At 59.9% G+C, this 57,671-nt stretch carries 44 protein-coding genes (1 of these 44 cut by a window edge); 31 read left to right on the top strand and 13 right to left on the bottom strand.

The genetic code is table 11. From position 1 onward, the window contains the following. Window positions 1-200: 200 nt before the first annotated feature. Window positions 201-3,494: a VWA domain-containing protein gene (locus WJU23_RS02620; RefSeq protein ID WP_346330972.1), complete on the top strand. Its 3,294-nt coding sequence runs from the start codon at window positions 201-203 to the stop codon at window positions 3,492-3,494. A 154-nt stretch (window positions 3,495-3,648) separates the two neighbouring features. On the opposite strand, the gene WJU23_RS02615 is transcribed toward WJU23_RS02620, so the two are convergent. Together WJU23_RS02615 and WJU23_RS02610 are read right to left on the bottom strand one after the other, a co-directional pair. Continuing rightward, window positions 3,649-3,888 (bottom strand): hypothetical protein, encoded by a 240-nt coding sequence (locus WJU23_RS02615; RefSeq protein ID WP_346330971.1) that lies wholly within the window; start codon window positions 3,886-3,888, stop codon window positions 3,649-3,651. Further along, a complete protein-coding gene (locus WJU23_RS02610) occupies window positions 3,885-4,202 on the bottom strand; it encodes a DUF3820 family protein (protein WP_346330970.1) in 318 nt (105 codons plus the stop codon). Before WJU23_RS02610 ends, WJU23_RS02615 begins: the two co-directional genes overlap by 4 nt. Window positions 4,203-4,291: 89 nt before the next feature. On the opposite strand from WJU23_RS02610, the gene WJU23_RS02605 reads away from it, so the two are divergent. Beyond that, a complete protein-coding gene (locus WJU23_RS02605) occupies window positions 4,292-5,707 on the top strand; it encodes a sulfatase-like hydrolase/transferase (RefSeq protein WP_346330969.1) in 1,416 nt (471 codons plus the stop codon). A 58-nt stretch (window positions 5,708-5,765) separates the two neighbouring features. Here the strand turns inward: WJU23_RS02605 and WJU23_RS02600 are convergent, their stop codons facing one another. Then, window positions 5,766-6,410, bottom strand: a complete 645-nt coding sequence (locus WJU23_RS02600) for a hypothetical protein (protein ID WP_346330968.1) — start codon at window positions 6,408-6,410, stop codon at window positions 5,766-5,768. Between the two features lie 97 nt (window positions 6,411-6,507). Between WJU23_RS02600 and WJU23_RS02595 the strand changes: the two genes are divergently transcribed. From WJU23_RS02595 to WJU23_RS02525, 15 genes are all read left to right on the top strand, one after another. Next, on the top strand, window positions 6,508-8,148 hold the full coding sequence (locus tag WJU23_RS02595; RefSeq protein ID WP_346330967.1) for a peptide chain release factor 3: 1,641 nt from the start codon (window positions 6,508-6,510) through the stop codon (window positions 8,146-8,148). 64 nt (window positions 8,149-8,212) lie between these two features. Continuing rightward, window positions 8,213-9,571, top strand: coding sequence for a neutral/alkaline non-lysosomal ceramidase N-terminal domain-containing protein (locus WJU23_RS02590; RefSeq protein WP_346330966.1), 1,359 nt, complete (start codon window positions 8,213-8,215; stop codon window positions 9,569-9,571). 110 nt (window positions 9,572-9,681) lie between these two features. After that, window positions 9,682-10,350 (top strand): hypothetical protein, encoded by a 669-nt coding sequence (locus WJU23_RS02585; protein ID WP_346330965.1) that lies wholly within the window; start codon window positions 9,682-9,684, stop codon window positions 10,348-10,350. Continuing rightward, window positions 10,347-12,443 carry a flotillin family protein gene (locus tag WJU23_RS02580; protein ID WP_346330964.1) on the top strand — a complete coding sequence of 699 codons (2,097 nt, stop codon included), beginning with the start codon at window positions 10,347-10,349 and terminating at the stop codon, window positions 12,441-12,443. Before WJU23_RS02585 ends, WJU23_RS02580 begins: the two co-directional genes overlap by 4 nt. A gap of 67 nt (window positions 12,444-12,510) precedes the next feature. Continuing rightward, window positions 12,511-17,556: a DNA repair ATPase gene (locus WJU23_RS02575; RefSeq protein ID WP_346330963.1), complete on the top strand. Its 5,046-nt coding sequence runs from the start codon at window positions 12,511-12,513 to the stop codon at window positions 17,554-17,556. A 60-nt stretch (window positions 17,557-17,616) separates the two neighbouring features. Continuing rightward, on the top strand, window positions 17,617-18,060 hold the full coding sequence (locus tag WJU23_RS02570) for a hypothetical protein (protein WP_346330962.1): 444 nt from the start codon (window positions 17,617-17,619) through the stop codon (window positions 18,058-18,060). 106 nt (window positions 18,061-18,166) lie between these two features. Then, complete coding sequence (locus tag WJU23_RS02565; RefSeq protein ID WP_346330961.1) at window positions 18,167-19,396, top strand: TolC family protein; 1,230 nt, start codon at window positions 18,167-18,169, stop codon at window positions 19,394-19,396. Between the two features lie 12 nt (window positions 19,397-19,408). After that, window positions 19,409-19,759, top strand: coding sequence for a DUF3147 family protein (locus WJU23_RS02560; RefSeq protein WP_346330960.1), 351 nt, complete (start codon window positions 19,409-19,411; stop codon window positions 19,757-19,759). Window positions 19,760-19,769: 10 nt separating this feature from the next. Beyond that, window positions 19,770-20,870 (top strand): efflux RND transporter periplasmic adaptor subunit, encoded by a 1,101-nt coding sequence (locus WJU23_RS02555; protein WP_346330959.1) that lies wholly within the window; start codon window positions 19,770-19,772, stop codon window positions 20,868-20,870. A gap of 4 nt (window positions 20,871-20,874) precedes the next feature. Further along, entirely contained in the window at window positions 20,875-24,027 is a 3,153-nt protein-coding gene (locus WJU23_RS02550) for an efflux RND transporter permease subunit (RefSeq protein ID WP_346330958.1), read from the top strand. A 47-nt stretch (window positions 24,028-24,074) separates the two neighbouring features. Continuing rightward, window positions 24,075-24,500: a hypothetical protein gene (locus WJU23_RS02545; protein WP_346330957.1), complete on the top strand. Its 426-nt coding sequence runs from the start codon at window positions 24,075-24,077 to the stop codon at window positions 24,498-24,500. A gap of 481 nt (window positions 24,501-24,981) precedes the next feature. Then, window positions 24,982-25,587: a hypothetical protein gene (locus tag WJU23_RS02540; RefSeq protein ID WP_346330956.1), complete on the top strand. Its 606-nt coding sequence runs from the start codon at window positions 24,982-24,984 to the stop codon at window positions 25,585-25,587. Between the two features lie 488 nt (window positions 25,588-26,075). Further along, window positions 26,076-26,627 (top strand): nuclease-related domain-containing protein, encoded by a 552-nt coding sequence (locus WJU23_RS02535; RefSeq protein WP_346330955.1) that lies wholly within the window; start codon window positions 26,076-26,078, stop codon window positions 26,625-26,627. Between the two features lie 723 nt (window positions 26,628-27,350). Next, on the top strand, window positions 27,351-29,123 hold the full coding sequence (locus tag WJU23_RS02530; RefSeq protein WP_346330954.1) for a flavodoxin domain-containing protein: 1,773 nt from the start codon (window positions 27,351-27,353) through the stop codon (window positions 29,121-29,123). 36 nt (window positions 29,124-29,159) lie between these two features. Next, window positions 29,160-30,884, top strand: a complete 1,725-nt coding sequence (locus WJU23_RS02525) for an NADPH-dependent assimilatory sulfite reductase hemoprotein subunit (protein WP_346330953.1) — start codon at window positions 29,160-29,162, stop codon at window positions 30,882-30,884. A gap of 65 nt (window positions 30,885-30,949) precedes the next feature. Here WJU23_RS02525 and glmM read toward each other — a convergent pair whose 3' ends face one another. From glmM to rpsB, 5 genes are all read right to left on the bottom strand, one after another. Continuing rightward, window positions 30,950-32,314, bottom strand: coding sequence for a phosphoglucosamine mutase (gene glmM / locus WJU23_RS02520; RefSeq protein WP_346330952.1), 1,365 nt, complete (start codon window positions 32,312-32,314; stop codon window positions 30,950-30,952). Window positions 32,315-32,374: 60 nt separating this feature from the next. Then, window positions 32,375-32,530, bottom strand: coding sequence for a hypothetical protein (locus tag WJU23_RS02515; protein WP_346330951.1), 156 nt, complete (start codon window positions 32,528-32,530; stop codon window positions 32,375-32,377). Next, complete coding sequence (cdaA, locus tag WJU23_RS02510) at window positions 32,511-33,314, bottom strand: diadenylate cyclase CdaA (protein WP_346330950.1); 804 nt, start codon at window positions 33,312-33,314, stop codon at window positions 32,511-32,513. Before cdaA ends, WJU23_RS02515 begins: the two co-directional genes overlap by 20 nt. Window positions 33,315-33,469: 155 nt before the next feature. Next, complete coding sequence (gene tsf / locus WJU23_RS02505; protein ID WP_346330949.1) at window positions 33,470-34,072, bottom strand: translation elongation factor Ts; 603 nt, start codon at window positions 34,070-34,072, stop codon at window positions 33,470-33,472. Between the two features lie 39 nt (window positions 34,073-34,111). Beyond that, entirely contained in the window at window positions 34,112-34,801 is a 690-nt protein-coding gene (gene rpsB / locus WJU23_RS02500; RefSeq protein WP_346330948.1) for a 30S ribosomal protein S2, read from the bottom strand. Window positions 34,802-35,043: 242 nt separating this feature from the next. On the opposite strand from rpsB, the gene WJU23_RS02495 reads away from it, so the two are divergent. Together WJU23_RS02495 and WJU23_RS02490 are read left to right on the top strand one after the other, a co-directional pair. Next, entirely contained in the window at window positions 35,044-35,703 is a 660-nt protein-coding gene (locus WJU23_RS02495; protein WP_346330947.1) for an HAD-IA family hydrolase, read from the top strand. A gap of 7 nt (window positions 35,704-35,710) precedes the next feature. After that, complete coding sequence (locus WJU23_RS02490) at window positions 35,711-37,135, top strand: DUF2851 family protein (protein WP_346330946.1); 1,425 nt, start codon at window positions 35,711-35,713, stop codon at window positions 37,133-37,135. A 48-nt stretch (window positions 37,136-37,183) separates the two neighbouring features. Here WJU23_RS02490 and WJU23_RS02485 read toward each other — a convergent pair whose 3' ends face one another. After that, window positions 37,184-37,906 carry a HAMP domain-containing sensor histidine kinase gene (locus WJU23_RS02485; protein WP_346330945.1) on the bottom strand — a complete coding sequence of 241 codons (723 nt, stop codon included), beginning with the start codon at window positions 37,904-37,906 and terminating at the stop codon, window positions 37,184-37,186. 361 nt (window positions 37,907-38,267) lie between these two features. Here WJU23_RS02485 and WJU23_RS02480 point away from each other — a divergent pair, with 361 nt between their 5' ends. Then, entirely contained in the window at window positions 38,268-40,907 is a 2,640-nt protein-coding gene (locus WJU23_RS02480; RefSeq protein WP_346330944.1) for a hypothetical protein, read from the top strand. A gap of 1 nt (window position 40,908) precedes the next feature. On the opposite strand, the gene WJU23_RS02475 is transcribed toward WJU23_RS02480, so the two are convergent. Beyond that, on the bottom strand, window positions 40,909-41,838 hold the full coding sequence (locus WJU23_RS02475) for an amidohydrolase family protein (protein ID WP_346330943.1): 930 nt from the start codon (window positions 41,836-41,838) through the stop codon (window positions 40,909-40,911). 150 nt (window positions 41,839-41,988) lie between these two features. Between WJU23_RS02475 and WJU23_RS02470 the strand changes: the two genes are divergently transcribed. Then, window positions 41,989-42,804 (top strand): hypothetical protein, encoded by an 816-nt coding sequence (locus tag WJU23_RS02470; protein ID WP_346330942.1) that lies wholly within the window; start codon window positions 41,989-41,991, stop codon window positions 42,802-42,804. A 67-nt stretch (window positions 42,805-42,871) separates the two neighbouring features. Then, entirely contained in the window at window positions 42,872-43,657 is a 786-nt protein-coding gene (gene rph, locus WJU23_RS02465; protein ID WP_346330941.1) for a ribonuclease PH, read from the top strand. A 115-nt stretch (window positions 43,658-43,772) separates the two neighbouring features. Here the strand turns inward: rph and WJU23_RS02460 are convergent, their stop codons facing one another. Both WJU23_RS02460 and WJU23_RS02455 read right to left on the bottom strand, forming a co-directional pair. Next, window positions 43,773-44,660, bottom strand: coding sequence for a polyphosphate kinase 2 family protein (locus WJU23_RS02460; RefSeq protein ID WP_346330940.1), 888 nt, complete (start codon window positions 44,658-44,660; stop codon window positions 43,773-43,775). Beyond that, complete coding sequence (locus WJU23_RS02455) at window positions 44,657-45,025, bottom strand: hypothetical protein (RefSeq protein ID WP_346331002.1); 369 nt, start codon at window positions 45,023-45,025, stop codon at window positions 44,657-44,659. The genes WJU23_RS02460 and WJU23_RS02455 overlap by 4 nt, the downstream gene beginning before the upstream one ends. Between WJU23_RS02455 and WJU23_RS02450 the strand changes: the two genes are divergently transcribed. The 4 genes from WJU23_RS02450 to WJU23_RS02435 all read left to right on the top strand — a co-directional run bounded on the left by WJU23_RS02450 (window position 44,936) and on the right by WJU23_RS02435 (window position 50,634). Further along, the gene (locus WJU23_RS02450; RefSeq protein WP_346331001.1) at window positions 44,936-46,198 is read left to right on the top strand and encodes a hypothetical protein; all 1,263 of its coding nucleotides are present in this window, start codon (window positions 44,936-44,938) and stop codon (window positions 46,196-46,198) included. The two genes, WJU23_RS02455 and WJU23_RS02450, sit on opposite strands and share 90 nt — an antisense overlap. Further along, window positions 46,195-49,203: a PVC-type heme-binding CxxCH protein gene (locus WJU23_RS02445; protein ID WP_346330939.1), complete on the top strand. Its 3,009-nt coding sequence runs from the start codon at window positions 46,195-46,197 to the stop codon at window positions 49,201-49,203. Before WJU23_RS02450 ends, WJU23_RS02445 begins: the two co-directional genes overlap by 4 nt. 4 nt (window positions 49,204-49,207) lie before the next feature. Beyond that, window positions 49,208-49,687: a hypothetical protein gene (locus tag WJU23_RS02440; protein WP_346330938.1), complete on the top strand. Its 480-nt coding sequence runs from the start codon at window positions 49,208-49,210 to the stop codon at window positions 49,685-49,687. 62 nt (window positions 49,688-49,749) lie between these two features. Then, a complete protein-coding gene (locus WJU23_RS02435; RefSeq protein WP_346330937.1) occupies window positions 49,750-50,634 on the top strand; it encodes a hypothetical protein in 885 nt (294 codons plus the stop codon). A gap of 50 nt (window positions 50,635-50,684) precedes the next feature. On the opposite strand, the gene WJU23_RS02430 is transcribed toward WJU23_RS02435, so the two are convergent. Next, complete coding sequence (locus WJU23_RS02430; RefSeq protein ID WP_346330936.1) at window positions 50,685-51,986, bottom strand: amidohydrolase; 1,302 nt, start codon at window positions 51,984-51,986, stop codon at window positions 50,685-50,687. 104 nt (window positions 51,987-52,090) lie between these two features. Between WJU23_RS02430 and WJU23_RS02425 the strand changes: the two genes are divergently transcribed. The 5 genes from WJU23_RS02425 to WJU23_RS02405 form a co-directional block, all read left to right on the top strand. Further along, window positions 52,091-53,011: a D-alanine--D-alanine ligase gene (locus WJU23_RS02425; protein ID WP_346330935.1), complete on the top strand. Its 921-nt coding sequence runs from the start codon at window positions 52,091-52,093 to the stop codon at window positions 53,009-53,011. Between the two features lie 131 nt (window positions 53,012-53,142). Beyond that, window positions 53,143-54,135 (top strand): FtsQ-type POTRA domain-containing protein, encoded by a 993-nt coding sequence (locus WJU23_RS02420; RefSeq protein WP_346330934.1) that lies wholly within the window; start codon window positions 53,143-53,145, stop codon window positions 54,133-54,135. A gap of 6 nt (window positions 54,136-54,141) precedes the next feature. Beyond that, window positions 54,142-55,356: a cell division protein FtsA gene (gene ftsA, locus WJU23_RS02415; protein WP_346330933.1), complete on the top strand. Its 1,215-nt coding sequence runs from the start codon at window positions 54,142-54,144 to the stop codon at window positions 55,354-55,356. A 45-nt stretch (window positions 55,357-55,401) separates the two neighbouring features. Beyond that, on the top strand, window positions 55,402-57,261 hold the full coding sequence (locus WJU23_RS02410; protein ID WP_346330932.1) for a cell division protein FtsZ: 1,860 nt from the start codon (window positions 55,402-55,404) through the stop codon (window positions 57,259-57,261). Between the two features lie 12 nt (window positions 57,262-57,273). Continuing rightward, window positions 57,274-57,671, top strand: the 5' portion of a protein-coding gene (locus WJU23_RS02405) for a polysaccharide deacetylase family protein (protein ID WP_346330931.1). 433 nt of this gene lie beyond the right edge of the window; the window shows 398 of its 831 coding nt (coding positions 1-398); its start codon is at window positions 57,274-57,276; its stop codon lies off the right edge, out of view.

The raw sequence follows: 57,671 nt of genomic DNA, 5'->3' as shown, positions 1-57,671 counted from the left end.
TCTTCATCCGTCTCATGCCGGGGGGTAGCATGCCTGATGTTTCATCACCCCTTCTCTGGCTTTGAGCAAGCTGGAATGTGCCGTCCGGCACATGCGCCCTTTGTTGATCCATCCCATGTGGGTACCAGGGTGTAACCATACCTTTGTTTAAAGGGCAGTATATAGCAGGGCGCCCAAATCCGCAGATATTGAATTTCATCATGAAACATCCGTTTAAAATTTTAGCTCTCAGTCTTGCCGGACTGCTTGTCCCTCTGGCATCCTCAGCGGAGCCAGCCATGGCGAACATCGTCGTCTTTGATGCCAGCGGCAGCATGTGGAACAAGATGGAAAACTCTACCCGAATCGAGATCGCCCGCCAGGTCATGAGCCAGTTCATGGACGGCTACGATGCCACCCAGCCCCTCGGCGTCATCGCCTACGGCCACCGCAAACGCGGCGATTGTGAGGACATCGAGGTGATTGTGGAAACCGGTCTTGTCACCCCTGGTGCCGTCGCTCAGAAGATCCGCTCCCTTCTGCCCAAAGGCATGACCCCGCTGGCGGAATCCCTGCGCCGCGCCGCCGCGATGATCCCGCCCACGGCGGAAAGCGCCAATATCCTGCTCATCACGGACGGGCTGGAGACTTGCGGCGGAGATCCCTGCGCCGTCGCGGAGGAGCTCATCGCCACCGGCATCAAGATCCGTGCCCATGTCGTTGGTTTCGGCCTCACCAAAGCGGAGGCCGCCTCCCTCTCCTGCATCGCCCAGCTCACCGGTGGCCTCATGTTCAATCCCAGCAACGGCCAGGAGCTTCTGGATGCGCTCCAGCAGTCCGTGTCCAAACCTGCCGCAGAACCCCCACCGCCCCCGCAGCCGCCTGAAGAAAAGCTTTTTGATATCTCGCTCCAGCTTAAAGACACCGGCACCGGCCTTCCCTCTGGTCTCATGGACTGGAAGGCCAAAGACGCTGAGGGCAACGTCCGCGACCTCGGTTTGGAAAAAGGTGCAGGATTGAAGCCCAAGCTCCCGGCCGGCACCTGGACCATCATCGTAGAAGGGGCCGAGGGCCGTGCTGAAGGCAACATCACCGTGCCCAATGCTAACTCTCAATACATTGACTTCACCGCCCCACCGATGGCCGTGGAGTTCACCTCCGCAGGCCCGCTGACAGCCGGTGTCGAGGCCTACCTGTCTTTTGCTGTCAAGACTCCGCCGCCTGGCAATGCGAGGGCGCAGTATAAAGTTGGCATCTTCCCCCTGGATGACCCGCTCACACGCATTGTCGCCAGCGGACAGAACCGGTATGTGTTCGCCGGGAAAAAAATCCAGCCCGGGGAATACCACGCCAGCCTCCACATGCCCAAAGAGCCCGGTCGCTATAAACTGGCCTTCATACGCCATGGAGAACCCAAGACCACCATCCTGGCCCAGCAGGAGGTGGAACTCGTCGCCCAGCCCGAACTCAAGCTCGAAGTGCCGGAGCGTGTCGTCGCCGGGACCGTGTTTGAACCGAGAATCACCAGTGGCCGCGGCGAATACGACCGGCTCCGGCTTTTCGCCGGGGAACAGCCTTCCAAGAATGGCCGCCAGCTTCATGACGTGTGGTATTCCACCCACCTCCAGAAAAATCAGGGTCTCATGGATGCCCCGGCCCAGCCAGGCAAATACACCCTGTTCCTCACGGCCCGCACAGCCGACAAGAACGTCTCCCCCGAGACCAGCGTCATTGTCAATGTCGTCAGCGCCGAGGAGTTTGATGCAGCCTCCCCTGCCGCTGCTCCGGCAGCCACTCCATCAAGTTCATCCGGCGTTTCTGCTCCCGCTCCCGCTCCGCAGATGCCAGCATCTGCAGCCGCCCCCGCCGCAGCATCCACCGCCCCCGCCGCAGCATCCACCGCCCCCGCCGCAGGCAAGATCCCCGTCTCCCTCATGCTGGATGGCGATGCCGAAGCACCCCTCACCGGCTCCGTCATGTGGAGCGTGAAGCCTGTCCACCTCAGCCCGGAGGGTAAGTGGACCTTCGCCCGCAGCATGGAAGGCTCCGAATCCAAGATGTTAAAGCAGCAGGAGCTCGTCTGGGAGCTCGCCCCCGGCTTCTGGGAGGTGCAGGCCTTCGTCAATGGCAACCTCCACCGCGTCGTGATTGAAGTGGATGCCCAGGCCCAGGAGCACGCCTTTGTCATTCCTCTGGAAAAAGCGCCCAAGCCCCCCACCGCCCAGCCCACCCAGTGGCTCATTTCCGCCAAAGGCGGCGAAGCCGCACTCACCACGCCCACCGCCCCGGCAGACCCCAAAGCACCGCTAGATGTCCGCGTCACCCTCCCCGGCATCCCGGCGGATGCAGGTATCCAGTGGACCTATGTACCCATGGGTCCCGATGGTGCCCGCAACGTCCGCGATGGCCGCCCCGGCGGCGGCACCAGCGGCAGCGGCGGTGACCGCACCTTCTCCCTGCTGCCGGGGAAATGGGAGCTCTTCGCCAAGACCCGTGACCGCCAGTTCCTCCTCGTCGCCGATGTCCAGCCCGGCGTCGTGGGCCAGCACTTCACCCTGAAGCCCCTTTTCAACTCCATGGACATCACCCTGGAGCCGCCCCAGCAGACTCCCTTTCTCAAAGACGGCTTCTTCCCCATCACCTTCAAAATCCCCGAAGGGTTCCAGGGGAAGATCGCCCTGCATTCGGACGACCGCAGCGCCCCCGCCCTGTTTGAGACCGATGCCGCCGAGCTTGCCGGTGCACAGGACCAGGTCCTGCCCATGCCGGCCAGACCCGGCTTTTATGAAATCCGCGTCCTGGATGAAACCGGAAGCATGATCAAAGGCGCAGAGGTGGAGATCACCCCCAGTGATGCCGCCTCCCCTTCGGCCTCCGCCAACCCCGCAGCTCCAGCCTCGACAACCGCCGCCGAGCCGCAGCTTCGCCAGTTCGGACCCAGCCACTTTGGCACCGGCACCATCCGGGTGGACATGCAGGGCAAGACGCACGAATTCGCCACCACCACCAAGGTGCTCGCCGCCAATCTCGGTGCCCAAGTCGGCAGCCGGACCGACAATGCGGAAGCCGCCGCTTTCGCCAAAAGCATGGAGGGGAAGTCCATTCACTCCGCCGTTCTCCGCCTCATCGCCGGTAACCTTTATGTGACCCTGGACGGCTATGGCAACATCGGCCCCAATGGACCCGAAATGATGGGGGAAAAACGCACCAGTTTTCAGGTCAGCTTTGCCCTGGATCCCAAGACCCTCCAGATCAAGGACGGCTCACGCACGCTCAGTTACAATGCCCCCGGTACCGCCGTCACGGACAACGCCCAGACCGAGGAGTGCCAGATCACCCTCGACACCGTCACCCCCCTGCCCGGCGGTTCACTCGCCCTCAAAGGCAGCTTCTCCGGCATCCTCACCCAGGACATGAAAGGCAAGCTCCTCGCCACGCCTGTGCCCGTCACCGGCACCTTCGATGTCCAGCGCGCCAGCGGCAACGACGCCATCAGCAAGCTCCTAGGCCGCTGATCTTTGAGCTGTTTCTCAATCCGCTGCCTTATTTCCATGGGGTCGTTAGCCGCCAGCAGGGCTTCCAGCCTGCTGCGCTGCTGATGGCTGAGGTCCTCGTGTTCAAGCAGCCTCGCGCAGCAGGGTGTGGCGGCCTGTCTTTCGTGCTGCCGTTTTACCATGCCATCGGGCTGCTGGCGATGCGTCGCTTGCGCTGTAGCTCCTCCAGCCTGCCGTGATGATTTTTCCAGGAGGCCAGCCAGAGCCCCTGGGGCACGGCGATGGCCTCACCCGTGTAAGCCGATGCGATGCCTCGCACGGCATTGCCAGGAGGCTTCCGCCGGAGCACTTTGATGGCGTATTTGCGCTCCAGGAGCGCAGGCCGAAACTGGATGGCAACAAGCAGGAGTTTCATCCCTGCTCAGGAAAATCGAAGCGCTTCTTTCTTTCCGGGCGCAGGCGGGTGGGGCCGCCGCGCTGTTTGCGGAAGATGTCGAAGACGATGTCGGAGCCGTCCACTTTCATCTGGTGGATCATCTGCAGCAGGGTGCCGAGGCGGCCTTTGGGGAAGCCGGCTTTGTTGGCAAACCAGCCGAGGTATTCCGCCGGGATGTCATAGATGGGCACGCCATAAGGCGGATGGTTTTGCGGCCCGTATTTGCCAAAGGGCATGTGCGTCCGCCCGATCTCCTCGAGATCGCGTTGCATCTGGGCGGCGAGGTCTTCCATAGAGGGAAGATATCGGCGTTCCGTTTTCAGTGTCCAGTGAATGTCTTTCCAGGATGGACAAGCCGGGGTGCTTGTGATGTCATCGTGGCATGATGGGAAAAACCTGGCTCTCCGGACTGATGGCGCTGGCCATGACTGCTGCGACTGTGGTGGCGAAACCGACGAATGTGGTCTTCATCCTCACGGACAACCAGGGCGCGTGGACGCTGGGCTGCTATGGTAACAAAGACATCCGCACGCCGCACATTGATGCGCTCGCAGCAGGCGGCCTGAAGTTTAACCGGGCGCTGAGCAGCAATCCGGTCTGCTCTCCCACGAGGGCGACGTTTCTGACCGGGCTCATTCCATCCCAGCACGGGGTACATTCGTTTCTCGATCCCAAGTTTATGATGGGACCCCAGGCGTATAACACGCTGGAGGAGTTCACCTCCCTGGGAGAGATTTTGCATAAGGAGGGCTATGCCTGCGGCCTGAGCGGCAAGTGGCATCTGGGGGCGAATTTGACGCCGTCTGAGGGTTTTGATTTTTGGGTGACGAAGCCGGATGGAAGCACGCGGGAGTTTTATGACCAGGATATCATTGAAAACGGCCAGGTGACCAAGGTGACGGATTACACCACGGATTTCTGGACAAGGCGAGGCATTGAGTTCATCGAGGCGAACCAGGACCGGCCGTTCTTCCTGTTCCTGGCCTACAACGGCCCGTATTCGCTGGGGAACCTGATGCTGAATGAAGCACGTAACCGCCATGCGGCCTACTATGCGGACAAGGAACTGCCCTCATTCCCTCGTGATGCGATGCACCCCTGGCAGCACCATAACAAAAAGTTTCACAACACCGATGCCGCCCGCCGCCGCATGGCCAGCGAGGTAAGCGGTGTGGATGACGGTGTGGGGCAGGTGATGGCGGCCCTGAAACGGCTGGGCCTGGAAAAGGACACTCTCGTGGTTTATACCGCCGACCAGGGCTGGATGGGCGGGCAAAACGGCCTGTGGGGAATGGGCGATCACACACGACCCATCGGCGCGCATGAACTGATGATGCAGATCCCCTTGATCTTCCATCAGCCCGGCGTCATTCCCGCCGGGGCCACGAGCGACCTGCTGGTGAGCAACTACGACTTCCTGCCGAGCGTCCTTGGATACCTGGGCCTGGGGAACAAGACGCCAGCCTCACCCAAACTGCCAGGCCGTGATTTCTCGCCGGTGATGCGAGGCAAACCCCTCGCTGACTGGGACAACACGGTCTTTTATGAAATGGAGACCTGCCGCGCCATCCGCAGCCAGCGGTGGAAATACGTCTCCCGGTTTCCCGAAGGCCCTTATGAACTCTACGACATGGAAGCGGACCCGCAGGAGCGGTTCAACCTGTATGGCCAGCCAGGGATGGAAGAGATCACCCAGGACATGGCCACACAACTGGACCGCTTTTTTGCAACCCACGCGGACCCCAAGTATGATGTCTGGAAAGGCGGCGGCTCCAAGACGAAACGCGTGGCCGAGTGAGTACAGTATTCATCACTCTCCGAGTGATGCGAAGCCGGTAAAGTGGGGATCTACCGCCCTACTCCAACGCCCAGATCTTGACGTTATCCATCACGACCTCCTGGCCATCCTTGCCGCCCATGCGGAAGACGAGGCCGGGTTTTTTGACATGGAAATCCGGGGCTGAAGCTTTCAGCGGCTCCTTGCCGGTCACGTGGGCGACGATGTCATTGCCCTTGCACTCGAGTAGGAGGGTGTAGGTGGTTTCAGGATCAAAGTCAGTTTTGACCGTGGCATGGGTCTTTGTCTTGGACTCGGGGTTGGACTTGTCATTGTGCTCAATCAGCGACCAGCTTTTGGGCGTGACGACGACGGAGAAGAGGTGGCCTTTCTTTTTCAGCTCACCAGGAGCGGGGTCATAACCGAGGTTGATGATGCGCATGGGGCCAAGTTTGAAGTCCAACTGCACGGCGCAGTCCTGCAAAGGAATTCGGTGACGGAAGGCGCCGATGTGCTTGTCGCTGGATTTTTCCGCCGCGTGGAGTTTTCCTTCGACGATGCGCAGACTGCCAGTATTGGCAGCCCAGCCCTTGGGAACATCCGGGCCGTCAAAAGTCTCGTGCTCCAGCAGAGCCCCCTTTTTGCCAAGGGTGGGTTCGATGTCGGCGGCCAGGCAAGGAAGGGCGGCGGTGAGGAGGGCAAGTAGCAGGACATTCCGTTTCATGAGGCCGCTGAAACGACGGCACGCCGTCGCATCTTCCGGGAATCTCCTTGAGAAAAGGCTCATTGGAGGCGAAGGAGACCGCCCCTTTTCTACTGCCATGTCCGAAGTTGCCGCCAAAGCCCCCCACGAAGTCAGCCGTCGCCGCACCTTCGCCATCATTTCGCACCCGGATGCGGGCAAGACCACGCTGACGGAAAAGCTGCTCCTATATGGCGGTGCGGTGCAGCTCGCGGGCAGTGTGACGGCACGCAAGAACCAGCGCGCCACGACCTCCGACTGGATGGAGCTTGAAAAGCAGCGCGGCATTTCCGTCTCCTCCACGGTGCTTCAGTTTGAATACAAGGACTGCGTGGTGAACCTGCTGGACACACCTGGTCACAAAGACTTCTCTGAAGACACTTACCGCGTGTTGACCGCCGTGGATGCGGCCGTCATGGTTATTGACGCGGGGAAGGGGATCGAAAGCCAGACGCTGAAACTCTTTGAAGTCTGTCGCCGCCGTGGAGTGCCGATCTTCACCTTCATGAACAAGCTGGACCGTCCGGCCCGGCCGCCGCTGGAGCTGCTGGACGAGCTGGAGCGCGTGCTCGGTATTGCCGCCTGTCCGATGAACTGGCCGCTTGGCGATGGGGTGGATTTTAAAGGTGTCTTTGACCGTGAATCCAACCAGGTGCATCTCTTCGAGCGTACTGTCGGCGGCAAGTTCCGTGCACCGGTGAATGTAAAGGGGATCGAGGACGACAGCGTTCGCAATGCGCTGCCGCCGCTGGTTTATCAGCGTGTGGTGGATGAGCTGGATCTGCTGGAAGGGGGCGGATCTCCCTTTGATTTTGAGCAGGTGCGCAAGGGCCAGCTCTCGCCGGTTTTCTACGGAAGTGCGATGAACAACTTTGGCGTGCAGATGATGCTGGACCGGTTCCTGGAGATCGCCCCGCCGCCTGCCCCGCGCATGTCCGGTGAGCAGTTCATCGAGCCTGCCAGCGCTGCCTTCAGCGGTTTCGTTTTCAAGATCCAGGCGAACATGAACCCGAAGCACCGGGACCGTGTGGCCTTTATCCGCATCGTCTCCGGCTGCTTCCAGCGGGACATGAGTGCGGTGAACACCCGCACGGGAACACGCATGCGGTTAGGCAACTCACAGCGCCTTTTCGCCCAGGAGCGTGAAACGGTGAACGAGGCCTGGGCAGGCGACGTGGTCGGCCTGGTGGGGAATTACGATCTTCAGATTGGCGACACGCTGGCGGATGAACCCGGCATCCAGTTTGACGAGATGCCCACCTTCCCGCCGGAGTGCTTTGCCTATCTGCACAATGAAAACACGTCCAAGTTCAAGCGCTTCCGTGACGGCCTGGACCAGCTTCTCAAGGAAGGTGTGGCGCAGCCGTTTGAGCTTCCAGATGCAGCCGTACGCATTCCTTTGTTAGGCGCAGTGGGGCCGCTTCAGTTCGACGTGCTGAAGTATCGCCTGGAAAGCGAATACAATGCCGAAGTGCGGCTGGAATTCGCCCCCTGGACACTGGTGCGCTGGCTGAAGGAGAAGAACGCCGCTGATGCCCCCAAGCCGAAGCGCGGTGATGTGGGCCTGCCCTGGCCAAGCCTGGTGGCCTCTTATGACACGACGCTGGCGCAGGATTCCAAAGGCAACTGGGTGGCGCTGTTTGGCGACAAGATCAGCCTAGGTTACTTCGAGTCCAAGAATGGGGAGAAATTCGACATCAGCCCGTTCCCCATCCAGTAAGATCATTTTAACATGCGAACCGGCTGCAAGGAAGTCGGCGGCAAGGGCGATGATTGAATCCGTTATGAAACGGCTTCTCCCTCTCTTGCTGGTATTTGTCACGGCCATGCTTCTGGCCCAGTCCAGGCCTGCCTCCCCGGTATGGAAGGCCGGGGCGGCCTCGGTAAAAATCACCCCGGAAAAGATGATCTGGATGGGCGGGTATGCCAGCCGGAAGAAACCTGCCGAAGGCGTGGAGCAGGACCTGTATGCCAAGGCCCTTGTGATCGAGGATGGCAAGGGCGGCAAGTTTGCCCTCATCACCCTGGATCTCATCGGCGTGCCGCGAAATGTGCGAGTGCATGTGGCGGAGCAGGTGGAAAAGCAGTTTGGCATTCCCCCCGCCCGGCTGGCCATCAATGCCAGCCATACCCACAGTGGCCCGGAGCTGCGGCCTGAACGCACCCGCAATACCGACCTGCCCGACCAGCGCAAGGCGGAAGTCATCGAATACGTGGACAAGTTGCAAACGACACTCGTGGCACTGGTTGGCGAAGCCTTGAAAAAGGCGGCTCCGGCAACGCTGGACTACAGCCAGGCGCGATGCGGTTTTGCCATGAACCGCCGCACGCCCAATGACAAGGGGACCTACAGCAACTTCCCCAATCCTGATGGCCCCGTGGATCACGCCGTGCCGGTGCTGAAGGTGGCGGATGCGGAGGGCAAGGATGTTTGTTACGTTTTTGGTTACGCCTGCCACTGCACCACGCAGAGCCATCAGAAGTTCAATGCCGACTACGCGGGTTATGCGCAGGCGGAACTGGAGAAGGCGCATCCGGGCACGGTGGCCATGTTTATGAATGGCTGCAGCGGAGACCAGAACCCCTATCCGCGCCGGAATGAAGGACTGGCCCAGACACACGGGATCACGCTGGCCACCGCTGTAGAGTCCGCCCTGGGCACGCGCATGAAACCGCTGATGGGAGAGATCCACGCGGCCTATGAAGAAATACCTTTGGCCTATGACACCCTGCCGACGCGAGAAGAATTGCTGGAGAAACAGAAGTCCAAGGTGAAGCTGGACGCCGACCATGCCACGCGCACGCTGCAGCTCCTGGAGGAGCAGGGGAAGCTGCCGCAGACTTACCCGTATCCCGTCCAGGTCATCCGCCTGGGGCCGGAGCTCACCTGGGTGATGCTGGCGGGGGAAGTGGTGGTGGATTATTCACTGCGGCTGAAGAGGGAGCTCAAGGACCCTCATATCTGGGTGAGTGCCTACACCAACGACGTGCCCAGTTACATTCCCAGCCTGCGGGTGTGGAAAGAGGGCGGTTATGAGGGCGGTGATGCCATGAAATGGGGAACGCACCCCACCCGCTGGAGCCCGAAGGTGGAGGAGCACATCATTGGGACAGCTAAGAAGTTAAGGGCTGAAATGGAGTAATCCTTCTGTCACTTTAAGTAAGTGAAGCTGTGGCCAAAGAAACTGACATCGAAATTATAATGCACAGGCACTGGGGGTCTGCTTAAATCATCCTCAGTTATTGCCTTCCCGTGATCGAACTCTTCCAAGAAGCCCTCTCCCTGCATAACCTGCCGCTCACTGCGCTGCTGGGCATGGTGGTGTTTTACTGGCTGCTGGTCATGATTGGTGCATTGGATTTTGATCTCGATTTTTTTGATGGAGGCGCAGATGCTCCTGATCTTTCGGCTCATTCATCGGGAGGCACCTTGGGCGGCGCGATGCTGACTGCGGGTCGAGTCTTTGGTTTCTCGCAAGTGCCCATCGCGGTGTGGGGCAGCTTCTTTGCCCTCTTTCTCTGGGTCTTCGGAGTGATCCTGAATTATCGGTTTAACGGAGAGCCAGGAAATCGCGACTTGGCCACCGCCGCCCTGCTGCTTGTTCCGAATGGCATCGTCAGTCTTGTTCTGACCAAGATCGTCACTCTGCCCGTGGGCAAATTCTTCGGTGCCATGGCCAATGCAGACAGTGAAAGCCAGACCATCCAGGGGCACACTGGCATAGTGATGACCACCTCCCTGGATGACCGTTATGGCCAGGTCCAAGTGGACCAGGGCGGAGCACCAGCACTCGTCAATGCCCGGCTGCATCCCGGTCAGCATCCTTTGCAGAAAGGGGACCGCGTCCGTGTCCTCGAGGCGTCTCCCGAAGGCTCCTTTTACTACGTCGAATCCATCCCACCCCGCAGCACACTCCCATGACCGCAACACCCCATCCACTCGCTTTCTTCGGCATTGAGATCTCCGCCTTTGCCTTCGCGGCACTGGTCGGCCTTTTCATCATCTTTGGGATCCTGATTCTCATCTCGCGCTTCTTCCGCAAGGTGCAGCAGGGCCAGGCCATTGTGAGAAACGGCATTGGCGGCACCAAGGTGTCGTTCAATGGCATGATGATCATTCCCATCGCCCATCAGGCTGAATACATGGACATCTCCGTCAAGCGCATCGAGATCGAGCGCAAGGCCACAGAAGGCCTGATCTGCAAAGACAACATCCGTGCGGACATCAAGGTGGCCTTCTTTGTCAGGATCAATAAAATTGACGAGGATGTCAAACGCGTGGCCCAGTCCATCGGCTGCGTTCGTGCGTCTGCCATTGATACGCTGCGCACGCTCTTCGATGCCAAGTTTTCAGAGGCGTTGAAGACCGTCGGCAAGCGCTTCGACTTTGTGCAGCTTTACAATGAGCGCGACCATTTCAAAACAGAGATCCTCAAGGTCATCGGCACCGACCTAAACGGCTTTACATTGGACGATTGCGCCATTGACTTTCTGGAGCAGACCCAGCTTGAAAATCTGGATCCGCAGAACATCCTGGATGCAGAAGGCATCAAAAAGATCACCGAGCTGACCGCTACCCAGGCCAAGCTGGCCAACCACATCCAGCGTGACAAGGAGCAGATCATCAAGCAGCAGGACGTCAAAGCCCGTGAGGCCATCCTGGAGCTTGAGCGGCAGCTTGCGGAGACGGAAGCCAAGCAGAAGCGTGATGTTGAAAGTGTGAAGGCCCGTGAAGAAGCGGAGACTCAAAAAGTGCAGTCCGAAGAGCGGCTTAAGTCTGAGAGAGCGAAGATTTCCTCCGATGAAGAGATCGCCATTGCCAACGAAAACATGGAGAGGCAGGTCCTCGTGGCCCAGCGCAACAAGGAGCGTACCGATGCCGTGGAAGTGGAACGTGTCACCCGTGACCGTGACCTGGAAGTGATCGAGCGCGAGCGCATCACCACACTCAAGACCATCGAGAAAGAGAAGGCGGTGGAAGTGGAGCGCAAGAACATCCAGGAGGTCATCCGGGACCGTGTCGTGCTGGAAAAAACCGTCGTCGTTGAGCAACAGAAGATCAAGGACACCGAGGCCTTCGCCACGGCAGATCGTGAGAAGCAGGTGGCACTGACCAATGCCGAGAAAAATGCCCAGGAGCAGCTCATCCAGAAGATCAAAGAAGCCGAGGCTGCGAAAGAAGCCGCACGTCTCGTCGCCGACCAGGATGCCTACACCGCCGTAAAATCCGCCGATGCCTCCAAGGAGGCCGCCCAGCTTCGTGCCCAGGAAATGCTCACCCTGGCCGAGGCCAAACAGGAATCCGCCACCCGCGAAGCCACCGCTGAAAAAGCCCTGGCCGAAGGACGTGCCGCCCAGGCTGCGGCTGAAGGTCTGGGTGAAGCTCAGGTTCTCCTGGCCAAAGCGGAAGCCTCACAGAAACAGGGCACTGTGGATGCCGAGGTCACCCAGCTCAAGCTGGCGGCTGAGGCCGATGGCATCACCAAGAAAGCCCAGGCCATGAAGCTACTCGAAGACGCCGGTCGCGAGCACGAAGAGTTCAAGCTCACCCTGGAAAAGGAGAAGGCCGTCGAGCTTGCCCAGATCAACATCCAGAAGGACATCGCCGAGCAGCAGGCCATCGTGCTTGGCGAAGCCATGAAGTCCGCCAAGATCGAGATCGTCGGTGGCGAAACGCAGTTCTTCGACAAGATCACCAACGCCATCGGCAATGCCCGTGCCGTGGACCGTCTCGTCGAAGGCAGCCGCACTCTCTCCGATGTGAAGGAGACCTTCTTCAATGGTGATCCTGAGTACTTCAAGGCCCAGTTAAAGAACGTCGTGGACCAGTTCGGCCTCACCACCGAAGACACCAAAAACCTCACCCTCAGCGCCCTGTTCGCCAAGCTCATCGGCCTCAACCCCGATGAAGCCACCCTGAACAAGCTCACCGGCATGTTCGGTGCCGCGTCACGATTTGGTCTGGCAGAGCAGACGGTGAGCGCGCTGCTGGGCGGGAAGGCAGTCAAGAAGTAACATGGAGGCCGACGCTTCATCGGCAGGCATTCACATTATTTAAGCTGACGAATCGTCGGCATTCCCTATGTCCGATCCTACCCCCACTCCCCAGGCCCCTGCCGCCAAGCTTGAAGCTGGCGCTTACGAAGTCATTCGTCAGCGGCTGGACAAGCATGGTGCGGAGCTGCAGCGGCGGCTGGATGCGCTGAATGCGGACCGTAAGGAGGAGTTTGGCGGTATTGACACGGCCTTGCTGGCCACCACCCGCCTAACCACGGATAACAACTGTGTGCCGCGTGACATGGTGGCCATCGGGCCGAAACGCTTTTTGTTCGGCTATAATGTCCATCTGGGACTGCGCACGCAGATGCATGTGGCGGATGTCTTTGGCGTTTATGACTTCCACGCGGACGATCACAGCTTCCATCCTAACAAGGAAGACATGCTGGCGGACAAGGCGTTCACAGAGGACTTCGACTACCTGTACCGCTATTATAAAAACGCCTCCTTCCTGAAGTTTCATCGCATCGGCCCGCACCTTTACATGGGCATGCAGGTGGGTCGGGATGCCTCGGAGGTGAAGTGCTTCAAATGGCTGGTCAATGATGAAGCCGGCACACTGCAATATCTCGGCAACCGCTTCGATCACGAGTTTGTTTTTCCCGTTGCCCAGGAGTTTGAATGGACCCGTGCGCGGCGGGACATGTACCGCTACGGTCTCCACCCGCACATCAGCATCGAGGACCGCGTTTTTGTGGAGACCGTCGGCGGCGACCTGACGGTAAAGGTGGAAAACAACACCGAAACCGGACGCGGCATTTACAATGAGCCCGTGGACAATGCCGACCAGACCCTGGACGATGCCGAGGTTCACTATGCGATTGTCGGCAACCTCATCCTGCTGAAGGTGCTGCCATATCAGGAGAAGGCCTGGCGCTACCTCGTCTTCAACGAGCGCACGCGTGAAGCTCATCGCATTGACAGCATTGCGGAATCCTGCGTGCTGCTGCCGGATGATCACGGCGTCCTTTTCCCGCATGGTTATGTCTTGCAAACGGGCGAGGTTAAACGTTTCGACACCGGGCTGCCGCCCATGCGCTTTGACCGCCGCATCGCTGCGGCCAATGGCGAGGACACACTATTCGTCTTCGCCCATGTTGAGAGCGGCTCGTACCTGCTGCTCAGCTACAACCTCATCACGCAGAGCGTTGCCACGCCCATCATCTGTCATGGCTACAGCCTGTTCGCTTCAGGTGAGCTGATCCTGTTTCAGGGCGATGCCGAGCCGCGCAAGCATCACGTCGTCCAGTCCTGGCGCACGCCCTTTGTTACCGCTGATGATAGCCCGCACACGAAAAGCCAGACCTTCCTCAGCAAGATTGGCAATGCGGAGATCGTCCGCTGCATGGCCGAGTGCAATGGAGTACTGACTCTGCTGGCCAAAGATGATTCCTTCTCCGGCCTCTATGTGGAACTGGCCCGCGCGGCAGGGGACATTGCCGACAGCTACTTCTGGGTGGACAAAGAGGAAGCCCACAAACTCAAGGAGTCTCTCGTCGAAATCAAGACCACCGCCGAAGCCGCCCTGGGTGAGTTTGAAAAAGTCAGCCGCATGCGCAAGGCGGCTAGCGACCAGACAGAGGCGCTGCAAACGGAGGTCAATAAAAACCTCAGCGCCGCCAACAGCACCGACCCTGCGGACATTCTCGGGTATGTCCACCTCCTCGCCACCCTGCGTGAGCTGCGTGGGCAGATCATCGCGCTGCGGGATGTGCGTTATGTGGACCTGGAAACGCTCGCCCGCATGGACACGGGCGTGGCGGAGGCCACGGACAAGCTTTCTGAAAAATGTGTGGCCTTCCTGCTGAAGCCGGAGGCATTGGACCCCTATCGCGAACAGATCACCGTCCAGAAGGAACGCGTGCCGACGCTGAACAAAGTGACCGATGCGCAGGAGGTGGAGGAGGCCCTGGCCAAATCCAGCAGCGAGCTGGAAATGCTGACCGGCATCGTCAGCAGCCTGAAGATCAAGGACGCGACGGAAACCACCCGCATCATCGAAGCCATCTCCACGCTGTTTGCCCAGCTCAATCAGGTGCGCTCGGTCCTGCGCAACCGGCGCAACGAACTGGCCAAGGTGGAAGGTGCCGCCCAGTTCCAGGCCCAGCTCAGCCTGCTGAATCAGAGCGTGCTGAATTACCTCGAAGTCGCCACTACACCAGAAAAGTGCGATGAATCCCTCACCCGCGTGATGGTGCAGATCGAGGAACTGGAGAGCCGCTTTTCCGACTTCGATGAATACGCTGCCGAGCTCACCATCAAGCGCGAGGAGATTCACAACGCCTTCGAGGCGCGCCGCCTTTCCCTGGTGGATGCGCGCAACCGCCGCGCCCAGTCGTTAGGCCAGTCTGCTGAGCGCATTCTCACCAGCGTGCGCAACCGGCTGGCCAACTTTGCCAAGCCGGAGGAAGTGCATTCCTGGCTGGCGGGCGATGCCATGGTGGCGAAGCTGCGCGACCTCATTGAGGAGCTGCGCAAACTCGGCGACAGCGTGCGTGCCGATGAGCTGCAAACCAAGCTCAAAACGCTCCAGCAGGATTCGCTCAAAGAGATCCGTGACAAAGCCGATCTGTTTGCCGATGGCGGTGATTTGATCCAGTTCGGTAAGCACAAGTTCAGCGTCAACCGCCAGCCTCTGGAGCTGACCATCCTGCCGCGTGAAGAGGGCCTGGCCTTTCACCTCACTGGCACCCGGTACTTTGAAACACTCACGCACCCTGAACTGGACGCGTTGAAAACAGTGTGGGACCAGCCCGTCGTTTCAGAAAATGCCGCTGTGTATCGGGCGGAATACCTGGCCTGGAAGTTCCTGCAAAGTGGTGCCGAATTCTCTCCGCAGGCGGTGCATGACTTCATGGCCCAGCGTTATCATGAAGGTTACACCAAAGGCGTGCATGACCACGATGCCGCCCTCATCCTGCTACCTTTGCTGGAGATGCAAAAGGCACTCGGTTTGCTCAGGCATTCACCGCTGGTGCGCGGTCTTGCACTGATGGTCTGGCATGCCTGGGAGGACACGGCTGAAAAGCAAGCTCTCTCCGCCCGCATGACAGCCAAAGGGAGAATGCGTGATTTGTTAGGTCAGTCTTCCACCGAAGTGAATGCCGCCCTGGCCGCACGCGTGGCGGCAGAAAGCCAGCGACTCACGGGCCTTGAGGACATCCTGGGCAGCAGTTCAGCCGCTTTGCATGCCGCCGTCGCCGCCTGCCTGACGGATGAGCTTCAGCACCTCAGCCGCAAGCATCCCGCGCTGCCTTTCACGCGCTCCGCCCCCGCCCTTGAGCTGCTCCGTTCTTTCCGAAAGGAGCTCATCATCAAACATGCCTCCAAGGATTTTGATGACAGCCTGGATGCCCTCACCGCCCAGCCCTGGCTCTCCTTTGAAATCGCGCTGGACTGGTTGCGCGCCCTGCATGCGGATACAGATATCGGCATTCTCGTCGAAGCCGCCGCCCTGCTGGTGCTCAAAGACACGCCGCCCGCCGCCGTGCCCGCAGCACCTCCATCGCAAGCCACGCTGACTGGATTCACCGGCGCCCATCCACGCATCCAGGATGGCAAGATGGAGCTTGATTATCACGAGTTCACCTCGCGCCTACAGCAGTATGATCAAACTGTCGTCCCGGATTATGAGCGCTTCCAGAAGCTCAAACACGAGCTCGCCCTGGACCGCCGCACCCAGCTCCGCCTGGACCAGTTCAAGGCCGGCGTGCTCAGTTCCTTTGTCCGCAACCGCCTCATTGACCAGGTTTATTTGCCCATCATCGGAGCCAACTTGGCCAAGCAAATCGGTGCCGTCGGCAATGATACCCGCACAGACCGCATGGGCCTGCTGCTGCTCATTTCACCGCCCGGTTATGGCAAGACCACGCTCATGGAATACGTGGCCAGCCGCCTGGGTATCACCCTGGTGAAGATCAACGGCCCCGCCATCGGTCACAAGGTCACCTCGCTGGACCCCGCAGAGGCTCCCAACGCCAGCGCCCGCGAGGAAATCGAAAAACTCAACCTCTCCCTGGAGATGGGGGACAACGTGATGATCTACCTGGATGACATCCAGCACACGAACCCGGAGTTTCTGCAAAAGTTCATCTCCCTCTGCGACGGCACCCGCCGGATCGAAGGCGTCTTCCAGGGTAAAGCCCGGACCTATGACCTGCGGGGCCGCAAAGTGGCCGTCGTTATGGCAGGCAACCCCTACACCGAAGTCGGCGGCAAGTTCCAGGTGCCGGACATGCTCGCCAACCGTGCCGATACCTACAATCTCGGCGACATCCTCGGCGGACACGAGGCCGCTTTCAAAGACAGCTACATCGAGAACTCGCTGACCAGCAATCCCGCCCTGGCCCGCGTTGCCGCCCGCAGCCACAAGGACGCGATGGCCGCGCTGAAGATCGCCATGACCGGCAACCGCGAAGGCATCGAGTTTGAAGGCAACCAGAGCGCCGAAGACGTCAACGACTGCGTCGCCGTCATGGAAAAGCTGCTCAAAGTCCGCGAGGTCATCCTGCGCGTGAACCAGGAGTACATCCGCAGCGCCGCCATGGAAGATGCCTACCGCACCGAGCCTCCTTTCAAGCTCCAGGGCAGCTACCGCAACATGAACAAGATCTCCGAGAAGATCCAGCCGCTGATGACCGCTGCCGAAGTGCATTCTATCATCGAGGATCATTATCGAGGCGAGTCCCAGACCCTTAGCCAATCCGCCGAGGCCAACCTACTCAAGTGGAGAGAAATCAACAACCTTGCCAGCGAGGCCGACACCGCCCGCTGGACCGAGATCAAGCGCACCTTTGGCCGCAACCTCCTTGCCGGCGGCGGGGGTGAAAACGACCCCGTCAGCCGCATCACCGGTCAGATGAGCGCCTTTACCGCTGGACTCGAAAAAATCGAACAGGCCGTCTCCAACCCCACCCTGTCCGAAATTTCCATCGAGCGCCTGCAACGCATCATCGAAGGCCTCCGCGCCGTCCCCGTGACCGTCGAAATCAAAGTGCAGCCCGTGGAAAAACACGATGAGACCGATCTTCCTGTGGAAGTGGAGAGCGTAGTGAAGCAGCCAAAGGCATAACCATCACGGGATCGTAACTGCATTTGACAAACCCCCACGTCACAGACGTATGTACGGTGCATGCGTTCCCTCGCCCGTTCCCAAACCCTGATCTGCCTGGTGCTTCTCGCACTTGGCTGGGCGCAGGTGTTTGGCATGTCGCGCGGGTATGTCTGCGATTGCACCGGCGGGGTTGAAATCATCGCCTTTGATCACTGCCACGGTCCTCATGGTGAAACCTGTCACGATGAGGAGGAGCCCCTTCATCATCACGATGACCACGACACGGATGATGACACTCATGAGCATACGCCTTTGAAGGAATCCGTGAAGGCCAAGCAGCTTGCCGCCCAGATGGCCTCTTTTCCGGCCCCCATCCTGGCCGTTTTGGCCATCCTGGAGCCGTTGACGATGCTTCTGGCCGTCAATGACCAGGACGCCACGCCGCTGCCTCCGCCCCGGGATGATGGCTCTGGCCGACGATGGCCCCACGTGCTCACCCGCACGATCTCCCTGCGCGTTTGAGAAACGGACCCGGTGCCGTCATCCACGATGATGATCTGTACCCGCCCGTCGTCCCTGCATGTCCCAGGCTTCCGCCTGGGCCTCCCTTCTCAAATGCTCATCCGCTATGCACTCTCGCATCCTGCCCCTTTTCCTGCTGGCCTTCGCCGCCAGCCCCGCCCCGGCCCTGACCCTCAGTGAAATCGCACCCCGCGTGCGCAGTCATCATCCCCAGCTCCTCGCCGCCCGCATGGCCGTGGAGGAAGCGCGTGGCCGCCAGCTTGGCGCAGGCCGCTTGCCGAATCCTTCGTTAGGCTACGAGTTCCAGAACGAAAGCCGCGTCTCCCCCCGCTCCAGCACCTTTTCCCTGGACCAGTCCTTCCCCATCACCCGCCGCCTGGGCCTGGAAAAACACCTCAGTGCCCAGCTTGTCACTGCCGCAGAACTGGAGGTCAAAGACGTCGAACGCCGCCTCATCGCCGAGGCCAGCAGCCTCGCTGTCCGCCTTCTCGCCCTGGAAAAACAGCGTGCCCTGCGCCAGCAGCAGACCCGCTTGGCCGAGGAGCTTTCCAGCTTCACCAAAACGCGCGCTGAAGCCGGTGAGTTCTCTCCCCTGGATGCCTCCCAGGCCCAGGTGGATGCGCAGCGCCTCCTCCTCGAATCCCGTCGCATCGAGATCGAATCCCTCAGCCTCCAGGGCGCACTCAAGCCCATGCTCGGACTCAGCCCCGCACAGCCTTTGAACCTCACGGGCGACCTCCCCGCCCTCACCCTTCCCGCCAAATCTTCCTGGCAGCAGCGCGCCGATTACCAGCTCGCCCAGGCCAGGACTGAGGCCGCCCAAACGGAAGCCTCACTTGCGCAAGCCCGCCGTTATCAGGATGTCAGCGCGGGTTTCTTCGCTGCACGCGAGCAGCAGGACATCACCTCCACCCGCACGGAGCGCACCGGCTTTGTCGGCTTCCGTTTCTCCATCCCGCTGCCCTTCTGGAACCGCAATCAGGGTGAGATCGCCGAAAAGGCCGCCAGCATTGAGCGCGCCCGCCTGGAGGCCGATGCCCTCGGCAGCCAGATCACCGGCGAGGCCGATACCGCCCGCCGTGAAATGGAGGCCAATGCTGCCCTCGTCACCGAGACACGCGACAAACTCCTCCCCCTCGTCAAAGAGCAAACGGACAAGCTCGAAGCCGCCTACCAGGCCGGGCAGAGCGATCTCCTCACCCTCCTCCGCGCCCGCGACCAGCGCCTCCAGCTCGAGGCCGCCGCTCTTGATGCCACCCGCGATTTCCACCTCGCCCGCATCCGTTACGAAGCCGCCGTCGGTGCGGGAAGTGAAGTTCACTCGCCTAACAAATAACGCATTCTAGCCATGACCTACTACCTCATCAAGCTCTTCCTCAGCGCCGGTATGATCGTCACCATCACGGAGATCGCCAAGCGCAACAACGCCGCCGCCAGCATCATCCACTCCCTGCCCATCACCTCCGTCCTCGCCTTCATCTGGCTGTATATGGAGACGAAGGATTCCGCCCTTATCGGCCGCCACGCCTACGGCACCTTTTGGTATGTGTTGCCAACCCTGCCCATGTTCATCCTCATGCCCTGGCTCATCAAAAAGCTCGGCGGCTTCTGGCCCGGCTTCGGCGCTGGCATCGTCCTCACCGTCGCCCTTTACCTCCTCACCATGCGTCTGCTCAAGGTCGCCGGTGTCAATCTTTGACCGTTCCCCCATGTCTCGCTTCTTATATCTCTCATTCATCGCTTGGGCCCTGTCGGTCCCATTGCTCGCCGCAGACAGTAACCGCGTCATTCTGGATGAAATCAGCGTCAAAAACCTGCGCCTGGAAACGGTCGAAACCGAGGAGACCGATTTCGAAGAAACCATCTTTGCGTTAGGCCATCTCGAGATCCTCCCCGGCCGCCGCGCCATCGTCAGCAGCCGCATCCCCGGGCGCGCCTTCAGCGTTCTTGCCCTGCCTGACCAGCAGGTGGAGGAAGGCGACGAACTCGCCTGGGTGGAAAGCCGCCAGCCAGGCGACCCCCCGCCCACCATCATGCTCCCCGCCCCCATGGCCGGCCTGGTTTCAAAGGTGGACATCACCCAAGGCCAGCCCATCACCCCCGACCAGGCCCTCATCGAAATCGTGGATTTGGAAACGGTCGAGGCCGCCGCGCAAGTCCCTGAGCATCTCGCCGGTCGTTTGGAAAAAGGCCAGACCGCCCGCATCCGCCTGCCCGCTTTTCCTGACCAGGTCTTCGAGGCCAAGCTCGCCCACATCGGCGCTTATGCCGATGAAGAAAACGGCACCGTCGAAGCCGCCTTCCACCTCCCCAATGAAGACCTTCTCTTGCGTCCCGGCATGCGCGCCGAGTTCTCCATCGTCCTCAGCCGCCGGGAAAACGTCTCCGTCATTCCCCGGGCCGCTCTTCAGGGCGATGGCATCAACCGCTTCGTCTTCGTTAAAGACTTCGAGCTTCCCAATGCCTTCGTCAAAGCCCCCGTCGTCATTGGCCAAACCAACGATGTGTTCGTGGAAATCCTCAGTGGTCTTCTCCCGGGCGATGAAGTCGTCACCCAGGGCGCCTATGCCCTCGCCTTCGCCGGAGGCGGCACCACCAGCCTCAAAGAAGCCCTCGACGCCGCCCACGGCCACGAGCACAACGAAGACGGCACCGAAAAAGCCGCATCCGCCGAAGACTCACACGATCACGACCATGGCCACGAGGACTCCTCCTGGAACCAGCTGACCCTCCTCTTCGCCGCCAGCACCGCCCTTTTGCTGATGCTGCTCGTCATTGTGTCGTGGAAGCGGAATTCAGCCATCGCCTAACCCCATGCTGAACCGCCTCATCCTCTGGTCCCTGCACCACCGCGCCATGATTATCGGCGCGTGCGTCCTCATTCTGGTCATGGGTGCCCGCACCGTCCGCGAGCTGCCAGTCGAGGTCCTTCCAGACCTCACCAAACCCACCGTCACCATCCTCACGGAGGCCCCAGGCCTCGCACCAGAGGAGGTGGAGGCACTCATCACCCAGCCCATCGAAAGCTCCCTCATGGGTGTCGCCGGCCTCACCCGGCTTCGCTCCACATCGGACATCTCCCTGTCGCTGGTGTTTGCGGAATTCGCCTGGGGCACGGACATCTACCGCGCACGCCAGTTTGTTCAAGAGCGCCTGGCCGGAGCCCGTGGCACCCTGCCACCGGACACCCAGCCCTTCCTCACGCCCGTGGCTTCTTTGATGGGTGAAATCCTCCTCGTCGGCGTCCGCAGCACTGATGGAAAAGTCCCCGCCATGGAAGTCCGCAGCCTGGCCGACTGGACCATCCGCCGCCGTCTTCAGGCCATCCCCGGCATCGCCGAAGTGCTCAACATGGGCGGCGGTGTGAAGCAGCTTCAAATTCAGCCCGACCCTCTGAAAATGCAGGCCCACGGCGTTACCTTTGAAGACCTTGAGCGTGCCGTGCGTGAGTCCGCCACCAACACCACCGGCGGTTTCCTCAATGCCGGCCCACGCGAGATCATGGTCCGAAACCTCGCCATGACCGTCAATCTGGAGGACTTCTCGCGAACCGTCATCCGTCACGCCGATGACCGCATCGTCACCATTGGCGATGTCGCCCAGGTCGCCTGGGGCGTCGAGCCCATGCGTGGAGATGCCAGTGTCAATGGCACCCGGGGCGTCATCATGAGCGTCACCAAAGCCCCCGGTTTTGACACCCTCACGCTCACCCGCCAGATCGAAGAAGCCCTCGCCGGCCTCCAGCCCACCCTGCCTGCCGGTGTCGAAGCCATCGTACTTTTCCGCCAGGCGGATTTCATCGAGCACGCCATTGGCAACCTCCAGGAGGCCATTCGCGATGGGGCCATCATGGTCACCATCGTCATCTTTCTTTTCCTGCTGAATGTGCGCACCACCTTCATCACCCTCATGGCCATGCCATTGTCTTTTGCCATCACCATTCTGGTCTTCCAGATGCTCGGCATCAGTGTCAATAGCATGACCCTCGGCGGCCTCGCCGTGGCCATCGGCATGGTGGTGGATGATGCCATCGTGGATGTCGAAAACGTCTGGCGCCGGCTGCGTCAGGCCGGTGCCGGACCGCCGGTTTTAAAAGGCCAGCCAGATCCCGTCAGGCAGCAGGCCCATCAGCTCACCATCATTGCCAATGCCTCCGGCGAAGTTCGAAATTCCATCCTCTACGCCACCGTCCTCATCATCCTGGTTTTCCTTCCCTTGTTAGGCCTCACCGGGGTTGAGGGCCGCCTCTTCGGTCCCATCGCCATCGCCACCATCCTGTCCATGCTGGCCTCGTTCGTGGTATCACTATCGGTTATACCGGTGCTCTGCTCGCTGCTGTTAAAGCCGAAAGTCGGCCAGGAGCATCACGAAGGCCGCTTCACCGCCGCCTTCAAATGGCTGCTGAAAAACACCATCCTCCGCCTCAGCCTCAGCCAGCCTTTCCTCATCATCGGCCTCACCTTCATGCTGCTGCTCGCCGCCGCCATGCTGTATCCCCGCATGGGCCAGGATTTCCTCCCCGCCTTCGAAGAGGAGACCGCCCTCGTCTCCATGACCGCCGCCCCCGGCTCCTCCCTGGAAGAAACCAATCGCATGGCCGATGTCGTGGAATCTCTCATCATGCAGGTGCCTGAGGTCCGGCAGGTCGGTCGCCGCCTGGGCCGCGCCGAGCGTGGCGACCACGTGGTCCCCATCAGCTCCGCCGAGATGGATGTGGACTTCAATGCCACCTCCGGCCGCAGCCGCGCAGAAATCCTCGCCGACATTCGCGACCGCATCCGTACCGTGCCCGGTACCTTCAGTGTCCTTACCGGTCCCCTCGCCGACCGCATCGGCCACATGCTCAGCGGCGTCTCCGCCCCCGTCGCCATCAAGATCTTCGGCCCGGATCTGGAAACCCTGCGCGCCCTCGGCACCCAGGTACAAACTCTTGCCCGGACCATCCCCGGATTTGAAGACGCCAAGCTCGACCAGCAGTCCTTCATCCCCCAGCTCCGCATCGAGGCAGATCGCGACCGCGCCGCCGCTTATGGCATCACTCCCGGCCGCCTCAACGAAGTCCTCTCCACCCTCGTCGGTGGCCAAAATGTGGCCGAGCTTCGCGATGGCCAGCGCACCATCGGCCTTGCCATCCGCCTGCCGGAAAACCTGCGCGATTCCGCCGAAAAAATCGCCAGCCTGCCCATCGAGACCACTCGCGGCCCCCGCATTCCCCTCCGCCTCGTCGCCCAGGTGCGCGAGGCCAAAGGCCCCAATGCCATCCAGCGGGAGGGCAGCCAGCGCCGCTTTGTCGTCAGCATCAAGCCCAGCGCCCGCGATGTCGGCACCCTCGTTGCCCAGCTTCAAAATAAGGTCGCTGAAAAAGTCACCCTGCCGGAGGGATTTTTCATCAGTTATGAGGGCGAGTTCCAGGCCCAGCAGGAGGCCACCCAGCGCATCCTCATCCTCTTCGCTATCGTCCTTCTCGTCATTCTCCTGCTGCTGTGGGGATACTTCCGCAGCCTCATGCTCGCCTGCCAGGTCTTGTTAAACCTCCCCCTCGCCCTCATGGGCAGCCTCGCCCTCACTTGGCTGCTGGTGGGGAATATCAGCATCGCCACCCTCGTCGGATTCATCGCCGTCGGCGGCGTCGCCGCGCGCAATGGCATCATGATGCTCAGCCATTACCTCCACCTCATGAAGCACGAGGGCGAAAACTTCAGCCGCGCCATGATCGAGCGCGGCACCCTGGAGCGCCTCGTCCCCGTCACCATGACCGCCCTCAGCGCCGGCATCGCCCTCATTCCCCTCGTCCTCGCCGCTGGCGAGCCAGGAAAAGAGATCCTCCACCCCGTCGCCGTCTGCATCGTCGGCGGCCTCATTAGCAGCACATTATTGGATTTTGCTGTCACTCCCGCCGTATTCTCCGTCTTCGGACGGCGCGCAGCGGAAAAAGCTTTGCGCCTGGCAGCCCCAGCCGCTCATTAAAAAGAAACCACACAAACACACCCAGCCCAATAGAATAGCATCCCACCATGAAAACCAGACTCATCGCCCTCCTCAGCCTCATCACCGCCTTCACCTTCGCCCATGAAGGCGTCGAACTCGGCCCCAACGGCGGCCGCATCGTCGAATTCAGCAAAGACGAAACCATGCACGGCGAGGTCACCGTTAAAAAAGGCCAGTTCCACATCGCCCTCCTCGACAAGGACATGAAACCCGTCTCCCTGGACAAACAGGAGCTCACCGCCAGCACCGGCGACCGCGACAAGCCCACCCGCATCACCGTCGAAAAGGATAAAAAAGGCTTCACCCTCCCCGTCATCGCCGAAGGCCAGTGGCTCATCCTCCAATACCGCCCCACCCCCGATTCCAAGCCCATCACCGCCCGCATGGCCTACGACACCAGCAACTGCTCCGGCTGCAACAAAGCCGAATGGCTCTGCCAGTGCAAAGACTGATCTGAACAAGGAGCGGGACTTGCCAAGTCCCCTCCCCGTCAACGTATTGTAGTTCCGGCTTTAGCCGGTCAGTGTGCATCCCCGCAGCCGCGAAGCGTCATGGAGTGCGGTGGAAAAGAGGCAAGGGCAACCTTGCCTCGACGACACCGCTCCCGCCGAAGCCCCCGACCTCCTCCCCCACCAAACTCCCCTAAGTGGGCCATGCCCGCCCGGTTCCCAGATCGCCCCCCGACCGAGCCCATCACCGCCCGCTTTATTTACGCCACCAGCAATTTGCACCTTCTTCCAAGCCCTCCGCCTCCTGTGGACCTTGGAAACCTCGACGGTGCCGCTGACCGGTAAAAGGAAGCCCGATTTCTCGTTTTCATTTTGTTCCCCTAAACCCAAGCAGAATAGAAACGGGGTATTTCGTCGGGTCGGCTAAATCGTTGGATGACTCTTGAATGCCGGGCCTCAACAGTCTCTGCTTCATCACTCCTATATGCGCTATATCTCCACCCTGATGGCCATGTTCAGCCTTGCCTGCACCCAGACTCAGGCGGAGTTTCATGAGGAGTTTCATCCCTGGGACGTTGTGAATGGAAGTGCGTCGGTAGCGGAGCTTGGCGTTACCAAAATCGAATGGGTGGAAGTGGACCGAAGGCTTTTCTATTCAAATTTCAAAATCTACTTATTCCAGTCGGACGCCGAGATTGCGGAAAGCATCGGCCTCCTCCGAAGGATCACAAAAAATAGTGAGGCGCACAGTCCACGCCTGGACGCCTATTCGGAGGTGGGCAGCGTGGTATTGCATGGGCATGAGCAGGAGGTCACCCTACCGGTCAAGTATGCCGGGCAGGAGAAGTGGTGGCGGTTCCACCATATCCATGAAGGAGATTACTTCAGTGCCTCTGTCCAAAAGGGAAAGGATGAAGAAGGGCTGATCCATGCCTGGTTTCAAAATCCTGCCAAACTGGCTCATAAACGTATCTATCCCAGCCGCTGGCTTTTCTTCGTGATGGTATTGGTCACGACCATCTGGTTGCTCAAACTCTGTGTTCGTACCATAAGGCGTATGACACGCTGTTCGCTGAAGAGAGCCTTGTAAGTAGCGGGTGTCAATCATGGCGCGTCATCCACAGGCGGGCGCAATGAAACGGTCGTTGAAGCGGAGGAAAATTTGCAGCATTAATCTTAATGTAAAATTACTTGATTAGCTGGGTCTTTTTGCCAAGAGAAAAAATGCAAATTCCCTGGCAGAGCTTTTGGTGGCTCATCTATTTCGTTGTGGTCATCGCCCTCTTTTTGGGCTCTTTTTCCTGGCGGCTGAGGAGGCGGCGTACCAAACATCCGTTGGGGGAAGACATCCGGTTGAGGCGTCAACCAGGGGAGCATTTGAGGCTGAAAATGGAGGGTTCCTTCGAAGGATTCGCATGGCGTCTAGCCGTGATGACGATGGTTCCTCTGGCGGTCTTTGTTTTGAGCGTGAAGCTGACAAACAGCATCATTCCAAAGGGGTCTGTGTGGTGGCTGGTCTGGGCGGTCGTTCCAATGTTGCTAAGTCTTGGCCTGGCTTTACGGTGGATGTACAAGTTCATGGACGGGATCATTAATCACCGGCTGGGTTGGTTTGGCGAGCGGGCCGTTGCGGATCAATTGGAGTGTCTGAAGCAGAAGGGCTATGAGGTGTTCCACGACGTGCCTTGCATCGGCGGCGGCGGGCCATTTAACCTGGATCACGTCGTCGTTGGTAACGGAGTCGTGGTCGTGGTGGAGACCAAGACCCACCGGAAGCCAAAGGACACCAAGGATGGCCACAAGGTGACCTACAATGGAGAGATGCTCTGCTGGCCTCGGAGAACTAGCACCCGCGAACTGGAACAAGCTGAGCGAACTGCTGAATGGCTGCGCAAGGACCTGAAGAAGCACCTGAATGTGGACACGAAGGTGCACCCGGCTCTGACCTTTCCGGGCTGGTTTGTCACTGGCGGTCCGCCCAAGGCCCCAGTTTTGGTGGAAAGCTACACACGCCTGGCAGGCTTCATCACCCAGCGCTTCCCTCGCCAGATGACAGAAGCAGAGACGGACGCGGTGATGCGGCATCTGCGCAAACAGTGCTCAGACCTTGATTATGCGGCCTTGGGATGAGGAGCCTCGCAGGATAACCGCCTTGTTTCCATTCCGCGCGGGTATGGCGATCGGAATGGAAACAGGACGTGGGAGCCTTGCAGCCAGGCACACGGTGCTATGCGATATACGTCAGAATCAACGTACGTCAGATTTGACGTATGTTTGAGTAGATGCGTGACGGCTGAGGTAGGTCGTGCCGTAAGACAGGTCTAAAGCGGGTGCCGTGTGGCGCTGAAGGCTCAGATCCGGCCTTTCGGGCGTTTATAAATTCACCAACCGCTCCAAATGCATTTAAAGAGCTGTGTTAAAATACTTTAACGCGCCAAATGAATTTAAGGGCTGCCGTTCACTCACCCGGCCATCGCAGTCGCAAAGCGTCACGGACTGCGGCGCAGAGAGGCAAGACGCAAGTCATTGCCTCGGCAGCGCCGCTTTCGACAAAGTTGGTGACATACGGGCACCATCAACCTGCCCCTGAGTGCGCCATGCCCGCCCAATTCCAATCTCATCCCCACCTGTATCCTGCCAAATTCCACCCTTCTGCATCTGTCCGCCTTGCATGGACCCGGCATCTTGCCCTCATGAATCCCGTTTACCGTCCCTTTCGGCCTTTTTTCCACCCCTAACCACCTCTCATTTCACACGAATACTCGACGACAGCCCGATTTTGGCTAATTTAGACGCCCGCCACGCCCCGGCTTGACGGTTTTCAGTCCCACCCTCCTGCGAAATACTCCCGAAATGCTTCCTGAGCACTCCCCCTTTTCACCTGACCTCCGCCGGGCCCTGGATGGCCTCATCGCGAGTTTCTCACCTGCCCAGCGCTTCTGGCTCGCCGGTTATCTGTCCGCAGGGGACGCAGCGCCCGCCGTCGTCGTCCCAGCGGCTGCCGCCTTGAAGCTCACCATCCTTTACGGGTCCGAGTCCGGGAATTCGGAAAAGCTGGCCGACCTCTCCGCGAAGGAAGCCAAGAAGCGCGGCTTCGCCCCGACCGTCAAAAACATGGCGGACATCCAGCCTGCGGATCTCGCCAAGGTGGAAAACCTCCTGGTCATCATCAGCACCTGGGGCGACGGCGAGCCACCAGAAACCGCCACCGCTTTCTACAAGGCCTTCATGACCGAAACGCTCAGCCTGCCCAAGCTGCGTTTCTCCGTCTGCTCCCTCGGCGACACCTCGTATGAAAAGTTTTGCCAGATGGGCAAGGACTTCGATGCCCGCCTGGAATCCTTCGGGGCCCAGCGCATTCACCCCCGTGTGGACTGCGACCTGCAGTATGAAAAACCCCACCGTGCCTGGCTGGACGGAGCATTGACTGCCTTTGGCCCCGCCGTGGCAGCCGTCGCCCCCGCCCCGGTCTTCACCGGTTTTGCCCTTCCAGTCGCCACCGAATATGACAAGGCCAATCCCTTCGCTGCCGAGCTGAAGGAGCGCGTGCTGCTGAATGGCAAAGGCACCGCCAAGGAAACCTGGCACTACGAACTCTCCCTGGAAGGCTCCGGCCTCACCTATGAGCCGGGCGATTCCCTCGGCGTCATCCCCATCAATGCCCCGGATGTGGTCGAAGACCTCATGAAGGCTGCCAAGCTGACCGGCTCTGAAACCGTGCAGGTGCCCGATGTCGGCCCCAAGGCGCTTAACTATGCCCTCCAGGAAAACCTGGACATCACCGCGCTTTCCCGCCCGGTGCTGGCCAAGCTCCAGGAAGTCACCAAATCCAAAAAACTGGCCACCCTTTTGGCGGAACCCGCCAAGGAAAAGCTCAAGGACTACCTCCATGGCCGCTGGATCGTGGACGCCCTGGAAGACTTCGCCCCCAAGGGCCTGTCCCCGGAAGCCCTCATCTCCATCCTGCGCCCCCTGCCGCCGCGCCTTTATTCCATTGCCTCCAGCCCGCTGGCGCATCCGGATGAAGTCCACCTCACCATCGCCTCCGTGCGGTATGAAACCTTTGGCCGTCACCGCAAAGGCGTCACCTCCACCTACCTGGCCGACCTCGTCAAAGCGGGGGACAAAGTCCCGGTTTATACCAACCAGAACAAAAACTTCCGCCTGCCAGAGTCCGGGGATACCCCCATCATCATGGTCGGCCCAGGCACCGGTGTGGCTCCCTTCCGCGCCTTTGTGGAGCATCGCGCCGCCCTGGAGCAGAAAGGCAAATCCTGGCTCTTCTTTGGCGACCAGCGCTACATGTTCGACTTCCTTTACCAGACGGAATGGCAGGACCATCTGGCCAGCAAAACGCTGACCAAACTGGACGTCGCCTTCTCCCGTGACCAGCCCGAGAAGATCTACGTGCAGCAGCGCATGCTCGAGCGTGCCAAGGAGCTGTATGCCTGGCTGGAGGAAGGTGCCCACTTCTACGTCTGCGGCGATGCCACCCGCATGGCCCACGATGTGAACGAAGCCCTCCTCACCGTGGTCGAAAAACAGGGCGGCAAATCACGCGAAGCCGCCGAGTCCTACATTGAGGACCTCAAAAAAGCCCGCCGCTACCAGCGGGACGTATATTAAATTCCAAGGAGCTCAAATCCCACCCCCTTTACCCCCATGAGCGAAAAGCAACTCTCTGCCAATGAAGGCATCAAGACCCGGTCGAATTACCTGCGCGGCACCATCGCCGAAGGTCTCGCCGATCTTTCCACCGGCTCCCTGTCCGAAGACGACCAGCAGTTGATCAAATTCCACGGCAGCTACCAGCAGGACGACCGCGACCTCCGTCCGGACCGCCGCAAGCACCGCCTGGAAAAGGCCTTCTCCTTCATGCTGCGCATCCGCGTTCCTGGTGGCGTCGCCACCTCGGAGCAATGGCTGCAGACGGACCACCTGGCGGATACCTACGCCAACGGCACCATCAAGCTGACCACCCGCCAGGCCTTCCAGCTTCACGGCATCATCAAGACCAACCTCAAGCGCACGATCAAGGAGATCAATGACGCCGCCATGGACACCATCGCCGCCTGCGGTGACGTGAACCGCAACGTCATGTGCAATCCGAACCCTTACCTGTCCAGCGTGCACGCCGATGTGCTCCAGGCCGCCAAGGACATCTCCGCCCACCTGACTCCGGCCACCCGTGCCTATCACGAAATCTGGCTGGATGGTGAAAAGGTGCAGTCCAGCGAGGAGGAGCAGGAGCCCATCTACGGCAAGACCTACCTGCCGCGTAAGTTCAAGATCACCATCGCCGTGCCACCGAGCAACGACGTGGATATCTTCGCCAACTGCCTTTCCTTCATCGCCATTGTCGAGGACGGCAAGCTGGTGGGCTATAACGTCGCCGTGGGCGGTGGCATGGGCTCCACCCACGGCAATGAAGCCACCTATCCCCGCATCGCCGATGTCATCGGTTATTGCACCAAGGAGCAGGTCGTGGACGTGGCCGAAAAGGTCGTGCTCGTGCAGCGTGACTTCGGCGACCGCACCGACCGCAAGCATTCCCGCTTCAAATACACCGTGGATGACTACGGCCCGGAATGGATCCTCAACAAGCTCAACGAATACCTCGGGTATAACCTTGAGCCTGCCCGCCCGTATAAGTTCGCCGATAACGGCGACCGCTTCGGCTGGGTGGAAGATGAGACCGGGGATTCCCACTATACCCTCTTTGTCGAAGGCGGCCGCGTCCTCGATACCGAAGGATACCCCATGCGCACCGGCCTGCGTGAGATCGCCAAGATCCATGACGGTGACTTCCGCCTCACTGCGAACCAGAACCTCATGATCGCCAAGGTCTCCCCGGCCAAGCGTTCCCAGATCGAGGCCCTCCTGGAGAAGTATGGCATGGCCAAAAGCCATGAACAAAGCGCCCTGCGCTTGGCCACCATCGCCTGCGTCGCCCTGCCGACCTGCGCCCTGGCCCTGGCCGAAGCCGAGCGTTTCCTGCCCACTATCGTCACCCAGCTTGAAGAGAAGCTCGAGGAAGTCGGCCTGCGTCACGATTCCATCACCATGCGCATGACCGGCTGCCCTAACGGCTGTGGCCGACCCTTCATCTCCGAGATCGGCTTCGTCGGCTTCGGCCCGGACCGCTACAACGTCTATCTCGGCGGCGGCCACGCTGGCCAGCGCCTGAGCAAGCTCTTCCGCAAGGACGTGCCTTCCAAAGACATCAAGCCTCTCCTGGATCCTATCCTCGAGCATTATGCCAAGGAGCGTCAGGATGGAGAGCACTTCGGTGACTTCGTCATCCGCGCCGGTTACGTCGCCGCCACCGTCCAGGGCCCCGATTTCCACAAGAACATCAAGCCCGAAGCACTGGCGCTGCAAAGCTAGGCCGGTTCAGTTCTGTATAAACTTAAAGCGGGGGTCGTGTAAACGGCCCCCGCTTCGTATACTCACTAACCGATCTGGGCCAGGATTGCCGAGGCAATCTTGTCGGCCTGGGCTTCCAGGTATTCGACATCGCGGCCTTCGATGAGCAGGCGGATCAGGGATTCGGTGCCGGAGTAGCGCAATAGCACGCGGCCATAATCGCCGAGCTTCTTCTCGGTCTCCTTGATGATCTTCTGGGCATCTGCCAGCTCGGTGATGGGTGGCTTGGAACGCACGCGGAGGTTACGGGCGGCCTGGGGGAACTTCTTCAGGCACTTGCGGAGCTGGCTCAGCGGCTCGCCAGTTTCCTTCATGATTTTGAGCACCTGCAGACCGGCGATGAGTCCGTCGCCGGTGGTGGCCCAGTCGCCAAAGATGATGTGACCGCTCTGCTCGCCACCCAGGTTGAGGTCCCGTGAATGCATCTCCTCCAGCACGTAGCGGTCGCCAACATTGGTGCGGATCACGCGGCCGCCCCGACGGGAGACGAGGTCGTCCAGACCGTAGTTGCTCATGATGGTGACGGCCAGGGTGTTCTGCTTCAGTGTGCCCTTGCGCAGCATTGACTCAGCCGCGATGGCCATCAGTTCATCGCCATCAAGCGCAATGGCTTCCTCATCACAAAGGGCGATGCGGTCCGCATCACCATCATGGGCAATGCCGGCCTGGGCCTGGGACTGGCGCACCAGGCGCTCCAATTCTTCGCTGTGGGTGCAGCCGCACTCTTCATTGATATTGAATCCGTCCGGCTCGCTGTGAAAGACCTGCACATCCGCACCGAGCTGCTCCAGGGCGAGGGCGCTGGTGTAGGCGGCGGCACCGTGGGCATTGTCCAGGGCCACACGCATGCCATCCAGGCGGGTGCCGCCCATGCTGGCCACGGCGTGGGCCACGTAGCGCTCCACGGCATCGGTCATGCGGCTTACCCGGCCGATGTTGCGCCCCTCCGGGCGGGCGGCTTCCTGGGTGTTGCCAAGCACGATCTGCTCAATGGCGATCTCGGTCTTATCATTGAGCTTGCGGCCATTGCCATGGACAAACTTGATGCCGTTGTCCTGAAAGGGGTTGTGCGAGGCACTGACGACGACACCAAAGCTGGCCCCGGTCTGTGCCGACAGCATGGCCACGGTGGGAGTGGGGACCATGCCTGCCAGCACCACGTCCACCCCGGCTGAGTTCAAGCCAGCGATGAGCGCTGCCTCCAGCATCTCGCCCGAAGCGCGAGTGTCACGGCCAATAATGCAGCGCGGGCGCTCGCCTCCTTCGGACCGGTTTCCGAGAACGGCGGCGGCGGCCTGTCCCAGGCGCAGGACAAACTCAGGGGTCATGGGATGACGGTTGGCCACCGCGCGGACGCCGTCGGTGCCGAAGAATTGACGCTTATCAGACATAGAGCGCGCGGTTTAACGCAGGACAGGGCCAGTGTCAAAGCCGGGCTGTCAGACATTGCATCACACCGCCCTCAGCGGCGGCAGCGGCGGCTCGTAACGGGGCGGAGGATTGACCTGGCTTTTGATCATGAACCAAAACAGGATGGCCAGCAGGATGGCGACGATTTTTTCGCGCCAGTTGCGGGTGAAAAATTGTTTAAACTGGCCCCAGGTCACGCGTCGGTTCCTCCGCTAAAGGTTCAGCAGCCGCTGCCCCATAAGTCAGCAGCTCGTTCAGGCGCTGGCGCAGCTCGTCAGGCTCAAGATCATGCTCCAGTTTGCCCCGGTAGGCGATGGAGAGGGCACCGCTCTCCTCGCTGACGATGAGGGCGATGGCATCGGTCTCCTCCGTCACACCCATGGCGGCTCGGTGGCGCAGGCCGATGGCGCGGTCCCGCACCTCCCGCTGGCTGACGGGGAAGACGCAGCCAGCGGCAGCGATGCGGCCCTGGTCAATGATGGCCCCGCCGTCATGCAGTGCGGTCTTGGGATGAAAGATGGTGGTGATGAGTTCTGGCGAGAGTTTGGCATCCACACTGACGCCGGTTTCCGCCAGCAGACGCAGGTCAATGCCGCGCTTGATGGCAAAGAGAGCTCCGCAGCGGCGGGCGGAAAGCTGCTGCATGGCCTCCAAAAGGACATCCAGGGATTCCGGGTCCGGGCGGTTGAGCGAGAACATGCGGTGGCTGCCCAACTCCGCCAGGACACGGCGCAGTTCCGGCTGGAACAGGACGACCAGGGCGATGGCCAGGAAGACGGAGATGCGCTGGAGCAGCCAGGTGATGACCTCCAGCTCCAGCAGTTGCGAGACCAGGGCGAGGCCCAGAAGGAGCATCAACAAGCCCGTCAGGATGCGGGCACCACGGGTGGCCCGGAAGAACAGGAAGGCCTGATAGACCAGCACAGCGAGGATGAGGATCTCCACGCCATCGCGCCAGTGCTGTTTTAGGAATTCCCACATGGTCGGCTATCCGTCTTCAAAGCCCAGCGAAGGGCGTTGCGCAAGGAGTACCTCTCTGGAAGGGAATTTTATAGTCCTCCCAATGCATAAAGAGGGCGGGATTTGCATCCCGCCCTCCATGATTTTTTTTGGCTGCTTAGAGCGGCCGGAATGCCTTATTCAGCAAGGTCTTCACCGACAGCGAAGCGCACGAAGCGGCGGACGACGAGATTTTCACCCAGCTCGGAGATCTTGCTCTTCACGTAGTCACCGATGGTCTGGTCGGGGTTCTTGATGAAGGCCTGCTCCAGGAGGCACTGCTCAGAGAAGATCTTGTCAATCTTGCCCTGAATGATCTTCTCAGCGATGGCCTCGGGCTTGCCCTTGACCTGGTCGGCGGCGATTTCGCGCTCCTTGGCGATGAGTGCCTCGGAGATTTCTTCGCGAGCGAGGAACTTGGGATTCGCAGCAGCGATGTGGAGGGAGATGTCCTTGACGAAGGCCTGGAAGATTTCGTTGCGGGCAACGAAGTCGGTTTCGCAGTTCACTTCGATGAGCACGCCGATGCGGCCGGCCATGTGGATGTAGGAGGCGATGATGCCTTCCTTCGTCTGGCGGTCTGCCTTTTTCTCGGCCTTGATGGTGCCCTTCTTGCGAAGGATGATTTCAGCCTTTTCGAGGTCGCCTTCGGCTTCCTTGAGGGCGGCTTTGCATTCCATCATGGCGGCGTTCGTTTTTTCACGAAGGGCCATGACGACTTTTGCGGAGATTTCAGCCATGTTTCTTTAAAGGGTAACGGGGTTGGGAGTTTGCGGCTCTTACTTCTTGAGTTCGGCAGTGGCGGTGATGACGGGGTCGATCAGCTTCTGCAGGATGATGCGGATGGAGCGGATGGCATCGTCGTTGGCGGCGATGGGGTAGTCCACTTTGTCAGGGTCGGCATTGGTGTCCACGAGGGCCACGATCGGGATGCCGAGGCGGCGGGCTTCGTGAACGGCGATGTGCTCACGGGCGGAGTCCACGATGACGACGGCATCCGGATACTTGTCCATGCCGCGCACGCCGCGAAGGTTGCGCTCCAGCTTGATACGCTCGCGGTTCAGGGAGGCGAGTTCCTTCTTGGACATGAGCTTGAACTCAGGCTTCTTCTCGATCTCTTCCAGATAAGCAAGGCGGGCGACGCTCTTGCGGATGGTTTCGAGGTTGGTGAGGGTGCCGCCGAGCCAGCGATGGTTGACGTAGAACTGGCCGCAGGCTTCAGCCGCTTCGCGGATGGCCTCCTGGGCCTGGCGTTTGCAGCCGACGAAAAGGATGCGCTTGTTTTTGCGGGCGAGCTCGGAAAGGAACTCAGCGGCCTTGTCAATCTGAACAAGTGTTTCCTCGATGTTGAGGATGTGGATCTGGTTGCGGGAATCCAGGATGAAAGGCTTCATCTTCGGGTTCCAACGCTTGGTTTGGTGGCCGAAATGGACTCCGGCTTCGACGAGTTCTGCGAGTGCTTGGGACATGTAGTTTGATGGATGCCGGTCTTTCGCACGTTTCGCTCAGGGAGCGGACGCTCAATGCCAGAAGGCACAGATCCGAAAGGGGAGGCGGTTTAGGTTTGGACGATCCCTGTACCAGGCAGAAGTGCCCGGCAAAAGGGCGGCAAGAGTAGGGGCAGACGGGGAATGGGCAAGCGGTTTTTCGTGACGGAAACGGGAGTGTGATTTGTTTTTGCGAGGGAACCGAGGCGCGGCATAGTCCGGGGATGGCTGATATTCGTGCGATTCTTTTCGATTTTGACGGGCTGATTGTGGATACCGAGAGCGTGGGCTACCTGACCTGGAAGGAGCTGTATGCACGGCATGGGCATGAGCTGCCGCTGGAGACGTATGCCCAGGCGATCGGGACGGAATTTAACGATCTATATGATCCCCGCCGGGATCTGGACGCGCTGATGGGGCAGGCGCTGCTGTGGGAGGAGCTGGAAATAAGCCGCCGTGAGCGGGAGACGGAACTGCGGGCCACCCTGACGACGCTGCCCGGTGTGGTGGACCGGCTGGAGGAGGCGCGCGCGCTGGGCATCCCCTGTGCGGTGGCCAGCAGCAGCCCGCTGTCCTGGGTGGGCTGGTGGATTGATGAGCTGAGGTTGAGGCCTTACTTCCACCACCTGACGACGGTGGATGACACGGGCAAGGTGAAACCAGACCCAAGCCTGTTTCTGCATGCCGCAGGGAAGATGGAGGTGCACCCGCATGAGGTGCTGGTGTTTGAAGATTCTCTGAACGGCCTGCGCGCCGCCCGTGCGGCGGAGATGCGCTGCATCGTGGTGCCTGGGCCGATGACGCAGCATCTGGACTTTGACGGGGCCTTGCACCGGGCGGGATCGCTGGCAGAAGTTTCCATCAGCCAACTCATGGAGAAATAATGATGCCATGCCGGACGAAGCACCCACGCACCTGAACTTGCCGTTGGCGGAACGATATCAGCGTTTCCGGGAGTCGGTGTTTCTGGGGCTGGAGGAGATCACGCTGCCGGGCTTTGCGCAGCCGCTGAATGAGCTGGATCTGCAGAGCCTGTGGTTTAGCGGGGCGTTTGGCAGTGAGTTTTTGAGCGCGGACGGGAAGCCGGTGAAGGTGGTGGATTTTGGAATTTGGAATTCCAGCTCGGGCCCGGATTTCACCGGCTGCACGGTGGAGGTGGGAGGGAAGAGGCTGAGCGGGGACATTGAACTGGACCCGGATGCGCGGGACTGGGAACGCCACGCCCATGGGGCCAATGCGGACTATGCCCGGGTGGTGCTGCATCTGTTTTTGGAGGCGCCGGAGGAGCGGTTTTATACACGGACCTGCGAGCACAAAGAGATCGTGCAGGTGCGGCTGAGCTCAGCGGCTTTATCAGACCAGGCCAGGCCGAACCGTGGGCTGGCGGCGGCGAGGCTGGGCCGCTGCCATGCACCGCTGGGGGAGATGGAACCGGCACGCGTGCAGTCCATGCTGGAATCGGCCGCACAATACCGGCTGGAAAGGAAGAGCCTGCGGCTGCACCGCTGTGTGGCGGCACATGGACGTGAGCAGGCGGTGTATCAGGCGCTGGCGCAAACACTCGGTTACCGGAACAATCAGCAGCCGTTTAACATCCTGGCGCAACGGCTGCCGGTGAAGCGGCTGATGAAACTGCCGCTGGCGGAGCGGGAGGCGATGCTTTTCGGGGTGAGCGGCTTTTTGGAAAGTGTGCGCTATGAGGAAACGCTGCCGGAAACACGGGTGTATCTGCGCGGTCTGTGGGAGGCGTGGTGGAAACAACGGAATGCCGCGCAACGCTGGCTGCAACCGCAGCAGACGCTGAAATGGAAGCCGGCGGCAATCCGGCCGGGGAATCATCCTCAGAGACGGCTGGGCGCACTGACAGCGATGCTGAAGCAGTGGGGGCGGATCTCCGCCCCGCTGATGGATGCAGGCCGTTGGTCACAGGAAGGGTGGCGGGAGGCACTGCTGTCACTCACACATGATTACTGGTCCACTCATTATACTTTGTTAGCCGAGAGCGCGGCGAAGCCGCTGGCACTCGTCGGAGAAACCCGGGTGCAGGAGATGCTGGCGAATGTGGCCTATCCGCTGCTGATGCCGGAGCGCAGCCGGCTATGGGCGGAATATCTGGAACTGCCAGCCCTGCTGGATAACCAAAAAGTGCGCCGGGCGGTGCTGCGGCTGTTTGGCGACAGTGAACGCGCCGGAGAATTTCAAAAGAAGCTGCATCATCACCAGGGCCTGCTGCAAGTTTATGAAGACTTCTGTCTGGAGGATGATTCAGCCTGCGCGGACTGTCCTTTCCCGGAGAGGTTGAAGGAGTGGTCTTGAGCGGTGGCGGGGCGCGCAGACTTTGAGCAATGACGGGTAAGCCTTGCGTTAGGCGGCGGGGCAGCTCAGCCACAGGGTGGTGGTGCTGTTTTCAGAGGCGATGCCGATCTGCAAATTCATCTGATGAGACAGCATGGCGGCGATGGTGAGACCCAGGCCGAGATGGTTGCTGTTCTTGGTTCCGTGGAAGGGGCGAAAGACTTCGGAGAGCTTTTCCGGGGCAATGTGCGAGCCAGTGTTGCTGACCAGGATGTCCACACGACGTTGTTCTGCCGGAGTGATGACGCCAGGACCGGCGATTTTCAGCATGGCGCGACCACCGGATTTGCTGGCAGCTTCAGCTGCGTTTTTCAAAAGCTCGATGAGAATGTCCTTAAACTTGGTCGGATCCACCTGCACAGGCGGCAGGCCCTGCTGAACATCGGCTTCGAGCTGAATGTTGTTTTTGGTGAAGGGCTCCAGCAGGGCGCCTTCTACAACACCCAGGTATTCATTGAGGCTGAGAGGCTGTAACGTGAGCTTGGCACAGCCGCCTGCGGAGCGGATACGCTCACTCAGGGCGGAAACTCCGACGGAGGCCTCGCGGATGTGCTGCATGTTCTCCGCCACACCCGGGTCCAGATCATCGGTCATCAGGATGAGGCTGCTAAAGCCCTGGATGACGGCCAGCAGGTTGTTCAACTTGTGAGTGAGCCCCCGCAGCAGCTCTTGATGAAACCCATCGCTGTGTTCATGACCGAGTTGAAGATTGGTGGGGAAAACAAATTGCATTGGCGGAGACAGATCAAGCAGTTATGCAGCTTGGGCAGGGGGCGAGCAACCGCATTTTAGGGCAAGGTGGTGATAGGTGCGTGGAAGTGCAGCGAATATTGAAGGTGTTTGGGTCCGGCTTGAGGGAAATGACACGCAAAAAAACTGGAACCTGCGTAATAATTTTATAAAATTAAGGTCAAGCAGACTATTTGCTTCCATAAATATCAGATTTTCTGGAATCTTTTTGCCAAATCGTTACTCTGTCTTACAGTATTTTGCAATGCCAGAAAGTTTCGTTCCAAGTTTGGCTCACTCTGAGCTTAATTTTTTGCCCCTCAATTTAGGTTTTTAAATCAATCGCTCTTCGCTCTTCGCTCCCATGCTTCCAGAAATCGAAAGCTTTGGTCACTTGATGATCGCGCGCCGTGCGGGTGGAGAACCCGTAGGGCTGGTGCGCTCTCCGGAGGAAGTGGTGTTTCTGGCGTTTGATGCCTCGATCAAGAGACTGGTGGAACTGCACATCCTGCGCAGCGGGCGGACACTGGATTCGGTGGCTAAGAAATCCGCCTTTGAGAGGGCCAAGCAGGCTTCGGAGATCCGGGGGCCTTCCTTCATGAGGATATTGGATGTGGGTGAAGACCAGGGGCTGGTTTACTACACAAGTAATCTGAATGACGGGGAATTCATTGAGGATTATGTGGAAAGGCGGGGGCCGCTGCAGCCTGCCACAGTGTTTTCTCTGGTCTTCCAGCTTCTGGATGATCTGCTTCAGTTGAAGAAATACAAGCGTCTGGTTTCCCACATGCGGCTGGACCGGGTGGTGATGACGACTCTGGAAGATACATTTTTACAATTGCGCATCTATGACTACGGCCTGTCCACGGAAGAGAGGGAGGAGGAGACCGGCGCAGAACTGGTGATCCAGCTGTGCGAGCTGATGTTCCTGATGCTGACGGGCAAAAAGTTCAATGGAGACAATCCGGACCGGTATCCGCCGCTGACCGCCCTGCCGATGAGCCTGAGAACGGCGATGCGGGCCGCATTGACGGACCGGGAAAACTGCCCCAGGTCTCTGGAACGCATACGCGATGATGTGAGGGAGGCCATCGGAGCACTGGTGAGCAGCATCAATGCGCGTAATCCGCGCAAGCAACTGGTGGTGATTGCTGCCCTGCAACCCCGCTCGCAACTGCAGGACATGCTGCTGGAAAATGTGCCTGTGGAAATCATCCTGGGGAACCGGTTTCGCGTGGAGGGGGAGAATGATGTACGGCGGTATCCCTTTTCCATCCCTTGCCTTAACACGAAGAATGAGCAGCCGGTGACGGTGCACATGCTGCCGCCATCACGCATTGTGGACAAAACGCAATATGAGGCGGTTCCGCTGCAGATGTGGCGCTTCAATGCCGACAAGCATCCAAACATTCTCCGCAGCCTGAGCTTGTGGGAAAGCCCGGACTGGACCTTCCTGACGGAAGAAAGAGAGCCAGGATTTTCCCTGAGCCGCTTGCTGGCGGAGCGCATCACGCTGAATCCGCAAGAGGTGGCCGTGCTGCTGAGACAGGTGCAGGCCGGGCAGGAGCAGGCACTGGAATGCGGTGTGCAACGGCTGGACCTGCATCCTTCCAACATTGTGTTGAGAGTGGGAAAAAGCGGGCCCCTTTTAACTCGCGAGCACGAAAGGCTCATGCAGAAGCGTCTGGATGCCTGGCCGGCCTTCAGCTTGAAACTGCGGGCGCATCTGACCATGCGGAACCTTTATGAACCCCCTCTGGTGGACAAGCCCGAGCACGGAGAGCATGGGGAAGCGCACCTGGCTGACCGGGACTACCGCTGCCGGAGTTTCATCGCCCTGGCGGCCTATCTGCTGACAGGCCAGCGCCAGACGGCGGGCAGCCCGCGTTTTCCGGAAGCGACGCCGGAGATGCTGGCGGAGTATGTCCAGGAATGTCTGGAAAAATCCCGTCATCATGGCCAGGCCCCTAATCCGGCGGAGTTCCTGGTGCAATTTGAAGGGCTGATGCACGCGACCACTTCCAAAGGGCCGGACCTGGCATCCCGGTTACGCGGGATCACCGTGCCAGTGGAGGAAATGGAAAGTGCAGGCAGCGTGTCCGATTTTGACAATGAATGGGGCGGAGGTGCGGCGGAAGGCGATGACAACTTTGAGGCTTTGACACCGATCTCGCGGAAGTTGAAACCGACAGACTTCAGCAAGCGCCCGGCGAGGGATCGCTCTGCCTGGCCCGTGTGGGCGGCAGCCGCAGCGGTGATGATGGGCCTGTTTGGCTGGTGGCTGTTTTCCTATGGCGACCCCGCGCAGCCGCTGGCTGCAAACCCGCCCATGGCTGCCAAGGTGGACCTGGCAAAAACCGATACAGTGAATGAGCCTGAATCTCTGGCCGCTGCGCCGGATACAGAGGCAAGCCTCCCAGAACCTGTTTCGGCCCCACCGCCAAAAGAAAAAGAAACCTCCAAACCGGTAGTGAGCCGGACGGAGCCGCCGGTCAGCCCGGTGCAAAAGCCGGAGGGCGAGATCGCCGCCATGCCATATGTGAAGAAGGTGCCCGCGATGAAAACGCCTGCGCAAGCGCGACCAGTGCCAGTAACAAAGCCTGAGACGAACCCTGAGGCACCTGTGGTCATGACGACCATGCAGCCAACACCGGTAGAAGCACCTGCGCCAGTGGCAGAGGTGCGTGTTCCTGTTCCTGCGCCAGTGGCAGAGGTGCGTGTTCCTGTGCCTGCTCCGGTGGCAAAGGCACCTGATTCTGTACCTGCTCCAGCCAAGCAAATGGAGCCGGCAACGGCTGCACCCCCAGCGCCCGTGCCGATCATCCGCAAGGCGATTCTGCCGACGCCGGAGGAGATCGCCAAGTTTAAGCAGGGGATAATCGCACCGTCCAAGCAGATGCCCGCCCAGGTGAAACCGATGGTGCCGGGGGAGGAACGGTCAGGCTCGATTCCAACCATTAATATGGCCCAGCCTGCTGCGGGAGATGCGCCAGACCGGCAGTGACTCAGGCCCTTTCGACCCAGCGGTAAGCGGTCTTGGAGTTCTGCCAGAAGTATTTCTCTGCGGCTTCACGGCCCTTCCCCTGAAAGTAGGTGGAGACGATCTTGAACATGGCATCATAAGGCAGACCCCGGTCTGAAACGGGCCAGTTGCTGCCATAGATGAGGCGGTCCGGGCCGAAGCATTCCCAGAGATGATCCAGCACGGGCAGGTAGTGTTCCACATCACGCGGGGCCTGGCCTTCGGGGGAGCGCACCTGCTCCGGCATGCCGGAGATTTTCATAAAGACATTGGGCTGCCGGGCGATGAGGCGGATGTTTTCCTGCCATTCAGGCTTCAGCTTTTGGGGGTCGCCCGCTGCGCCCACGTGGTTGATGACGATGCGCAGGTCCGGCACATCGGCGGCCAGTTTGGCCGCATGGGGCAGGGTGGCGGGCGGTCCGTTAAGGTCCAGCTCCAGCCCATGCGCAGCCAGGGTTTTCGCCCCGGCAAGCACCTTGTCCTCATTGGCATCCAGTTGCACCAGGTTTCCCCGCCAGCGGACGCCACGAAAGACAGGATTGGCGGCAAAACGCTTCACGTTGGTGGCGAACTGGGGATCATTCGGGTCCAGGTTTCCCACGAAACCGACAATGCATTTTTCCCGCGCAGCCAGGTCAAGGATCCACTGGTTGTCCTCCACCAAAGGGCTGGCTTCGACGATGACGGTTTCCTTGATTCCCAAGGGATTGGCCAAGGCCTGCCAGTCAGCCGGAAGCACGGTGCGGTAAAGCGGGGTGTCTTTGGTCGGCCAGGGGACGCCACCTGGACGGGTGGGGTCGTAAAAGTGGGTGTGGGTGTCAATAATGCGGGTCGCGGTAGCGCTCTCGCATCGGGCCTGGAGAGGAAGAGAGGCGGCCAGGGCAGCGGTCTGGAGAAAGCGGCGGCGGTTCATGAAGGGCAGTATGGTGGTCCTGAAACGGCAGGGGAAAGACAAAAATTGCGGGTGGAAAGGGGCGATGATTGAGCGGTTGCCTAGATTGTGGCGTCAGTTTATAGATAAGGAAGGGGTGTGGTTGCCGGTTGGCAGGCACCCCTGTTTGAAATGGAACTCCAGCAATTCCTCTATTTGGCCGCGACCGTCGTGTTTGCGGTGGCATGCCGTACGTTTGACAACCGCTTCCTGCAAAAGCTGGGCTGGCTGGCTTATCTCGGGGCTTCCTACATGGGCGGATACTTCCTGACGGACAGCCATGCGGCGGGTGCCTTCGGCATCGCGCTGTGGTTCATGCTCCCTTGGCTGGAAATTGTCGGGCGGGTGCGGCAACTGCGCTTTCCCATCACGAGTGAGGTGAAGCACCGCTTCCCGCCATCGCGGGACGTTTTTCCTGATCTGGACGAACTGAGCCGGGAAACCGAGGCGGCGGGATTTGTGGAAGCGGGAGACACCGGCTGGAAATGGAGCGAGACGGACCATTTCATGAGGCTATTTTATCATGCTGAATCCCGCACCCAGGCGTCCATTGCGCTGGCGCAGCAGGGGGAGTTTGCCTTTTCGTATGTGAGCCTCACGTCCCGCACACAGGCCGGGGTGACTTACACGACAACGAATTATCCCTTCGCGCCGACGATGCAGTTTTCCCCGCAGCATCTGGTGAACCGCCAGGTGTATGTGGAATCCATGGAGCATCTGGTCATGGCGCATCAGGCCTTTTTGAGCAAGAGCCAGGTCACGGAGCAGCTGGTGGAGCTGGATACGGAAGAGCTGTCCGCTTACATTGAGAAAGATATGAGCGCCCAGATTGACCATAATATAACCATCGGCGTCATTGAGCCGGCGGGGGAAGGCGTGTTCCGCTACTCCTGGCGCGGCTGTTTTTACCTGTGGTTCCAGGTGGTGAAGGACATGATCCGCGTGTGATGCCTGGGTGCGATGGATAACGGCATTGCTGCTTGGCAAACCTGCTTGCCCTGTGCTAAGGCCAGCGATGCCCAGACCCGACGGACGCACCTACGACCAACTTCGCCCCATTGATTACATCCTGGACGTGGCCCCCCATGCCACGGCTTCCGTGCTCATCGCCTTTGGCGATACCCGCGTCATTTGCGCGGCCACCATCCAGGATGAAGTGCCCCGCTGGATGAAGATGCAGAATGTGCAGGGCGGCTGGCTGACGGCGGAGTATTCCATGCTGCCGTATTCGACTCTGGACCGCAAGGACCGCGACAGCAGCAAGGGCCGGCCCGATGGCCGCAGCATCGAGATCCAGCGCCTCATCGGCCGCAGCCTGCGGGCCGTGGTGGATCTCAAAAAACTGGGCCAGCGCACCCTGTGTATTGACTGCGATGTCCTCCAGGCGGACGGCGGCACGCGCACCGCCTCCATCACCGGTGCCTGCATTGCGGCGTCCATCGCCTTCAACCGCCTGCTGGAAAAGGGCAAGATCACCCAGCAGCCCATGACGAAAAAGGTGGCCGCCATCAGCGCCGGGGTGCTGAAAGGTGAAACCCTGCTGGACCTCTGCTACGTGGAAGACCGTGATGCCGATGTGGACTGCAACCTGGTGCTCACGGACAAGGGAGACTTTGTGGAGATCCAGGGCAGCGGTGAAGAGGCCACCTTTAGCCAGGCGGAGCTTGACGCCATGCTCACCGTCGGCCGCAAAGGCATCGCCGAGCTATGTGCGATCCAGCAGCAGGCCATCGAAAGCGCCATGCGCCCGGCTGAGCCGAAGGACCTGCAAAAGCTGGCGGCGTTCTTTGGGAAGAAGTGATAACAGTGGTCTGCGCTATCCAGTGCGGAAAGACTGGTCACAACGAGAAAAGCAACCGTCCCAAGACAGGTGTCTTCGGGCGATCAACGGTTTTGGCTTGCTTCATTGACCTAACTTACTTTTCTTCAAGAAGCAGCTTCTTCGCCACCGCTAGCTGGGCTTTCTGCTCAGGGGGCAGCTCTGGATACTTGAGCTTCATGCCTTGCATTTCATGCAAGACGGCGGCGCTTACGATGAGGCGCATGTTTTTCTTGTCGTCGGCGGGGATGACGTACCAGGGGCATTCCTGGGTGCCGGTCTCACGGATGGCGTCCTCATAGGCGCGCATATAATCTTTCCAGAAGCCGCGCTCTTTGACATCGCCTTCCTCAAACTTCCAGTTCTTGCTGGGCGTGTTGATACGGGCCAGGAAACGTTTTTTCTGCTCGTCCTTGGAGACGTTGAGGAAGAACTTCACAATGCGAATGCCGTTGCGGTGGCAGTAGGCTTCCAGGTTGCGGATGTCCTTGAGGCGGTCAGAGAAGAGCTTGTCGAGGTTCTTGGTGGTTTTTTCCGGCAGGCGCTGGATCTGCGTGACGATCTCCGGATGCACCCGGCAGCAGAGGACCTCCTCATAATAACTGCGGTTAAAGATGCCGATGCGGCCCCGCTGGGGCAGCACGCGGGAGGTGCGCCAGAGAAAGTCGTGGTCCAGCTCGGCGCTGGTGGGGCGCTTGAAACTGTGGACCTCCACTCCCTGTGTGTTCACACCGCTCATGACGTGCTTGATGGTGCTGTCCTTGCCGGCGGCATCCATGGCCTGGAAGATGAGCAGGAGACCCTGGCGGTCCTGGGCGTACATCTTCTGCTGCAGGTCATCAATCTCCTCCCGAAACTGGGCGATCAGTGTCTCGTAATGGGCGTTGTCCGAGTACAGGCTCTTCACCTTCGTTTTGGCTTTGGCAATGCGGAAGGGCTTGCCATCCGGCACCCGGAAGTCGTGAAGGTCGAGTTTGAGTTTCATGAGATTGTTGGGGGGAGTGAAGAAGCTGTTTCAGCAATAACAGCCACGGTGCGGATTGAACAGGTTTTGTTTGGCAAGAATGCTGCCAGGTCCGCAGTTATCAGGCGATGCGTTTGCATCTGGCAAGTCTTCTCTTTTTCATCAGCACAGCTCTCCAGGCCCAGGTGGAGCGTGGACACGAAAGCCCGGGCATTGAATCCGGTATGGTGGAAACCGGGAATGTGCAGCTGGATGATTTCAGCCTTTCGTTTCACCTTAACTTCAAAGGAGACCCAATAACCCAAACTGTTTTCCTGGCAAACACAGCACACTTTAAAATGGTGCTTGAGGCTGGAAAAGAAATCGAAATCGCGGTGGATATTCAAACGCCTTCAGGAGAAAAGCTGAAGCTAAGTGCCCCTCTGCGGTCTGATGGGCAGTCAATGGACGGGTTGCATCATGTGGTGCTGCGGGTGCGACGGGATGCCCGTCAGGCGCTGACGGGGATCTGGGTGGACGGGATCGAAGTGGTCAGCGGACCCCTTCCTCGTGGGCCGCTGCCTTTGGCAAAAAGTTCGCTGGTGATGGGGGATGACTCTTTGCGCGGAGTGATTTCACAGGTGCGGCTTTATGATCGGGCGCTGTCCCGACCAGAGATATTGGAACTGGGCCAAAAGCTGCCGGTGGAATCGAAGTCCAGACCCAAGAGAATGGATGGCTTTGAGATCGGGAAGGATGAAGTCATTGCAGTGCTTGGCGGTACGGAAGCGGTGGCCATCCTGGAGGAGGGAAGCCTGGAATCGCAGATCCTGTTAGGCCACGCGGAGATGCGGCCCAAAATGCGCTCGCTGGCCTGGGAAACGGACACGGTTTTCCGGCAGGACCGCCCGCTGAACTTTGGGGATTTGCGCCAGCAACTGCAACGAACGCAGGCCACCTGTGTGATGCTGATGTTTGGCCGCCAGGAATGCCTGGAGTTCGGTCAGGCTGGGCTGGCGGAGTTTCGCGAGGCTTTGGACAGGATGGTGAAGGTTTGCGCTGAAGTCACTCCCAAGCTGGTGCTGGTGGAGGCGGCCCCGTTTGAAAAGAAGGCGGCTCCTTTGCGGGATCTCAGTGCGCTGAATCCGGTGCTGGTGAAGTATAACGAAGTCATCTGGGAAGTAGCACAGGCGCATGGTGCTTATTATGCGGGATCGTCTGAAGGCTGGAATCATGCGCGCACGCAGCCGATGACCTCGGACGGGGTGAATCTCACACAGGCGGGGGCGCAGGAGCTGGGATTGCGGGTGATGGGCAGCAGCCTCAGTACGGGCAGTCAAGGCACGCAGGAGTTGAAGGCGGCCATCGCGGCCAAGAGCAAACTTTGGCATGACTACTGGCGTCCTTCCAACTGGGCCTTTCTGCATGGTGACCGCACCTCGCAACCGAGCAGCCGGGATCACCTGGACCCAAGACGGAGGTGGTTTCCGGCGGAGCTGGAGCAATACCGCGCATTGATCGAAGCCAAGGAAAACGAATTATGGAAAAAGGCCGAAGAACTGGGGAGGAAACTGCCGTGAAAGCGCTGCGCTGGCTGTTTGTTTATGCACTGCTGAGTGCCTCTGCGGGGGCTCAGAAGACCGACCGGAAATCCATCTCGGTGGGGGAGCCGCCTGCGGATCATTCGCCTGCGGCGGAGCTGGCTTCCTTCAAGGTGCTGGAGGGATTTGAGGTGAATCTTTTTGCCGATGAGAGCGATGGCATTGCCAATGCCCTGACCATTCGCTGGGATGAAAAGGGCCGCCTGTGGTGCATGCAGACGAGCGCGTATCCGCAGCCTGCGCCGGGGGAGCTGGTGAATGACAAGGTCATCATCCTGGAGGATACCGATGGCGATGGTCGTACGGACAAGAGCACGGTGTGGGCCGAAGGCCTGCGCATGCCGATGGGCATGGAACTGGGCGGGCCAGGACAGCTTTATGTAGGGGAAGGGGAGAAGCTGCTGCTGCTGACGGATACCGACGGTGATGATAGGGCGGATCAGACGGAGGTAATCTTCAGCGGTTTCGGCACCGCCGATACGCACCAAAACCTGAACAGTTTTGTCTGGTCGCCGGATGGCACATTGGTCATGCACCAGGGCCTGCATTGTTATTCACGGGTCACCACCGCCTGGGGGGTGAAGCAGCTTTATGGAGCCGGATTCTGGCGCTTCTGGCCGCGCAGCCGCAAGCTGGAGGCCTATCCCACCGGGATGCCGCTGAATGCCTGGGGCACCGCTTTCACACGCTGGGGCCAGCCCGTCATGGTGGCGGGTGCGGCGGGCATGTTCTGGGCGCGGCCCAAGGAGATCAGCGTGCCGGAGGTGCCGGACCAGCCTGGCATCCCCTATTTCCTGCTGAGCCGCTTCATGCTGCCCAACAGCGGGCAGATCATCAAGACCAGCGGCCTGCGCAAATACTGCGGCGTGGACATTCCATTCAATGCGCATTGGCCTAACGAGATGTGTGATGAAGTGGTGGCCGGCGGTTTTTTTGAGAATGCCGTTTACCGCTACAAGCTCGTGGAGGACAAGGAGAATCCCAGCGCCTTTGAGGCGGTTGAGCAGACTCCGCTGATCACCAGTGACAATGTGGCCTTCCGTGCCGTTGATGTGCGCTTTGGTCCTGATGGGGCGTTATATATCGCCGACTGGTACAATCCGATTATTGGGCATTACCAGGCTAGCTTTAGGCATCCCAACCGAGACAAGGGGCATGGGCGGATTTGGCGGATGACGGTGAAGGGAAAGAAAAGTGCTCAGTTCTCGGTGCTCAGTGCGAAGATGGGGACTGGGGAGCTTCAAAACATGGCGATGGGGGAGGATCGCTGGAAGGCTTATCAGGCGATGCGGTTGCTGCGTGCGCGGCCATTGGAAGAGGCGGTGGCTGGGCTGGCGGATGAGGGAGATGCGGCGTGGCTCAAGCTGAAGTTGCATGAGGGTGATGAGCAACCTGTGCCTGAGTTGGTGGATGAAGTGGCCAAGGGAGAGGAAGGATTGAAAGCCTATAAGACGCATTCTTTGGGTAACTGGGCGGATACTGTGCCTGACGTGCTGGCCAAGCTGGAGCGGCAGGTGGGGGATGAATCGGCACTTGTCCGTCTCGAGGCGATCGTCGCCTGCGCCAAGGTACAGAAGCCGGAGGCGATCAAGGTGGCGTTGATGGCGCTGGACAAACCGATGGACAGCTTTCTTGACCGGGCGCTGTGGCTGGCGGTGCATGCGACGGCTCTGCAATGGAAACCTTTGTTAAAGGGCGATGATGGAGGGGCGGCGTTTTTGGGATCGCTGCCGGCGGCTCACCTGGCTTACTTGATGGAGAAGGATGGCAGTGCGGAACTGCTGAGCGTGGCGCGTGGGATGATGGAGAAAGCGGAGTCGCTTTCACCTGAGCTGCGGCTGGCGCTGAACAAGGTGCTGGTGACCCGTGGCGGGCCGGAGGATCGGCTGCGGGCGTTACAGATGGGGCTCACCGATCCGGCGGTGTTGAGTGATCTGGCGGCGGTGGCCGGGCAACGGCGGCTGGCAGCGCCTGAAGGCGCGGAGGCGATCTTGGAAACGTTGCTAAAAACAGGTGGGGAGGAGGCCCGGGTCGCAGCCTCCAAGCTGGCAGGCGCGTGGAAGCTCCAGGGCCTGGCGAGTGCCTTGCGTGAACGAGGGCTGGATGCCCAAGCAGCCCTGCCTTTGCGCCAGGCGGCAATTGAGAGCCTGGGCAAACTTGGCGAGTCATCGGATACCTTTGTCGCCCTGCTGGAAAAAAAGGAGGAGCCCTGGCCGGTGCGTATTGCAGCACTGACGGCCTTGGTCGCTACCAAGGCTCCATTGGGTGGAGTGAAGGCGGCGGGGATGTTGGACCAGGTGAAAGAAGAAAAAACAATGCAAGCCTGGCTCAACCCCCTGCTGTCGCGTGCCGCAGCGGTGCAGGCTTTTGCAGCGACACTGGAAAAGAAACCGTGCATGCCAGAAACGGCCAAACTGGCGCTGACCACCCTGACCACCACCGGCCGCAGCGATGCGGCCCTGACCGCCGTGCTGAGCCAGATCATCGGCGTGAAAAACACGCAGCCGGTTTATGATCCGGCCTGGGTGCAGGCACTGGCCGCAGAAGTGAAATCCAGCGGCGATGTGGCCCGAGGCAAGGCGGTCTTTGCCTCGCCGCTGTCCGGTTGTGTGGCTTGTCATCAGATTGATAAGCAAGGCGGCATCATCGGCCCCGAGCTGGATGCCGTGGGGCGTGGCGTGCCGGTGGAGCTGCTGATCGAGGCCGTGGTGTGGCCTAACCGGCAGATCAAAGAAGGTTATGTGGCCACCACGCTGACGATGAAAGACGGCCGCACCCTGCAAGGCTACCGCACTGCTGAAGGCAACGGCGAACTGGAGCTGAAGGACTTCCTGGCCGGCACGCTGACGCGCTTCCCGCTGAGTGAGATTAAGGACCGCCAGGAAGCAGGATCCCTGATGCCGGAGGGACTCATCGTGAATCTGACCCGTGATGAATTGCGGGATCTGGTGGCGTATCTTGCCAGTCTCGGAAATGCTTTATGAAACGATGATCGACACTATCACAGACGAAATCACAGAGAGTTGGATGCTGGGACGGGATTCCTCCATTACTGAGGAAGAGCTCTTGTTACTGAGGAATCGCCTGTGGATCAGTTGGGGAATTTGGTTGTTGGCGTCGTTAGCTATCTCAGCGGCTTTGGCAGGGGTAACAGGTTTTTATCTTGTGGTGGGAGCTTTTTTTGCTTTCCAGCTCACGCGATTGATGCGCGCTTATCGCCGCCCGAAGTTGAGACACTGGCACATACGCAAACACCTCTATAACCTGACCTATTTCCTCCCACCCATCATTGCAGGGATTGGTCTCGGACAAGATGGTGCTCCCGTTTCATCAGGAAATTGGTTAGCCTTCTTCTCAACACTTTACTTCCTCTTTTGGATTCAGATGAAAGATGATCTGAAGATTCTCAAAGCCATTCCGCAAGTCCTCCAGTTTCTTCGCGCTGGGAACCCTGAACCGTCCGTGTGAAATCTATTTTCATTCTATTCAATTCGATCTTGCTGGTTCATTCTGCGTGTGGCCAGCCTGGCATGGCACGCACCTCTTTGGATCAGGTGCTGGTGAAAGGGAAGATGCGCTTCTTTTTCACCACGGAAGGGCCTCATGCAGTGGAGGCCACGGATGCCAATGGCAACGGCGTGCCGGATCAGGTGGAGGACATCGCCACGCAGACGCAGGGAGCCTGGTTGCTGCTCATTGACGGGCTGGGTTTCCCAGATCCGTTTTTGGGAGAGCGATTCCGTGAGGCCATGTTTCTGGATGTGCACCTGTTCAGCAAGGAACTGCTGAAATCCAATGGCATCGCCTACGATGAGTTGCAGAGTTTCAAGCGTGCCGGGGACCCGGAAAACACGCGCAGTCTGTGCTTCAATGTGGCGACGTCAGTGAAGGCCACGGCCAACCTGACTCCGGCGCATGAGCTGTTTCATATCATTCAAAACGGGGCCTGCTTTTTCAAAAACCGCTGGTATACGGAAGGCACGGCACGCTGGTCGGAAAAGGCACTGGGGACTGGTGGTGTGGGGAGCGGGCTGCGCAGTCCGTGGCCGCCCAGTGAAGACATGCTAAAGAAGCTGGACGATCTGGCCTATGATGCAGCGGCGCTGTATTGGGAGCCGCTGGCGCTGCATGTAGATGCACGGGGAGAGATCCCGGAGGACCGGGTATCTGCGGCCTTGAGGGAGATGAAATACGTCAATGGCGAGCCGGTGCTGAAGGATTTGAAACTGCACGGCTGGGAGGTCATCCGTGACATCTTGACGGAACTTGGGGAGGCTGATGGAAAGGCGGCCAAGGAACGCGGGCTGGACCGGTGGCCGGAGGAGGAACAACGGTCATCGGCGAATACGCCTTATATTCGGGAGGCTGTGGAGAGGGTGCTTGCTAAGGGGATGAAGGAACCGAATGACGAATGATCCTGAGCGGGTAAGCGGCAGATATGAGGGAAGCGAATGCCCGCATCACTTTATTCCGCGTTGAGGAAATCGCAGACGGCGGCGGACATGGCCTGGACGCCGGTTTTGAGGCAGTCTTCATCGGCATCAAACATCGGCGTGTGGAGGCCGTGCATGATGCCTTTTTCTTCATTGGCCACGCCTAACCGGAAGTAGAATCCGGGAACGACCTGGGAGAAGTAGGAGAAGTCTTCGCCACCCATGCTGGGGATGACTTCCAGGACGTTGGCCTCTCCGACAATGCGCTTGAAGGCGGGCAGGGTGGCTTTGACCAGAGCTTCGTTATTGAGGATGCTCGGGTAGCCTTTGCGGTAGTCCATCTCATAAGTGGCGCCATGGGCTTCGGTGATGCCTTTGAGGATGCGATGCATCATCTCGATGACGCCATCGCGGAAGGCGGCGTCATACGTGCGGACGGTACCGCCGAGCTGCACTTCCTCCGCCAGGATGTTTTCGCGCTGGCCGCCCTGGATGGTACCAATGCTGATGACGAGGGGCTGGCGGGTGTCGGTCTGGCGGCTGCGGATGGTCTGCAGGGCGGTGATGGCCTCGGCGGCGACGGTGATGGCATCCACACCGCGATGAGGGGCGGAGCCATGGGCCATCTTGCCCCGGATGATGATGTGAAAGCGGTCGCTGTTGGCGCTGTCGGCCCCGATGGTGTAGGAAAGCTGGCCGGCTTTGAGATAATGTGGCTTGTCATCCGTGGCCCCAACGGGGGAGACCATGGGAGAGCAATGCAGGCCGAAGACGGCATCGGGTTTCGGATTGGCCATGGCTCCTTCGGCGACCATGAGCTTGGCACCCCAGTCGTCCTTATACGTGGCGGGCATGGCCTCCTCGGCAGGCTGGAAGAGGAACTTCACGGTGCCGCGCACCTGGTCTTTGTGCTTGGCCAGGAGCTCCGCCACGCCCAGGCCGACGGTGGTGTGGATGTCGTGGCCGCAGGCGTGCATGACGCCGGGGTTTTGTGAGCGGTAGGGGACGGAGCGCAGTTCCTTGATGGGCAGGGCGTCCATGTCGGCACGCACGGCCACGCATTTGCCCTCCTGGCCACCTTTGAGGATGGCCACGACGCCGTGCTTGGCGATGCCGGTGGTGACTTCCATTCCCAATGCGCGCAAGCGGTCGGCGACCAGGGCGGCGGTGCGTTCTTCCTGATTGGAGAGCTCCGGATGGGTATGGATGTCGCGGCGGGTTTCGACGAGTTTTGGGAACATTTCCTCGACGGATGCGGCGAAGAGGGCGTCGCGTGTTTCGTCGGCGAGAACGGTGGATGACAGACCCAGAAGCAGCAGCGGGAGCATTTTCATGGAGCGGAGATTAGGAACCCGGTCCGGTACAGGCAAGAGCGCACATGGGTATTTTTGTGCGGCGCTCTTGCGCAGCGGCGGGAGCCATAGCATATCTGGAGACCATGCTCGACATCACAGGCAAGAAGATCGCCGTCCTTTTTGGAGGCCCCGGTTCGGAACGTGCAGTTTCTGTCAAAACGGCGGAGAGCGTCGTCGCCGCGCTGAAGAGCAAAGGGGCCGAGGTGGTGGAAGTGGATGTTACAGGACCGGACTTTGATGTGCCTTCGGATGCACTCATTGCGATGAACCTGATCCATGGTACCTTCGGCGAGGATGGCCAGATCCAGGCGATCCTGGAAGAGCGGGGCATTCGTTACACGGGAGCAGGAGTGGTGAGCAGCCGCGTCGCTTTCGACAAAGGGCAGAGCAAGGAGAAATTCATCGCGGCCGGGGTGCCGACGCCGCGTTCGCAAAACTATCTTCTGGATGGCAGCGGGGCGCTGGAAATTTCCATTCCCCTGGTGTCCAAGCCGCCGCGTGAAGGATCAAGCGTGGGCGTGCACATCTGCCGCACGGAGGAGGAATGGACGAAGGCGGTGGAGGAGGCGAAGAAATTCGGCAGTAGCACGCTGGTGGAGGAGTTTATCGAAGGCAAGGAACTGACCATCGGCATCTTGGGCGACCAGGTGCTGCCCATCATCCACATCGAGCCGGTGGAAGGGTTTTACGACATCAACAACAAGTACCCATGGATGAGCGGCACGGGCAAGACGCTCTACCATTGCCCGGCAGAGCTGGATGAGGCGACCACAAAACGGGTGCAGGAGGCGGCAATGGCGGCCTTCAGTTCCTGCGGCACGGAGGTCTATGGACGGGTGGATGTGATGCTGCGGCATGACAACGAGCCCTTCGTTCTGGAGATCAATACGATCCCCGGCATGACCAGCAGCAGCCTGCTGCCCAAGGCGGCACTGGCCGTGGGAATTGAGTTTCCGGACCTGTGTGTGCGGATCATTGAGCTGTCCCTGGAAGCACGGCCATGAGGCCAGTAAGGGTCTGAAATCCCGCAGCCACTCATTTTTCTAGAAATTCATAGCGCTTAGACAAAGTTTCGGGTATTTAATGCCTCTAAATCATCAGGACATATTTGTCATTGATGGGGTTCTCTCGAAACATGCCCGCTCCCAAGAAAGCTTCTGCCCCGGTCCCGAAGCCGCCTCGCAGCGCTGCCAAAAAGCAGCCGCTGAAGGAAGGTGGTGTGACCATGGACGTCTGCTTGAAGGTGGATTCGCCCAAGATCCGGCAGATGGAGAAGAAGGCCGCACAGCGCCGGGGCTTTAAGTGGGCGCTGGGGCTGATCACCATCATCTGCTTTCTGGCGCTGTTGAAGATCACAGTTCAGGAGGCCATTTTAAAGAATCCGCAGTTTGCGCTGCGGGACGTGGCGGTGCAGACGAGCGGCCCGCTGACGGTGGAAAAGATCGTGCGGGCCACATTGCTGACGCGGGGTGAAAACCTGCTGTCCATCAACATGCGCGCGCTGCACACCCGGCTGCGGCAACTGCCTCAGGTGAAGGATGTGGCCATCAAGCGTGACTTTGACGCGGGTCTCATGACCTTGCGCATCACCCAGCGCCAGCCTGTGGCGTGGCTGGACTGCCCAAAGCTGGGCATGATCGCTGGTCGTCCTGAAGTGGGCTATCTGGTGGATGATGAGGCGGTGCCTTTTCCCTGCGATGCGGTGACGGAGCCGATGGTGGCGCTGCCGGTGATCCGCTATCCGGAGCTGTCACAAAAAACCTCAGGGACCCCCATTGAAGATTTGCAGCTCACGGCCGCGCTGAAGCTTTTGAAGGAGCTGGAACAGCGGTTCGAGCTTGGGCATCCGCAGCTGCGCAGCATCGAGGTCCAGACGCCCTATTCCATGGTGGCCCATTTTACGGACAAAGCGGTGATCACTTTTGGCGTGGATGACCTGGACGTGCAGCTTGCCCGTCTGGACCGTGTGCGCATTGAGGCACGGGCGAGAAACTGGGAGATCGAAACATTGAATCTGCTGGCCCGCCAGAACGTCCCCATCACCTTTCGCAAACCGCCGGATCTGGCGGGTTTGCAGCCTGATCCTGGCAAAACCGTCTCTCTTTCAAAACCCACTTCAGTTCGTTGACACATTATGGCGAAGACCACCATCTATGCAGGCCTGGAAATCGGCACCAGCAAGATCTGCGTCGTCGTGGGTGAGGCGAAGCGCGACGGCACCATCAAAATCCTGGGTGTCGGAACAGCTCCCTCACGCGGCGTGCGCAAAGGCGAGATCGTGGACTTTGACACCGTCCACACCTGTTTGAATGACGCCCTGGTGCGTGCCGAAGACTACAGTGATGTGATGATCCGCAATGTCTTCCTGGGAGTCAGCGGCGGCCACATTGAGAGCATCAACAACCGGGGTTGCTATCGCCTGCCGGCGGACCAGTCCGAGATCACTGAGGATGATGTGGAAGAGGTGAAGGAGATCGCCCGGAATGTGCCTGCACCGCAGGACAGTATCTCCATGCACAGCGTGACCCGGCAGTATATTGTGGACGGGGTGGAGGCAGTGCGCCAGCCCATCGGCCGCCAGGCAAGGCTGCTGGAGGCAGACTACCACATTGTGCACGGCAGCCTTCCTCGTATCCAAAACTCCATCAAGTGCGTGAAGGAAGTGCCGCTGGAGGTGGAAGATGTCGTCTTTAATGGCATCGCGGCAGCGCAGGTGGTGCTAAACCGTGAGGCCAAGCGTGAAGGCTCCCTGATGATTGATCTGGGCGGCGGCACAGCAGATTTTGTACTCTATAAAGATGGCATGCTGACGATCTCCGGCTGCATTCCACTGGGTGGGGACCACATCAGCCAGGACATCGCCATGGCTTTGCAGATCCCGCATGGACGCGCGGAAGCGCTGAAAGTGACCGAGGGAAGCTGCGAGTACGAAGACGTGCCTGCAGGTGAGATGGTGAGGGTGGAGGATGATACCGGCTACGTTTTGGGAGAGGTGGAGCGGGCGTTTTTGAACGAGGTCATCTACCTGCGGGTGCGGGAAATCCTGGAGCAGGTGCATCACCGCTGCGAGGGACACGTCGGCCAGCTTGCCGCCGGCGTTTACCTGACCGGGGGCACGAGCCTGTTAAAAGGGATTGACGTGGTGGCCCGTGAAGTGTTTGGAATGAAGGTAACGCGCGCTGGTTCAGCTCCCGTCAGTGGTGTGACCGCCACTTTCGAGAACCCTCAGTTCTCCGCACCCATCGGTCTCATTCGTTATGCGCAGATTCTGGATCAAGAGAAGCCCTTCCTGTCACCGCTCAAAAGGCTGGCACACCGGATGGCCGACCTCCTCTCTGTCGCCATCTGATTTTTACTCCGCCTCACCTAACCAACATTAAAACCAATCTGTCCTATGGTTGAATATGATCGCCACTCGCAGCGGGAAGCGCCTGACAAACCCGCCCTCAGGACCTGCATCGTCGGCATCGGCGGAGCGGGCAGCAATGTGCTGGACCGGATCACACTGGACCGTACGGTCGAAGCGCAGCTCGTCTGCATGCACACGGACATCCGTGTGCTGGGCCATGCCATGGCGCCGACCAAGATCCAGCTCGGCGCGGAGCTGATGCGTGGCGTTGGCGCAGGGGGCGACCCTGACCTTGGCCGTGAAGCGGCCATGTTCTCCCGCGAGGAGATCCGCAATGCCATTGACGGGCACGACATTGTTTTCATCTGCGCAGGTCTCGGCGGTGGCACCGGCTCCGGTGCGGCCCCGGTGATTGCGGAAATCGCCAAGGCTTCCAACGCCATGGTTTTCGTGACTGCGACCATGCCGTTCAGCTTTGAAGGCCGCCGCCGTCTGACCCAGGCGGAGGATGCGCTGCAACAGCTCCAGAAGCGTGCGGATGCGCTTATCCTGTTTGAAAACAACCGCATGGGCGAGCTGATCCTGCCAAAGGACGGCATCCAGAAGGCCTTTGCGCAGGCGGACCAGCTCATCGCGCAGAGCCTGCGTGCGGTTTCCACCATTGTTTCCATGCCCGGTCTGGTGAAGTTGGGGCTGGATGATCTGACGAGTGCCCTGAGCACCTCCAACGGCCGCTGCCTCTTCGGCTTCGGCGAGGCCCGCGGCCAGAACCGTGGGGCGGAAGCCCTGAAACGCGCCCTGAAAAGCCCGCTCATTGACCAGGGCCGTCTGCTGCACCAGACAAAGACGCTATTGGTCCACATCGCCGGTGGCGAAACACTGACGCTCATGGAAGTGGACGCTGTGATGAAGCAGCTCGGCCGTCATGTGCCGGACCACACGCATATATTGTTCGGCGTGGCCGTGGATGCCAAGCTTGGGGATTCGATTTCGGTCACGCTGATCAGCTCCCTGGGGCTGACTCAGCTCAACACCATCGCCGCAGCGGCACCGCCTGCGGAGATGCTGCCGCTGACGGACCGGCCGATGCCGAGCCTGGCTGAAGCGGTGGCTTCTGCTCCCACCCCGGCTCCACGTCCGAGATCGCCGCGTGCCAATCCTGCGGCACCCGCTGCCTCTGCCCAGGTGAAAGCGCAACCTGCCCCGGCTCCGACCAAGGCGGCACCGCTGGTCAAGGATGAAGCAATGGATCTTTTGTTCAAGGATGATGAGATCATCTCCCTGTCCCATGATGAGCCTGAGACGCCCGCAGAGACGGTGGAAGCCGAGGCCGGCCTGTTTGAAGAGATTTCCCCTCAACCTTCGCCCCCAGCGCCTGCTCCTGCGCCAGCAATGATGGCCCCGCCCGCACCCGCTGCGCAGATGCCTGCCCCCCCTGCCGAACTGGAGCCTGAAGAGGAATATTATGAGGAGGAAGAGGAGCCTGCCGCGAATCACGCTCATTTTGCACCCGAGCCAGAGCCGGAGCCGGAACCCGCACTGGCTCCCGAGCCTGCGCGGCAACGTCTGCGGATTGAGGACTTCATGACGCCGGCACCCGCACCGACGCCGGCGTCGGCTCCTGTGCAAGCAGCGCCAGCGCCAGCACCCGCTCCACGTCCGGCACCTTCGCCCCTGGCGGCGGTGGTGGCCCGCACCAATCTCCCCCCTGAAGACCTGGCCTATGCACCGCCGCCGATCAATTCTGCAGCGGCGAAAAAAGCAGCCAATGATGAACAGATTAATCTGGGATTCTCCGAACAGGACCGTGGCCGCTTCAAGGATACGGAGCCTGCGCTCGCTTCCGGCGGGGAAGACCTGGACGTGCCGACCTGGATGCGCCTGAAGCGGAAGCTGAAGCGCTAACCACCTTTCTGGATGGTCCGGCCCCCTCCCATCCAGCCTGCTGCCTGCCGCCGTGAAAATGCACGGCGTTCGATGTTGAGCCTGGTACCTGCGGTGGGCTGTGTGGTGCTGCTGCTGACCGGGCATCTGGGATGGGCATTGGGCGTTTTTTGGATCACCTTTGGCGGCATCGGGTATGGAACGGTGAATCCGAGGTCGCGTTTGTTCGGTCCGCACGTGACGGAGCTTTCAGCGGAGGAAAAAGACAGGGGTCACGTTTGGATCACCATAGATGACGGCCCTGATCCGGTGACGACACCGGCCATGCTGGATGTTCTGGACAGGCATCATGCCAAGGCGGGTTTTTTTCTCATTGGCAGAAAGGCGGCGGAGCATCCTGAACTGGTACGTGAAATTTTGCGACGCGGGCA

The sequence above is a fragment of the Prosthecobacter sp. SYSU 5D2 genome, assembly GCF_039655865.1.
Taxonomy (GTDB): Bacteria; Verrucomicrobiota; Verrucomicrobiia; order Verrucomicrobiales; family Verrucomicrobiaceae; genus Prosthecobacter.
Note: the sequence above shows the minus strand (reverse complement) of the source record. Positions and strands in the feature narration are given on the sequence as shown.

Excerpts from the sequence above, each read along its gene's own strand:
- WJU23_RS02595 (WP_346330967.1), top strand. The coding sequence starts at position 6,508 with ATGTCCGAAGTTGCCGCCAAAGCCCCCCACGAAGTCAGCCGTCGCCGC.
- WJU23_RS02460 (WP_346330940.1), bottom strand. The coding sequence starts at position 44,660 with ATGAAACTCAAACTCGACCTTCACGACTTCCGGGTGCCGGATGGCAAG.
- WJU23_RS02605 (WP_346330969.1), top strand. The coding sequence starts at position 4,292 with ATGATGGGAAAAACCTGGCTCTCCGGACTGATGGCGCTGGCCATGACT.
- WJU23_RS02620 (WP_346330972.1), top strand. The coding sequence starts at position 201 with ATGAAACATCCGTTTAAAATTTTAGCTCTCAGTCTTGCCGGACTGCTT.
- WJU23_RS02425 (WP_346330935.1), top strand. The coding sequence starts at position 52,091 with ATGCTCGACATCACAGGCAAGAAGATCGCCGTCCTTTTTGGAGGCCCC.
- WJU23_RS02570 (WP_346330962.1), top strand. The coding sequence starts at position 17,617 with ATGCGTTCCCTCGCCCGTTCCCAAACCCTGATCTGCCTGGTGCTTCTC.
- WJU23_RS02615 (WP_346330971.1), bottom strand. The coding sequence starts at position 3,888 with ATGAAACTCCTGCTTGTTGCCATCCAGTTTCGGCCTGCGCTCCTGGAG.
- WJU23_RS02420 (WP_346330934.1), top strand. The coding sequence starts at position 53,143 with ATGCCCGCTCCCAAGAAAGCTTCTGCCCCGGTCCCGAAGCCGCCTCGC.
- WJU23_RS02480 (WP_346330944.1), top strand. The coding sequence starts at position 38,268 with ATGCTTCCAGAAATCGAAAGCTTTGGTCACTTGATGATCGCGCGCCGT.
- WJU23_RS02410 (WP_346330932.1), top strand. The coding sequence starts at position 55,402 with ATGGTTGAATATGATCGCCACTCGCAGCGGGAAGCGCCTGACAAACCC.
- WJU23_RS02530 (WP_346330954.1), top strand. The coding sequence starts at position 27,351 with ATGCTTCCTGAGCACTCCCCCTTTTCACCTGACCTCCGCCGGGCCCTG.
- cdaA (WP_346330950.1), bottom strand. The coding sequence starts at position 33,314 with ATGTGGGAATTCCTAAAACAGCACTGGCGCGATGGCGTGGAGATCCTC.
- glmM (WP_346330952.1), bottom strand. The coding sequence starts at position 32,314 with ATGTCTGATAAGCGTCAATTCTTCGGCACCGACGGCGTCCGCGCGGTG.
- WJU23_RS02580 (WP_346330964.1), top strand. The coding sequence starts at position 10,347 with ATGACCGCAACACCCCATCCACTCGCTTTCTTCGGCATTGAGATCTCC.
- WJU23_RS02490 (WP_346330946.1), top strand. The coding sequence starts at position 35,711 with ATGCCGGACGAAGCACCCACGCACCTGAACTTGCCGTTGGCGGAACGA.
- rpsB (WP_346330948.1), bottom strand. The coding sequence starts at position 34,801 with ATGTCCCAAGCACTCGCAGAACTCGTCGAAGCCGGAGTCCATTTCGGC.
- WJU23_RS02610 (WP_346330970.1), bottom strand. The coding sequence starts at position 4,202 with ATGGAAGACCTCGCCGCCCAGATGCAACGCGATCTCGAGGAGATCGGG.
- ftsA (WP_346330933.1), top strand. The coding sequence starts at position 54,142 with ATGGCGAAGACCACCATCTATGCAGGCCTGGAAATCGGCACCAGCAAG.
- WJU23_RS02440 (WP_346330938.1), top strand. The coding sequence starts at position 49,208 with ATGATCGACACTATCACAGACGAAATCACAGAGAGTTGGATGCTGGGA.
- WJU23_RS02430 (WP_346330936.1), bottom strand. The coding sequence starts at position 51,986 with ATGAAAATGCTCCCGCTGCTGCTTCTGGGTCTGTCATCCACCGTTCTC.
- WJU23_RS02600 (WP_346330968.1), bottom strand. The coding sequence starts at position 6,410 with ATGAAACGGAATGTCCTGCTACTTGCCCTCCTCACCGCCGCCCTTCCT.
- WJU23_RS02470 (WP_346330942.1), top strand. The coding sequence starts at position 41,989 with ATGGAACTCCAGCAATTCCTCTATTTGGCCGCGACCGTCGTGTTTGCG.
- WJU23_RS02590 (WP_346330966.1), top strand. The coding sequence starts at position 8,213 with ATGAAACGGCTTCTCCCTCTCTTGCTGGTATTTGTCACGGCCATGCTT.
- WJU23_RS02560 (WP_346330960.1), top strand. The coding sequence starts at position 19,409 with ATGACCTACTACCTCATCAAGCTCTTCCTCAGCGCCGGTATGATCGTC.
- WJU23_RS02495 (WP_346330947.1), top strand. The coding sequence starts at position 35,044 with ATGGCTGATATTCGTGCGATTCTTTTCGATTTTGACGGGCTGATTGTG.
- rph (WP_346330941.1), top strand. The coding sequence starts at position 42,872 with ATGCCCAGACCCGACGGACGCACCTACGACCAACTTCGCCCCATTGAT.
- WJU23_RS02525 (WP_346330953.1), top strand. The coding sequence starts at position 29,160 with ATGAGCGAAAAGCAACTCTCTGCCAATGAAGGCATCAAGACCCGGTCG.
- WJU23_RS02485 (WP_346330945.1), bottom strand. The coding sequence starts at position 37,906 with ATGCAATTTGTTTTCCCCACCAATCTTCAACTCGGTCATGAACACAGC.
- WJU23_RS02475 (WP_346330943.1), bottom strand. The coding sequence starts at position 41,838 with ATGAACCGCCGCCGCTTTCTCCAGACCGCTGCCCTGGCCGCCTCTCTT.
- tsf (WP_346330949.1), bottom strand. The coding sequence starts at position 34,072 with ATGGCTGAAATCTCCGCAAAAGTCGTCATGGCCCTTCGTGAAAAAACG.
- WJU23_RS02545 (WP_346330957.1), top strand. The coding sequence starts at position 24,075 with ATGAAAACCAGACTCATCGCCCTCCTCAGCCTCATCACCGCCTTCACC.
- WJU23_RS02565 (WP_346330961.1), top strand. The coding sequence starts at position 18,167 with ATGCACTCTCGCATCCTGCCCCTTTTCCTGCTGGCCTTCGCCGCCAGC.
- WJU23_RS02575 (WP_346330963.1), top strand. The coding sequence starts at position 12,511 with ATGTCCGATCCTACCCCCACTCCCCAGGCCCCTGCCGCCAAGCTTGAA.
- WJU23_RS02435 (WP_346330937.1), top strand. The coding sequence starts at position 49,750 with ATGGCACGCACCTCTTTGGATCAGGTGCTGGTGAAAGGGAAGATGCGC.
- WJU23_RS02540 (WP_346330956.1), top strand. The coding sequence starts at position 24,982 with ATGCGCTATATCTCCACCCTGATGGCCATGTTCAGCCTTGCCTGCACC.
- WJU23_RS02535 (WP_346330955.1), top strand. The coding sequence starts at position 26,076 with ATGGACGGGATCATTAATCACCGGCTGGGTTGGTTTGGCGAGCGGGCC.
- WJU23_RS02555 (WP_346330959.1), top strand. The coding sequence starts at position 19,770 with ATGTCTCGCTTCTTATATCTCTCATTCATCGCTTGGGCCCTGTCGGTC.
- WJU23_RS02550 (WP_346330958.1), top strand. The coding sequence starts at position 20,875 with ATGCTGAACCGCCTCATCCTCTGGTCCCTGCACCACCGCGCCATGATT.